The following is a 55,523-nucleotide window of genomic DNA, read 5'->3' on the forward strand; positions in this document are numbered from 1 at the left end:
GCCGCCGAGAAACGCCACGCCATCGAGTCCGGCCCCTTGCTCATCTTCACGCTCGTGCTGGCCCTGTTCGTGCTCGGCGTGTCCGGGCTGCTGCACGTCGACGGCATCCTGGCCGTTTTCGTCTGCGGCCTGGCCTTCAACGCCACCAGTTCCGCGAGCGAGCGCGCCGACGAGAACAAGATCGACGAGGCAGTCAACCGCCTTGTGGTCCTGCCGCTGTTCACCGCGCTGGGAGCGATGCTTCCCTGGCGCGAGTGGGGCGAGCTGGGATGGTGGCGGGCACTGCTCCTGGTCGTCGGCGTGCTGCTGCTGCGCCGGCTGCCGGTCCTGCTCATCCTCAAACGGCCGCTCTCCCTGACCTGGCGGGACACGGTCTTCCTGGGCTGGTTCGGTCCCCTCGGGGTCTCGGCGCTGTTCTACCTGACCATGGAAGCCCATCGGCTCGGAACCAACCCCGTGGTACTGGCCGGCGGAACGCTGGTCGTCGCCGCCAGCACCATCGTCCACGCCATCACCACGGCCCCCGGCCTGGCCCTCTACCGCAAGGCCGCCAACCGGACACCAGAGAGGGCGCAGTGAGCGTGCCAAACCCTCGGCCCCCGTCCCCGGTAGCCCGTCGACGGCCTTCGCCAAGGGCGGTCGGTTTCCGTCGGGAGAACTTCGCCATCTGCCGCTCTTCGAACTCGGCCCCCTGTTGAATCGCCCAACCATCTCTAGGAACAGCGTTTGTCGACCGGTTGTAAAGGAGGATGAAGGTCATGGATCCCAGCACGCACCACACCGGCGCCGCGCACGACCCGGCCGCCCCAGGTGAGCACCACGCCCACGCCGGCCACCACGGCGGACACGCTCGTGGGGCGTCCTGGCCGACCGCTGCCAAGGCGACGCTGCACTGCCTGACCGGCTGTGCCATCGGCGAGATCCTGGGCATGGTCATCGGCACCGCGCTGCTGTGGGGCAACGTCGAGACCATGGTCCTGGCGATCGCGCTCGCGTTCCTCTTCGGCTACTCGTTCACACTGTTCGCGGTCCGCCGGGCCGGCCTGGGCTTCAAGAGCGCCGTCAAGGTGGCACTGGCCGCCGACACCGTCTCCATCGCCGTGATGGAACTGGTCGACAACGGCATCATCGCCCTCACCCCCGGTGCGATGGACGCCCACCTGTCCGACGGACTGTTCTGGTCGGCGCTCTTGGGCGGGTTCGCCGTCGCATTCCTGATCACCACACCGGTCAACAAGTGGATGATCGGCCGAGGCAAGGGCCATGCCGTCGTCCACGCCCACCACTGACCCAGCAAGCCAGCCGCGCCAGGCCCGGACACCCCGCACAGACAGGGCGGCCCGGGCCCGCCGGCCATATCCCGAAAACCGCGACGCCCGGCGCCCGGAGTTGCGTGGGAGTGGCCGGTCCAGTCGGCCACCGGGGCCACGCTCCGGCGCGACACCTGTTCCCTCGCGGGTCCACGACACGGGCCGGCCACGAGCAAACGCCAAGCGGCCAGCGGCCCGCGAACGCAGGCGAGGTTTCTCCTGCCCCACCCGGTGTTACCCCTACAAGGCGAGGCCAACGCCCGCCACGGGCATCCATCTCACCGGAGGACGATCATGACCACTGCTGCCAAGGCCATGCTGGACACCTATCCCGCCGACCTGGACAACGTCGACTGCGACAAGCTCGTCCGCTGTATCGAGGAATGCCTCGCCTGCGCACAGGCATGTACCGCCTGCGCGGACGCCTGCCTGTCGGAGGACATGGTCGCCGAGCTGACCAAGTGCATCCGCACCAACGCCGACTGCGCCGACCTCTGCACCGCCACCGCCGCTGTGCTCTCCCGCCACACCGGATATGACGCCAACGTCACCCGCGCGGCCCTCCAGGCGTGCGCGACCGTCTGCAAAGCTTGTGCCGACGAGTGCGGGCGCCACGCAGAGCAGCACAACCACTGCCGCGTATGCGCCGAAGCCTGCCGCCGCTGCGAACAGGCATGCAACGACCTCATCGCCTCCCTGCGCTGAGTCACCGGCCAAGTCGGCGTCGGTGCCTGTTCAGGCCGCCACCCCCGCGCGCGCATCGGCGGCGGCCGGCCCGGCTCCTTGCGTTCCTCGGCCTCGGCGCGTCGAATCCACCTCATCAACGAGGCCGAGCGGACGCGAGGTCCTTCCCGCGATCGATGAGCCTGCCCGTGAATCCGTCGCTCACCCGCGCCCTGGCTGACCGCTCTACACGACCTCCAGAGGGAAATCAGTGTGCGCTCCGTCCGCGATGACCTTGATCTGGACGGTGCCCGGGGACGCACCGGCGATGAGCGGAACATCCGTGCTGCCCGTGCCGTTCGAGGACGTGGTGATCATGACGGGAGAACCGCCCTGGAAATCGGTGCCGGTTCCTTGGGGGTCGTCCACGTAGAAACTCACCACCTGGCCTCCGGCCGGTTCGCCGCCGGCTCGGGCCATAACAGCCAGCGGAGCAAACTCCTGTCCCTTTCCCACCTGTTGCCCCTCACCCGTGATCAACGTGAGTGAATCCATTGCTCTGGTACTCCCTTGCAGTGGACAGTGCCGAGCAACATTGCTCGGTCGGACGGCTGTTGTTCCGGGTTCCCACTGAACGAGCGTCCGAATCCCGTGGCCGTCGCTTTGGCGGAACCGGCACCAAAAAATGCGACGCCGTGTCCGGCACCAGAAAATGCGACGCCGTGTACTGGGCGGATGTGCGCGGCTCGATGCCTGACCTGGTCCAGGCGGTAGGGCCAACGGGGTGGTCTGCACGCCGATTTGCCGCGGCTGCAGCGTCGGGTCCGGTCCGACCGGGGGTCATGTCAGCGTCTACTTCGAGTCAGGTTCATCGACTGTCAGCAGTGGATCGCCGAGCACGAGAGCAGTCCTGGCGGCGCTGTCCCGTGTCACCGGAACGCGGCGACATTGCGGGCGGCCCAGTCGGCGAAAGGACGCGGGGCGCGGCCGAGGACCTGCTGTACGTCCGGGCTGACGCGCAGCTCGGCCGGGCTCGGGGAGCCGAGGATGTCCAGGGTGTCGTCGGCAAGCTCCGCCGGCATGCTCTGGGTCATGGCGGTCTTGGCCTCTTCGCGGGTGAGTTCGTGGAACCTCACCGGCGAGCCCAGCGCGGCGGCGATGGCCTTTGTCTGCTGGCGCGGAGTGATCACCTCCGGACCGGTCAGCTCGTGGACGCTGCCGACGTGCCGGTCATCCAGCAGGCAGGCTGCCGCGACAGCGGCGATGTCCGCCGGATCGATGATCGGCACCCCGACGTCGCCGAAGGGCGCGGCGACGACCTGTTGCGCACGGACGGACTCGGCCCACCACAGGGCGTTGGAGGCGAAGCCGCCCGGCCGCAGGATGGCCCACTCCAGGCCGGACTCCCGCAGCATGTCCTCCAGTGCGCGCATCGCGATCCGCGTTCGGCCGCTGGGCCTGGTCACCACGCCCAGCGTGGAGAGCAGGACGACGCGGCGGACCCCGGCGGTCGCAGCTTCGCTGATGATGTCGGCAGGGTTGGCTCCAGTGGCGTGCAGCTCGCCGGACAGGAGCAGGAACAGCGCTTTCGCGCCGGTCAGTACGGGCTTGAGACTGGCCGGTTCGGCCAGGTCGCCCACCACGTGGCGGACGCCGTCCGGCACCGCCGCCGTATGGCGTGACACGGCCGTCACTTGCCGGCCCGCCTCGGCCAGCGCTTGCGTCAACGGTCGGCCGATATTTCCGGTGGCCCCGGTTACTACGATCATGATCAGCTCCTTGTCGGATGTCCTCTGTGGCCGTCACGCTAGGAGCCGGGCTTACTTTTGGTAAGGACATACCTTCAGGTAAGCTCATGCGGTGATGGAAAGTGTGCAGCACAGGCAGGCCGGGACGGACAAGCGGTATGACGTGTTTCACACCGGCTGCCCCGCGCGCGAGGTGGTCGACCACGTGACCAGCAGGTGGGGCGTCTGGGTGCTGATTTCGCTGCGGAACAACGACCTGCGGTTCTTCGAGTTGCGCGAGAGCATCCAGGGCATCAGCGAGAAGATGCTCGCCCAGACCTTGCGCGCGCTGGTCCAGGACGGCCTGGTCTGGCGGGAGGTCGAGCCGACGACGCCACCTCAGGTCACCTACGGACTGACCGGGTTCGGCCGGGACGTCGGCGAGCCGCTGACGGAGCTGTTCGACCGGATCACACAGCAACTCTCGCCGCGCAGCGCGGGATAGCGCAGTACTGGCTGGTGCACGTGGTACTGGCTGGTGCGCGTCGCGCGACGCGAGGGACGACCTGGTGAGCCAGATCTCAGCCCGACCGACAGTCCGCCCGACCGACAGCGCCCTCCGGCCGCCCCGAACGCGCCGCGTGACGTCCAGGTGGAAGATCACCACGGCCGTGACCTGTGGCCCGGCACCACAGCGAGGCGTGGCAGCAGATCGCCCTCCAGCTGGGCGTCTCCCGGCAGTCGCCCGAGCTCTCCGATCCCCCGGAGACCGAGCCCGCTCTGATCGTCCGCACGGACAGGGCCCGTCCGTCGTGGTGCTTCTGTTCTCACCGCGCCGGGCCGGCCCCGGTCCTGTGGTGAGGGCGGCGCGGGCGTAGCGGACCGCGAGGTTCCCGAATACGGTGGCCCGTTGGGGTGATCCAATGACATCGATATCGGTGTCGAAGCGGCCGATGGCGGCGGCGAGTCCGGCCCATGACCAGGAGCCGAGGACGAGTCGGCAGTGACGGGAGCCGAGTTCCCCGACGATTCCGTCCTGGGCGAAGGTCCCGACGTCACAGGCCGGGAGGTGGAGGATGACTTCACCTTGGCCGGGCCAGTCGGTGGTGGGGCCGTCGTTGCCACGCAAGCGGCTGGTGAGGTCGCCGTCTGCAGCGCGTGAGCTCGAAGGCGACGCCGGGGCCCGGTGAAGTGGGCGTAGGGGAGGTTGCCGGTCATCGAGCGGAGCGTTTCGTTCACTTGGTGCATCGTCTCCGCGCCGGTCAGCTGCGACCGGGCCGCGAGGATGGTGTCGGCGGCCAGGAGGGAAGAGCCCGGACCGCCCGCCCGAAACACTCCAGCTCACGCAAGCCGCATGCTCTCGCCTCGTCGCGCGCGGCCGACGCTCACAGTCCACAGCCAACGGTTCCCAGCGTCTCTGCCGGGGCCACTTGCCCGCCAGCCCCAGATTGGCCCGGCTCCGCAAGTCCGGAAACCCCTGCGCGATGACAGCAGCCGGCTCCAGGCATGCCATGCCCGAGTCCGCTGCCGTCGGGCCCGTGGCACATCCCAAGGTTCCGTAGGTGCGGACTGCGTCCTGAAGCTTCCGGGCGACGGAATCGAGCGTCGCGAATCCCTGGCGCCCATTGATCTCGCGCAAGGCCAGGCCGACAGCCTCGGATGTGGCATCGGCCGCTGCCTTGCACTTCGCAGTGAACATCCGAGGCGGCGACGACGAGCAGGGCGAGTTCGTGGTTCAGAGTCGCGCCGGATCGCGCTACCTGCTGTTAGCCGAGCAAGTGGCTGATGCCGCCTTGACCGTCCGCTCCGTTCCAGATCACGGCCCCCAACCAGAACGGGAACCAGAACACCTCCTCCGGCAGGAAGGGGGTGGAGATGAACCAGATGAGAGGCAGGGCAACGAACACCAGGCAGCAACCCCTGCCACTCCTGCGAGAAGCGGATGACGGCGGTGTTGTATTCGTGGGCATCTCGCGAAGGTAGGTGGCGCTTACAACTCGCGCATGAGTACCCGTACTCACGGCGTCGGCTGTGGTCGCTCCTGGGATGTCCGCCGTGGCTTGGCGCCTACCTTGTGATGGGCGGGGCGGCTGAAAGCCTCGCCGGTTACAAGGACTCTGCCCACGTCATGACAGGCCGAGGATCTGGGCCGGTAGACCGTCCAGCTCTGGGCCGGTAGACCGTCCAGCTAGGGGGCGATGCGGGGTGCGTCGTAGCCGGCGTCCAGCACTACCGGAATCTCCGGATTACCCCGTCCCGGCGAAGCACGGGGGCGGGCCGGCCTGCCCCTCTTCCCCGACCGCACGCTTCTGCTCGTCCAAGCCCGCCGCCTCCGCCACCGGCTCGGCACCAAGGCCGCCCGCAACACTTGGCCACGACCGCCTCAGACCGTCGTGTAGGCCAGAGCCAGACACGTCCGCTCGCCGGTCGAGGTCTTCCGAGGCTTGCCGATCATCCCATCAGACATGAACATCCGGCCATGGGTATAGAGAATTTCCGCGCCGTAGGAGAACGCACACTCCGTGTCGTGCGTGCTTCCCCGGACGTGGCTCGCCAGCAGGGTCACTGGCGTGAAGCTGTCCCCGCCGATGCTGACGATCTGCTTGCTGCCCTCACCGAAGACCGGTTCTCTGTAAGCGATGAGGTTGCCGCCGTCCATACGCAGCGGGTACATCGCGTGCCGGACGCCCGCGTCGGCCTTGTCGGATGTCGGTTTTCCCGTGGTGAGGTCGAACGAGACAATCTCATTGGTTCGGACGAACTCCTCTGTGCCGACCTGGTGCTCCTCGGTGGGGAAGTAGATCCTGTCGTTGCCGACCACCACGCCGCGGCAGCCTTCCACTTCGTCGAAGGTGCAGTCCACCACGTACCGGTCCCGCGGCGCGGGGATGATGGTCTTGAGTTTGCCGGTCTTCTCGTCGATCGAGAAGAAGTCGCGGCTGTCCGAGACGTCGCCCGAGGCGCTGAAGAGTTTGGCGGTGACGACCAGCGGTCGCGTGGAGACGATCGACGGGTAGGCAAAGCCCGTTGGCATCCTGAACGTCGAAATCGGCTCGCGCGTGGCGGTGTTGATGTTCTGGACCTCCCAGTACAGGCTTTCGTACGGACCACACCTGCGGACCGCCGCAAGCGTCTCGCCGCCCCCGTATCCCACGTCGGCGCACTTCTCGGCGTTGAGCTGGGGCTTCCACAGTTCTCTGCCGTCGGTCAGGCCCCAGGCGGCGCCGCCTTTGTCGCCGGAGGCGGCGACCGTGTTCCCGCTCAGGGTGACTTCGTCGAACCGGACCTTCTGGTCATCGGCCGCCGTGCCGCCGCTGACGGACCGGCTCCACAGCAGTTTGCCCTTGGTGAGATCGATCGCGCCGACCTCGGTGCAGGGCACGGTGTCCTTCGTCGTCCTGGGCTTGGTGGCTTCGAAGGCGATCGCGGTTCTGTTGTCCTTCGATGTGTGGTGCGAGGCCGCGCAGAGCTGGCCGGGCAGCGCGATCGTCCACAGTCGAGTGCCATCGGCGATGTCGTACCCGCTGATCGACGCAACGCCCGGCTTGACGTACACCGTGTCGGTCAGCCAGGAACCGGCGACTTTCACATCGGTGGTGACGACGGGGACAGGCAATGCGAACGCCACCTCGGACCGGGTGTCCGTGGGGACTCTTTCCCCGCCCGGGCCGTCCGCGGCCTCCCTCCCGGACTTGCCGTCTGTCCCGGCCGAACCCCTGACGTCGTTCCTCCGCTCGCCGTCACCGTTCGCGTACCAGACTCCACCACCGACGATCAGCACCGTGGCAACAGCCGCAGCGATGACGATCCGCATGCGCGTGGTCGGCTTCCTGCGGTCGCCGGGGCCCGGCGGCGGCGTGTGCGCCTGCGGCTGAAGGGACGGGGGCCACTGCGGATATCCGTATCCCGGCCCTTGCTGCTGTGGCGGGAGCGGAGCGCCGAAACCGCCGGGCGGGGGTTGCTGCGCCATGTGGATGAGCCTCTCACTTGCCGAACGCCATCACGATCTTCTTCGTCTTCTCTTCGGCGTCCGTGATCGCGGAGGCGACGAAGCTGTTCGCAAGGTAGAAAACACCGTGCGCGTACACGAAGCGCGCCTTCCAGAAGGTGCTCTCGATCTGCGCCGTCGACGCCGGATGCTGGAGCAGCACCTTCGGCGTGCCGCCCGTCGGAGCGAGGGTGGCGACCGCGCCGCCCCTGTCAGTGGAAGCTGCCACGTACAACAGGACGTTGCCGCCGTCTCCCAGGTGCAGCGGGGTCATGGTGCGACCGGTGGGGGCCGCAGCACGCCACTTGGGCCTGCCGGTGTCCAGGTCGAAGGCCACCACCGCGTTCGCGGTGCGGCTGGCGCTGGTGTCGGTCGCCATGTACAGGGTGTTCGTGTCGGCGGCGACACCCGTGCAGTCCTCCACGCCGTCGGCCTTGGCCGCGAACGAACCAGTGCACATGGGCTCGTACGTGTCGTCGCCGACCTGGATCCGGGAGCGGAGTTTCCCCGCGTCGGTCAGCGCCAGGACAGCCCGTTTCTTGACATTGCTGTCATCGTGCCGGAATGCCGAGAAGACAAGCGGGCTGACCGAGTAGACCTTCTCGACTCTCCAGTGGAGGTCGAGCCGGTAGGCCCACTTGACCCTGCCGGTGACCGGGTCGACCTCGCTCAGCTCCTCCTGCACCTGGTTGGGGTCACTCGTGCTGCACCCGGCGGCGGCGATCAGCCTCCGGCCTCCCGCGAAGGCGTCCGGTTGACAGGTGCCCGGCGGGCGCGAGCCCCACAGCTGCTTTCCGTCGGCGAGCGAGAAGGCGAACGACTGGCGCCCACCAGCCGCGACCACCGTGGAGCCGCTGATGGTGAGCGTGATGTCGGAGGGCAGCGGCTGGTTCGAATCCTTCGGGATCGGCCTCTCCCAGCCCGCCTGGCCGTTCCGCAGGTCGATCTGCTGGAGTCCGGTGCACTTCTCGCGCTCGCCGGGCTTGTCGTTGACACCGATGACGATCGTGCCGTTGTCGGCGGGCGCGACGGGTGCGGCACAGAGCCCGGTGGGCAAGGTCAAGGCCCACTTGCGTGTGCCGTCGGCCGTCGAGTAGGCGGAGACCGTCTTGTAGACGCCCACGACGACGATGTCTCCGACGACCCACGGCCCGTACACGTCTGCACCCCTGCCGGGCAGGTCGACGTCGTTCCTGAGCAACCAGTTGACCTTGGCCTCGCCCGGTTTGCGCCCTGCGTTGAGGTTCTCGTTCCGGGCGCCGCTGGCAGCTCCGCCCGGGCCCTGGCCGGCAGAGGCGGACCCGGAGGGCTCGGCGTTCTGGCTCGGCTTCGCCTCCGGCGTGTTCGTGTCGCCGCCGCCGACCGCGAACCAGACGCCGCCGCTGATCACCAACAGGGCCGCAAGGACCGCGCCGATGAGCGCAACTCGCCTGCCCGTGAACAAGCCGCGACCGTCGCTGCCACCGACGGACGGGGTAGGAGCACTCGTGGGCCGCTGCGCGGGTTGGCCGCCGTGGGGGTTGAGCCGACCGCCGTACGGGCCGGGGACCTCGTGCATCGGCGCGACGTACTGCTGGCCGTTGACGCTGGGCTGCGAGGCGAACGGTGCGGGCCGGCCGACTGGCTGCGGGGGACCGTAACTGGACTCGGACGGCAGCAAAGGCACGCCCTGCGGAGCTCCCTGAGACGGTACCTGCGGAGCGCCAGAACCCTCCGGTGACGGGTGGCTGGGCGGGTGAGTCATCCGTGCTTCCCTTTCGTACGGTGCGCTGACCGGCCGGTGCTCCCGGTGCCGGCAGGGGCATCCGGGGCAGGCGTTGCTGCGGTGGATCGGATCGCGGCGCAGGCGGCCGGATCGGCGTTGGGGGCAGTGCAGTGGAACCGGACCTGGTCAGCGCGACGGCGGAAGAAACTTCCAGGCTTGCAGCCACCGCGCCTGCTGTCAGCCGATCCTGGGAGGCGTCCCGGGCCCGGAGGGGCGGTACCCGTCGACGTAAGCCTTCGTGCCCCGGCGGGAGCACAGGGTGATCGCTACCGCTGAGAGAACCAGCGCGCACACGAAACCGATGAGTTGGGCTCGAACGGTCTCCGAGCCGAAGTCGGCCTGGGCGATCATCGACCCTATTGCCACACCGGAGAGACCGGCGATGATGCCGAACTGTACGATCAGCCGCTCGGCTCCGTCGCCGTCGCCCGCCAGGAGGCGAAAGGCGTTCCGCGCGATGGACAGGCCGAAGAGCAGAAGCACCAGCCCGATGATCGGGCCGAAGCCGGACTCGAACGTCTTGACTCCGGTGTAGGCGGCGTAGCAGGCCATGCTCCCGCCGAGCAGCACCGAAAAGACTCCCGCGGCCGTCGCGACGGCCGGCCGCGGCGCGGAGACCGGTGCCGGGGCGGAGCGGCGGTCAGACGGGTTGCGAGGCGCGTGCGTCACAGCGTCCCCGTCCGAAAACGGCCGTTGGGCTCGACGGCCCGCTGGAAGTCCTGCCCGGCTGATCCGGGCCCGCTCGGCCCCGAAAAATGAGTCTCCACCGTGTATCCGCCTTCCTTGGTTGAGCCGCTGGGGCGAGCCGTTGTCCATGAGGCAGCGGTCGCCCTCAGCGGCGGCGTGCTCTGCACTCTCGCGTTCTCCCTGGTCAGCGCGCCAGGTCAGGGACCGGCCACTTGTGGCCGGTGCGGAAGACAGGGTCGCCGGGACCGGGACCGACGGCGAAAGGCGCGAGGTGACGGGGAGTTCGGCCAGTTGGTGCGTCGACGGCGACGCAGGGCGGGGACCCCCACCGGGATCCTCCGGCACACGACGTGCTGGCCGGGACCACCCACCATGGCACGGCCCCGTCACTCGGCTTCGTGTGGCTGCGCGCCATAGTTGGCCCGTCCGGCCAACTGCGCGTGCAAATTTCCCGAGCAGGTCTGCGGAAGAGGCCCGCGCTTCGACCAGAGGCGCTGCGTCCTACAGAGGGGCGCCAGGTCAGCGGCCTGGGACTGTCTCTTTGAAGGGATGCGGCACAGGGGATACCAGGGCGCCCGGCGCAATGGCCGAGGGGCTTGAGGAGTACCGGGGGGGAGCTGACCGGGTACTGCTACCGGATGTCGGGGGTCTTACGCCGAGGCCGAGGACGCCGCGCAGGAGGCGCTGGTGCGGGCGTGGCGGAGCAGCGGCCGCTTCGAGGGGCGCTCGGCGCTGCGGACGTGGGTGTACCGCATTGCCAACGTGCAACGTGTGTCTGGACGCCCTCGCATCAGGCAAGCGGCGGGCGCTGCCGATGGACCTGTCCGGGCCAAGTGGGGGCGGCACCCCGCCGGCGCCCTCGCAGGACTCCGCTCTGTGAGTGGAACCCTGCCCCGGCAGGGTTCCGGAGGCGGCCGCCATGGCGGGTGAGTCGGTCCAGTTGGCGTTCGTCCGGGAACAGCTCCACGTACTCCTGCTCGCAAAGCTGCGGGCGGCGAAGCAGTTCCACCGGTCGAGGGCGGTGATCGACTTCAGCCACATCCGGGCCGCCCGGAGGGGCCCAGAAGCGGGCCGAGCCCGGTCGACGCGCGGTCGTCATCCTGCTCGCCCCGGTGTCGGCGCTCGCCGCGCACATCGTGTTCAGCGAGGAGGGCTACGCCGGTCCGAGCCCAGCTTCCATGCAAGGCCGCCTGCAAATCCGGACAGCCTCTCGACGTGACGAGTGACACGATTATCGGCACGCGACGACAAATCCTGTGCGTGACACCAAGGTTGACCACGGAATCTATGGAACAACCTCGGCACGACCGGCTGCACCGGAAGATCGAGTTCGTTCAACATCACACTACGTGTGGGCTCCTGTCCGTATAGCGATCCCCGGCCGCCCCGCGACTTCGCTTCCTGGGGCATGACGCTGTAGTCATATCCACCGACGGCCCGCCGGGGCCCGGACGGCCTGACCAGCCGGCTGCACCTCGGCAAGGGGTCGTCGATGCGCCGCCGTATGCGAACCAACGGTTCGGGCGCAGCAACTCACAGCGACTCGCATCAACCAGGGGGAACACCCATGTCTCAACTGAGCCGACGCAGCGCCCTCGGCGCCTCCGCCACAGCTCTGGCCGGCCTCACTCTGACAGCCTTCGCGCGCCCGAACGGGCCGCCCGGTCCTCCGTCCGCCGGTCACGACAACCGCGCCCACTCCCCGGAAGGTCACGGGCACACCCCGACGCAGCCGAAGCCGTTCGACGAGTTCTTCAAAGGACGCCGCATACAGGGCGCGCCGTCGCAGCACGAAGGACACCACGGCGTCGGCTACTCCGTGCGCATCGATGGCCGGGAGCTGCACGTGATGCGGAACGCCGACGGTACGTGGATCAGCGTGGTCAATCACTACGAGACGTTCGCCGGCCCGCGGGCCGTGGCTCGTGCCGCCGTGGTCGAACTTCAGGGCGCGCAGCTCGTCCCTCTGCTCTGACTGCACCGACTTCACCGCCGTCCGGCAACGCCGTCCAGCCCTGAAAACCGAAGGCACTTCCATGACCGTACGCAAGAATCAGGCGAACCTCAGCCCCGCCGAGAAGCGCAACTTTGTCGAGGCGCTGCTCGAGCTCAAGCGCAGCGGGCGCTACGACACATTCGTCACTACTCACAACGCGTTCATCATGAGCGACACCGACAACGGAGACCGGGTGGGCCACCGTTCCCCGTCCTTCCTGCCCTGGCACCGCCGGTACCTCATAGAGTTCGAGCAGGCTCTCCAGGCAGTGAACCCGGAGGTGGCTCTGCCCTACTGGGACTGGACGGCCGACCGCTCCCCCACATCCTCACTGTGGGCCACCGACTTTCTCGGCGGTACGGGCCGAAGCAGGGACGGACAGGTGAGCGACGGCGCATTCGCGGTGACCGCCGGCAGCTGGCCGGTGTCCGTACGGGTCGACGGACGTGGTTTCCTCCGCCGCGCTCTGGGAGCCGGCGGGCGGCAGTTGCCCACGCGTGCGGAGGTCGACTCGGTGCTCGCGATGCCCACGTACGACACCGCGCCCTGGAACAGCGCGTCCGCCGGTTTCCGCAATCACCTGGAAGGCTGGCGCGGCGTCAACCTTCACAACCGTGTCCACACGTGGGTGGGTGGCCAGATGGCCACCGGCGTCTCCCCCAACGACCCGGTCTTCTGGCTGCATCATGCGTTCATAGACCGGCTCTGGGCCCAGTGGCAGGCCCGGCACCCGCGATCGACGTATCTGCCTGCCGCCACGACGCCCAACGTAGTGGACCTCAATGACGTCATGCGTCCGTGGAACGACGTGACGCCCGCCGACATGCTGGACCACACCAGGCATTACACCTACGACACCGCGGCGTGACCCGAGCCTGCGCACTGGCAGACATACCCCGGGCCTGCCGCCGACGTTGTTGTCCGTGAATCTTGGATACTCCGGCCGACGTTTGCTGGCCGGAGTATCCGGATACCGGACTCCGGCAGGGGTCTGCGCCGACCTTCCGAACAGCGGTGGACGCGCCGCCCCTTGAACTCGGCACCGCTGGTGAAGCCGCCCGGCGTCCGGCCGTTGTCGGTGACCGGCGTTGGCGGGCGCTCGTTGGACAGGGCCGGCCAGTCGCCCCGGTGCGGCTGTGCGGAGGGGCACAGGTGTGCGCCGGCTCCCCGGGAGGTGCGCCAGGACCGGTGGCCAGCTCTGCTTCTCGCCCTGGCCGAGGACCGGGTCGAGGCGCTGTCCCCCAGCGGCCACACGGTGCGCTGCGGTGAACGGGATGATGCCCAAGCAAGAGGGCGAGCGGGTGGGTGACGAGGGTGGCCGGTCATTCGCGCAGCGTTTCAAGAAGTTCGGGGGATTGATCCTTTCTTGTCAGGTTCACAGCTATATTGGTCAGAGTAAGCAACCCCCAGCCCTCGGGTTCCATGCGCGATGATGTTGAAGGCTTTCATGCGACGTATGGTCACAACGCACGAGGAGCAGTGGTCGACGTCGACTTCGGTCGTCTTCGAGGACACGGCTCCGGCTGATGAGATCGCGGGTTTGCGCTCGGAGAACCTGAGGCTGCGGAGGGCGCTGCGCGGGCGGGCGGTGACCGAGCGGGCCCAGGGGATGGTGATGGCGCTCATGCCGTGTTCTCGTGACCGCGCCCAGGACTTGCTGTCGGACATGGCCGGCCGCTGCGGGCTGAAGGTCCGCGAGGTGGCTCTCGCCCTGGTCTCCACGTCCGAGGGCCGGCCGCTGTCGCTGCGGATGCAGGGTGAGCTGGCCCGCGCCGTGCAGCGCCAGAGTCAAGAGGACATCGCCTGATCGACCCGCCGGGTCGCCTCGCAGTCGGGCAGCGCCGGCGGGAAGAGCAACCCGTGTTGTTCCGGGTGGGATCGCGATGTGGGTGACCTCCGGGGGGCTCCGGGGCCCCGTCCAGCTTTCCTGCGTTCCGTCCCCACGCGTGAAAAGAAGCGACCCCTTGGGAGGTTCCTGTGCAGAAGAATCGAGCACGACCGGCGAAGATTGACCAGGCGTTCCGTGACGCGGACGGCCAGGCAGTGCAGATCGACGGCAGAGCAGTCCACCTCGCCTTCGCGATCGCGATCCCGTGGACGGTCGCCGGGCTGGCCCTCCGGTTCACCTCCGCCGTGGACCGCCCCGAGCAGGGGGTGTGTCTGGAGTTGTCCAGCGGTGACCTCCTCGTCAACCGCCGACACACCCCGGACGTCTGCCTCTGGGCCGGCACGACCCCCTCGACAGTCGATCTGGACATCCTGCGCAACCCCACAGCTCCCTGCACCCTGCGGGTATGGAACTGCTGGCGCGGCACCCGCGGCGAACGCCGCATGTGGACCGGGAACGCCGGCCTGCTGGTCGACCTCAACCCCGGCGCGTCCTACCGGTTCAGCTGCAGCGACGGGACCGGCCCGGCGGCCTTCACCGACCTCGTGTTCACCCTAAAGGTCCAGCCGAAGCACACCGATCCCTGGCGGGAGGCCGCTGCGCCCCCGGCTTTCGAACAGGGACCGCACGCCACACACCCCGTCAGCGCGAACACGTGAACCGAACCGCCACCCCGGCCACCGCAGGAGGACAGCCCGCGGGCGTCGAGGACAACTACAGCGGCAGCAACTGAGCGCAGAGCCCGGACTCCGGACCGTTCCTCCGGGTCACTCCTCCGGGTCACTCCTCCGGGGACCGAACCGCCCCAGGATGAGGAAACAGGGAAAACGAAGGACCGGAAAGCGCCGTGGGCGCCTCCGGTCCTTCTCCGTGCCCCGCCGGGACTCTTCTCCTCCACAGCGCGGAGGCGGGTGGTGGGTGGTCAGCCGGTGCAGTTGGGCACTGCAGGGGCGCTGCCGACGCAGTTGTTGGGGATGTTGGCGGTGATGGGTGTGTTGGTGGTGGTCATCGTTCCGCCGGAACGGTGGACGCCGCCCGCGGTGAGCCCGGCACTGTTGGAGGTCACGGCGGTGTCGGTGAGGGTGGTCGCGGTGGAGTTGTTCGCCGCGATGCCACCACCCTGCGTCCCGGCCACGTTGCCGATGACGAACAGGGGGCTGCCCGTCACACCGGTGGTCGTCAGGGTGCCCCTGACGCCGTTGTAGATGCCGCCTCCCTGCAGCAGGGCGGTGTTGTCCGAGACCTGGCTGCGCGTGAACGTCGCGGCGGGAGCGGTCCCGTTGGGGGTGTCGGCGTTGGCCAGGCCGCCTCCGTTCAGTGTCGCGGTGTTGCCGGTCAGGCTGCTGACGGTGAGGGTGACTGCGCCGGAGTTCAGGATGCCGCCCCCGTTGCCGACGACGCTGCCGCCCGTGAACGCGACGCCCGTCGTGAGGGTCAGGGAGCCCTTGCTGCTGACCTCGGCGATACGGAAGGGCAGCAGTGAGGAACGGGTGACGGTCGCGGGGCCGAGCATCTCGATGCGGGAGGTGATGACCGGCAGTGCGTTGGCCAACCCACCGTGCGGCGAGGTCATCGCGTAGGTGCAGCCCGATGCGAGGACGAGAGTGTCGGGGGCGCTGGTGGAGTTGGCGAGGTTGACCGCCGCGACGAGGGCATTCTCGCTGCACGCCACAGGTATGGTGGCGGCGTGCGCCGCGGTGGTGGTGGCGGCCAGCCCTCCGGCCACGACAGTCGTGAGGGCCACAATCCGGACGATGGTGCGGACACGTCGCATGACGCCGCCTCTGTTTGAAACCGAACGGGATCCTGCGCGGCGCGGCGCGCCGCGAGGTCAGTTCTACGCCTGGAGCCGTCGTTCAGACTCGCCGGTCGGGACCAGCCCCGCAAGGGCGTAGGGGGCGGTCCGGCGGGATTCCTCGCACGCCGGAGTGCACGCCCCGCTGTCGGCGTACATCGAAAGGTGCGCAGGTCGGTTCAGACGAAAGCGCACTGGCTTGAGGACATGCCGCACCTCGTGGGGTATCGGGTGTCTTCATCCCGCTCTACTCCGCTGGTGCTGCCAGCCGGAGTCCCACGCCGATCGCTGCCAAGTCCCTTTCATAGGCGCCGTGTCGACGGGCACACCGGGCCAGGTCTCGGTCGTGGCAGAACGCGCCCCCTCGGGTGACGTGCGGATCGAATGCCCAGTCCTCGGTGCTCGGTACCTCGTGGGGAGCGCCCGGGTAGGGGGCATAGAGGGTGGAGGTCCACTCGTCGGCGTTTCCTGCCATGTCCAGCACACCGAACGGGCTGGCGCCTGCCGGGAACGAGCCGACCGGCATCGTGGTGCCGATACCGAGGTCTACCAGATTGGCCAGGCCGGTGCGGTACTGCGCGCCCCAGGGGAACTCCCGGCCGTCATCGCCCCGGGCGGCGCGCTCCCACTCGCCCTCCGTGGGCAGCCTCACCCCCGGGTCGTCGAGCTGTTCCCCGAGCCACTGGCAGTAGGCCATCGCCGCGTCCCAGGTGACCCCGACGATCGGGTGGTTCGCCGATGTCTGCGGAGTCGGTCTGCCGGTGGCCGCCGCGAAGAGCGTCCACTGACCGACCGTGACCTGGGTGCGGGCGATCCGAAATGCCGGGACGCGGATCTCCGCGCGCGGGGCCTCCTTCCTGTACCACTCCACCGGCACCCCGGTATCGGCATAGCGGAGCGCCACCTCTGCCACCTCATCGATCGGCGTACCCCGACGCAGCAACCCGGCCGGTATCTCGACCCAGTCCACCTGCTCCACCCGCATGGTCTCTCCTCAGCTCGGCCGAACAGCTTGCATGATCACCTTTATGGACTCGGCGGGCCTCGGCCGATGGACCTGCCTCGGAGGTGACTTTGGAACCAGGACCCGCAGCCGTCATCCGCTGGTGCTTCGTCATGGTGGGGGCGTCGAGCGCGTCGAGGGCCCCGCCCCGGCCCAGGGGCCAGCCGGTGGCCGGTCCGCGACAGCGCACGCGGTATCAGCAACCGTGCCGGCGGACAACCCCCGTACGAAATGATTCCGCTGGACGAACTCTAGACGTCGCGGGCGTGGCCTCCCCTGCCTTCGAGGTGCCAGCGGATGATGCGTTCCGGGTGGATGCGGACCACGTCGTTGCTGAAGCAGTCCGGTGCCACGGACGGCACTTCGACCATGATCAGCTCGGCGCGGCCGCGGATCTTCACGCCGCGCCCCCATCCGGGGGCGGCGGCGGGTTCGTCCTGCGGGGTCATGTCGTCGACGACGAAGGCGACCTGCGGATGGGCTTCGGCGTTACGGTACTTCCGGCTCTTCGCGTTGTCGGGGCCGCCGATGTCGACGGTCCCGCCCTCGTTGAGCCGGAAGCCGACCGGGCGCAGGGCCAGCGTCCCGTCCGGGGCCGCGGTAGCCAGCCGGCCGAGTCCCCGCCCGAGCAGATAGGCGCGTTCAGCAGCGGTGCAGAGTGAGTTCATGCCAGGAACGTAGAACCTCAACCTGGGTGGAGATCAAGCCCTTCAAAGGCGCTATTCGGATACACCGGGGCCAGGTCGATGCAGATCCACCAGTCCCGAGCCGGGTCTCCACGGAAGGTGAGAACCTGATGCTGCCGGGGAGCTCGAAGTTCGGGTGTGGTCGATCCAATTCTGCGTGGAACCTGAGCGATGCGTCCTCCCTGCTCAGGTGACCGTGTAGCGGGGCGGTCGTCGGCTTGGAAACCCCGCGGGTTGAGCTGCCCCCTCTCACGGTGGCGGCGTCAGGCACTCAGGCAGGCAAAGGCACGATGCTCACCGCACGGTAGTCGTAACCGTCTTGCTTGAAGCCGGGAGCTTCCCACGCAAGGTTCACCTGCTGCCCGGGGAACAATGCACGGAAGCCAGCCATCTGAATGTTGGAGTAATGGCCGAAGCAGCCGCCGGGAGTCTCCGGCGAGTCGAGCACACCCCATCCCTCTTCCTCGCTCCACCAGCGAACAGTCGCAGTCACCATGCCCGGAACCCTACGAGCTCTGAGATTTCCGAGCACAGACGTCCTGGTCTGGCTGCTCCTGTTTCATCCCACGACATCCGGAACGCTGGGAACCCAGCGCGGTCACGCGCTGACGGACACCATTCCACTGCTGATCAACCATGCGCAGAACATGCGCGGGGTCACTGACAGTGAAGCCGGCCACGGGCCACTCACGCCCTGCGGGTTCGTGCGGTTTCTAGCACCGCGCGGGCCGCGTCGGATACGAGCCCCTGCGATGCCGGCACCCCAGAGTGACTACCGGTCACCATCGGGCGCGGAGCACGCGTCACTGTCCGGCAGGACAGCACAGAGCAGCGGGCGGTGTTCGGTGAGAGGCAGGACTCGGGCGGCTCGGGCATCGGTCATCTGGGCGGTGAGCTGCCGGAAGTGGGTGTCGTCGACGATCGCGTGGTTGAACGTGCCGTCGTGCGCCTCCCAGACGAACTCGGCAGATTCGTCCTGGGGCAGTGCGGCAAGGACGGCGGTGACGTCCGGGTTCAGGTCGGGCCAGACGCTCAGAAGTGCGCGCGGGCCCAGGCCGACTCGCACCGCGTCCAGATTTTTGGGTGTGATGCGGTGCCAGCGGGCGGCGTTGCGGACGTAGCTTTCCTCAAGGAGCAGTGTTCGGCGTGAGGCCAGTTCGGTGCGCACGCGCATCCAGAAGTTCTCGTCGGCCGGTTCTGTCACTTCCGCTTCGTCGAACTCGGCCGCGTAGGGCGAGGCTGCCAGCGGTCGCGGGAAGAGGCCGAGTTCGCGGGTGCGCGCCACAGCGTGCGGGCAGGGCTGTTCGCTGCCCACGTACAGGTACTGATCCCACCCGACGTGCACGGTGAAGGTGTCTCCGGCCTCCAGTCGGCACCAGGCGCCCTGGTCGCGGAGCATGACGCGGATCAGTTCCAGGGCGACCGGGAGGGAGACCTCGGCCCCGTCGTGGTAGCCGGTGAGGTCGGGTGGGAAGAGCCCGTCGAGGCCGTGCCCTGCAACGGAGGGCTCTGCGCCGAAGTGGACGTAGCCCGCGACCGCAGGGTCGCGGATCTCCAGCCGGTCGATGCCCGCATCCTGCGCGAAGGCAGCGACCGCCGCCAGGTAGGCCGCTTCGACAGGCCCGTGATCGCTGATCGTGTCCTCGGCACCGATGTAGCGCCCCTGCTCGTCGCGGTCAGCGGGGTCGTACTTGGTGATCTGGTGAACGAAGGCCGGTGGCACGAGGCTCCTCGGAGACGGAAGGGGCGCTCAGCGTAGAGCGCCGGCCGATCATGCCATTTCCGGGTCCGCCTGCTCGAAGCAGGACGTTGCGAGGCAGGCCGTGGCCTGATGCGAAAGTGCCGTCGTTGATCGCCGCGGAAGACGAGATGCCGGAGAGCCTTGCGAGGTTCTGGCTCGTAGCCCGTTCGCTCAGGACAGAGATCGAGGGGTGCACGCATGTGGCTTCGACCGCGCCAGTGAAGGTCCGCACCTCAACGCTGATCCACATGAGGACACGCGAGCGCCCGATGCCGTAAACGCTCCGGCATCCGCGCAGGTTCCCGCTCCCTACGCGGTCACATCGGAGCCCCGGGCGGCGCATAGTGATTCAAGTAGTCCTGCAGCCGCGGCTCCAGCGGTGGCAGTCGACTGGCGGCGACCGCATGCCGGAGGCGGTTCTCGATCCAGAACCGATGGGCAAACTCCTCGAACGACGGCGCACACCACGTGATCGCGGCCTTCTGCTCCTCCGCGTCCTCAAGATCAGTCTGTGTCTCCTCCCCGTCGCGCCGCGCCTCGTGCTCAGACTCGTAGTCGAGGTCGGAGTAGACCACGAACGCCACATTCCTTGGGCGCAGGTAGAGGTACCAGATGACACAGTCCTGTTGATCCCGGAAAAACCGCACCAGGAAGGTGGCCCGTGCTGTACCTGGACGCCAGCGATCCCGCTGATCCACGCGTACGTGATCACGACAAGCAAGGCCGGTCCGCCACCGTCAGCTCCCACCCGATGTGGCAGTCGATCACCTCACTCCTGCACCACACCGCGGAAGCGCTGGAGTGCGGTGAGCCCGTCGACAGATACCTCCGCCCCACCGAGCGAAGCGACTTTCAGCAGTGGCGCTTCGTCGGTGAACCGGAACCGCCCAAGGAGCGGAGAATCGCCAAGTACGGGGTGACGATCGACGATTAAAGACCGTGTCTGACCACAATCACGCCGCGCACAGTCGTTCTCTGAGGACGCGGCGCTGCGTGTCCGAGTGTCATAGGTGCGGCCAACCAGCGTGGCGGCGTGGGCCGCGAACATGTACTCGTGGGTGCACTGAGCTGTGGATGTCGCACCGTTCACCGTGAAGCGCTTCACGTGCTGCGTTCTGGCCTCGGTGCCGTCTACCTCGACGCCCACTGCAACGATGGCTGGCCACCCTGAGTGCTGCCTTCGTACGAACGCGCGCTGTCCATAGGCAGGGAGTCGCTGGCAGACGGCGCGCGCTCCCGACGTGACGGTCCGGGCGACAGCGGCCGGGACCGGAAGCGAGCGGTACCCTCCCGGTCACGTCATACGCCCGTCCTGCCCCGGGGGCGGCTGCCGGATGTCGACGTACACCCGGGCCTGGACCCCATGTTGGCCCGGGACGCGGGCCCGCACCGTGGTGGTGGCCGCCCACCGCTCCCCCAGGACACGGCACACTTCGAGGAGGGTGTCCTCGTCGAGGGCGTGGACGGTGAGTACGGCAAGGCCCGGCTCGGGCAGGTGGGTGCCCAGCGCATCGTCGGTGAGTTCCATGCCAGCAGGAACGCGGCCGCCCCACCACCGGTTACCGGCGGGCCCGGGGTTCACCCGGTCGAGAACGCACCCCGGGCAGCCGGTACCTGGCAACGGCGCATGCTCCTCCGCCTTCGCCAGGACCGAACCGGGGCAGGTGTGCCGCATTCTGCACCGTCTGGTGTGTGTCCCGGCGAGAAGTTGACGGACGTGGGTGAGGTGCTGCCATGGTTCGACGCGCTGCGGAGGGTGAACGCGGAGCGGGCCCGGGAAGTCTGGTCACAAGCACAGCCGCAGCATCGTTGTCCGGGATTCGGGCCCTCCGGCACCTCGCGGGGGTTTTTCATGTGAGGGTGCGGGACAGCGGAAGCCGTGTGAAGCGGATGGTGTCGTGGGAGCCCCGTGGGCCCGTCTCGTAGAGAAGTCCCGCCGTGATGACGCCCGTTTGTACCAGGTCCGAGTAGCCGGCCGGGTCTTTTGACGCTGTCCACACCGGTCGCCATGACCGGCCACCGTCGCTACTGGCCCGTACCTGCATGGCCTGTCTCCGTTTCGGGGCGGAAGGTCCGGAGTACAGCAACGGGCCCCGCCAGGCCGGTGTGGCGACTTGCAGCACGCTTCCTTGGACGATCGGTCCTGCCAGCAGGGGCTGCGGTTGGAAGGGGACGGAGAGCGTTTCGCCGCCGTCGGCGCTGTAGGCGTCCGCGCGATTACCGTCGGCCGTCGGGTCGTGGTCACGGGCGTTGATGTAGACCGTGCCGTCGGGCAGTTCGGCCAGGGTGCTCTCGTTGAGCGCGAGCGGGCCGTTCACCGAGCCGCTCACGTAGCCGATCCGCCAGGTATGGCCACCGTCGTCGCTGAGGAGCGAGTGTGCTCCGCTGCGGCCCGTGGTGCGTGAGCTGTGATTGGCCGGGACCAGGAGCCGGCCTCGGTCCGGGCCGTGCCGCAGGGCTACCGCATGGCCCGGCCCGACGGCGTACCAGCGCCAGTGCGCGGGTTTGACCGAACTTGTGATGTCCCGCTGCGGTGACCACGTTCTGCCGTTGTCGGTACTGCGCTGGACGTACACGCGGCGTGCCGAGGCCGCCGCCGTGCCGGACCTCACCTCCCGTTGGGTGGCTCCGCCGATGGTCCGGCACGTCAGCAGGACGACGTCTCCGCTGCCGGGGTCGATCACCGGCACGGGGTTGCCCACGGTGTCTCCTCCGGCGTCGGCCACCGTCTGGAGTGGCTGCCAGGTGCATCCGCCGTCGAAGGAGCGTCGCAGGACCAGGTCGATGTCGCCGTCGTCGGCGGCGGAGTGCCGTCGGCCTTCGGCGAAGGCCAGCAGCGGACCGTCCGGCACCTGGAGCGCTGCCGGGATACGAAAGGTGCGGTAGTCCGAATCGCCCGATCGGTACGGCACGGAAGTCCGGCACGACGCATGCTCGTACGCTGTGGCCGTCCCAGGCAGAAGTGCTCCTTGACCGGCGGCGACGACAACGGCAACGGCGAGTGCTAGTCGACAACCGACAGCGCCACGTCTCATCACGTCTCTCATTTCTTGGGGTGCTTTCGTGCATTTCTTGGGGTGCTTTCGTGCGCTTTGACGCGTTCCGTGTGGTGAGCCTTCGCCTGACAACATAACGACCGAAAGCGGACCAAAGACCGTGTTTGCGAGGCAGGTGGATGAGTCCGACCAGATGGACGAGAGGGAGAGGGAACTACGCGGGGAAGGGCATTCGCGACACTCGCCGCTGTGGCTCTTCTCGTCGCCGGGAGTGCTGCCCGTGCGCGGACCGGCGACGAGGCACCTCCAGTGCTGGCGCTGACCGGAGTGGAGGACGTGGCGCCTGCCGACCTGGCGAGGCTGCCGAGCCCGGACCGGCCGGCGCTGCTCACGGGTTGCGGATCCGGCTCACGTCCCGATGTGCCCCCTTGATAAAGGCCTGGCGAATTCCCGCACATATCGCCCTATGTGAGATAGACCACTTTCGGGGGCCATAGGCAGAGGCGGCCACCCCGGCCTACAGTCCTGTCGTTTGCGGAGTATTCGGCTCCGCGTTGTCCGGCCCAACCCTCCGCTCCGTACACGACCTGTACGCGCACGCAGAGACCGGGCCGATTCCCCGACTCACAAGGAACCGGGAACATCCGCATGGGCACGTTGGAAACCTGGGTCGTCGAGTTCAACGACGTCTTCTGGACATACCTGTTGATTCCGCTGGTCGCCGTCGCCGGCGTCTGGTTCACGCTGCGCTCCAAGGGCGTGCAGATCCGCCTGATCCCGGAAATGTTCCGGGTCTTCAGGGACAAGCCGCAGTCCGGCGTCAGCCCCTTCGGTGCCTTCACCATCTCCGCCGCCGCACGGATCGGCACCGGCAACATCGCCGGTGTGGCCACCGCCATCACCATGGGCGGCCCCGGAGCCGTCTTCTGGATGTGGGTGATGGCCCTGGTCGGCGGTGCCTCGGCGTTCGTCGAGTCGGTCCTGGCCCAGCTGTACAAGGTGCGCGACACCGAGCCCGGTACGTACCGAGGCGGCCCGGCCTACTACATGCAGAAGGCGCTCGGAATGCGCTGGCTCGGCGTGGTCTTCGCCGTTCTGATCACGCTCACGTTCGGGTTCGTGCTGACCGCGGTGCAGTCCAACACGATCACGGTGGCCACGAAGGGCTCCTTCGGCTCGGACGCCTCCTGGTTCAATCCCGTCCTCGGCATCGTGCTCGCCGCGCTGCTCGCGCTCGCGGTGTTCTTCGGCGTGAAGCGCCTGACCGCCGTCACCAAGGTCATCATCCCGGTGATGGCCGCGCTCTACCTGCTGACCGGCCTGGTCATCGTGCTCCTCAACCTCGGCAACGTGCCTGGCATACTCGCCGACATCATCGGCGGCGCCTTCGGCTTCCGCGAGGTCGCGGGCGGCGCCGTGGGTACGGCGATCCTGCAGGGCGTGCGGCGCGGCATGTTCTCCAACGAGGCGGGCATGGGTTCCGCCCCGAACGCCGCCGCGGCCGCGGAGACCACGCACCCGGTCAAGCAGGGCCTGGTCCAGACCCTCGGCGTCTACTTCGACACCTTGGTCATCTGCACCATGACCGCCCTCGTGATCCTCTCCGCCAACCCGACCCTCGGTGAGCGCGGCGGCGCGGACGTCACGCAGGCCGCCTTCACCGGCGCGCTCGGCGACTGGGCCGGTCACCTGCTGACCCTGGTGGTCTTCATGGTCGCCTTCAGCTCCATGATCGGTAACTACTACTACGGCGAGTCCAACATCCAGTTCATCACCCGCAGCAAGAGCGTGATGAGCACGTACCGTGCGATGGTCGTCGCCTGCGCCGTTCTCGGCGCGATCGGCTCCGTCCCGCTGGTCTGGAGCCTCGCGGATGTCACGATGGGCGCGATGGCCCTGGTCAACCTGATCGCGATCATCCCCCTCAGCGCGGTCGCCTTCCGCCTCCTCGACGACTACCTGGCCCAGCGCCGCCAGGGCCTCGACCCGGTCTTCCGCAAGGACAAGGTCCCGGGCCTGCGCGGCGAGGTGGAATGCTGGGGCCCGTCGGACCAGGACGCCGCGCCGCAGGAGCGGATGCCGGTCCGCTCGCTCTGACACACGGACGCGTCCTCGCGCGACCGTACGCATCGAAGGGCGGCATCCCGGGAGGGGTGCCGCCCTCGGGCGTTTCGAGGCCGGACCCGAATCCCAGCTACCGAGTCGAGTCGAGTCGCGAAGGAATTGCGGGACGGGATGTCCCCGATAGTGGTGTGGAGACGCTGGTCGCGGGTGGAGGGTGAACGCGATTCACGGGGGCAATCGAGTCTCCGTCGGACCCGGAGCGTTCGTCCGAGCCCGCTCCGTGGTGGCGGCTGCCCGCCACTCCCCCAGGACATGGCACGTGGCGCGGCCGCACGGTCACCCGGGAGCGCCTTGGGGGGTGTCGTCGCTGTCACCGTGGTGCCCGCGGCGGGCGTCGCGGTCGAAGATGCCGAGGATCTCGCAGGGTCCGCCGTCGGCGCCGATCGCGTGCGGCATCATTGTGGGGAACTCGGCGGCCTGATTGGTCTCCAGGCGGAAGCGGCGGTGGCCGAGCATGAGGATCGCGGTGCCGGACAGGACGACGAGCCATTCGCGCCCCGGGTGGGCGCGCATGTGTGCCGGGTTCTCGGGGGGCGGTTCGGTCATGCGCTGGCGCACCACGCTCATCCCGGGGTCGGCCCTGATGGTCCAGCGCATCCGACCGTGGGTGCTGTCGATGGTCGGGCTGGTGACGACATCGTCGGTGGCGGTCTCCACGAGCTGATCGAGCGTGGTGTCCAGGGCGCGGGCGAGGGTGACCAGCTGATCCAGCGCGAGGCGGCGCTGACCGTTCTCGATGCGGCTCAGTGAGGACTGGCTGAGGTGGGCACGGGAGGCCAACTCCTCCAGTGACCAGCCCTGCGCGACCCGTAGTGCGCGGATGCGTTTGCGTACGAGGCTGTCCAGATCTTCATCTTCTTGCGTCATGGGCAAGAGTGTATGCCTTGGAAGCATCTCCGGTTTCTGGTGCCGTGTACCGACAGCGGCTCCCCGCGCAACGCGCCCGCCGAGGCCATGCACGGATTCATCGGCCGCACACGTCCTCGTCGACGGCCGCTTCGTCATCGAGGACGGCATGCGGACCTCCGTGCTGGCAGGCCCAACGGTCCGGGGCCCGGACGCGCTGCCAGGGGCTGACGGCCTGGTGCCGACCGAAGACCGTCAGGCGGTTCGGGCGCGCGGGCGCGCGGAGGTCATCACGTGCGGGAGCGGGGATGGTTCTGGTCGCGCCAGGCCCGCGGCGAGATTCCGAACGTCCGTTTGAACACCTTGCTGAAGTGGGTCGCGTCCACGAAGCCCCAACTCCGGCCTATCGCCGCAATGGTCCGCAGCCGCCCGTCCGGGCCAGCCAGCTCCCGTCTGCATTCGGTCAGGCGGCGTGTACGTATCCAGTCTCCGAGGCTGATTCCCGACCGCGACAGCACCGCGTAGAGGTGACGCACGGAGATGCCGTGCGCGGCGGCGATCTGTGCCGCCGACAGACCGGGATCAGCCAGGTGGGACCGGATGTACTGAGTGATCCGCAGGCTGAGGGTGGCTTCCAGCGGGCCCCTGGCCAAGCCGGAGTCGCCGTACTGGGACGTCAGGACGGCGCGGAGAAGTCCAACGCTTGGTTCCACGACGGTGTCGGCGTGCGCATCCTGGTGCAGTTCGTCGCTGACAGCCAGTTGGGAGAAGTAGGTGAAGGCGAGGCGCGCAACGGGGTTGCCGGACCCCAGGGGGACCGCGGTGATGTCCCGTAGTAACCGGTCGGGGAGGGCGAGTACCGCGCGGGGAAACCGGATGAAGCGGTGGTCGACTCCCTCGTCGAAGAGAAGCATGTAGGGAGCGATCGATTCGTAGACGACGCAGTCCCCCGGGCCCAGGAGGCACTCGCGACCGTTCTGCACCACCATGCTGCTGCCCGTCATCTGAACACCGAGAGAGACGGCCGGCTCCTCGTCCTCGCGGGCGAGCCGCTCCGTCCGACGCATCCTGACCGCGGTCGCCCGCGCCGAGCAGATCTTGATGGGCCCCACAGCACTGAGACCCAGACGGACGTTGATGTCCTCGGCCGCAGGGCCGTGGTCGATATCGATTGCCACCATGGACTTCCACACCGCGTTCCGGACGACTTCTTCCCGGTCCCGCGGCGGTATGTACGCGGTGTCCAGGGCCGGGCTCATGGGGCAGCTCTCCGTCTGCAGCGATCACAGAGCCGGCCTGGCAGTACCTCGGCCCGTTGCTCCATTTCGTTCCCCCTCGGCGCGTCGGTTCCTGACGTCAGTGTGTCGGGAGTCCCTCGCGCCGTGCAACAGCTTCGTCGGCGACACGCGGGGCCGGTCCTCGTTTCTGCGGCGCCATCTCAAGGTGGTGCACGACTGACAAAGTCCCCTGCACGGACGACACATTCCGAAGTCCACGATGACCCTAACGTCTGTGGGGGCCGGAGAACGGGGCGTCGCACACCCACATCACGAGCCTTGTCCACGCCATCGCCCGTCCGCGTCACGCCAGTTCGGACCGAGGACGGAACATGGCTCGTCGAAACGTGGCTCGGACGCCGCGTCAGCCGTAGGGAGAGCGCATCACATGAGGCGGACATTCTCCGTATCCGTTGCCGCCCTGGCGGCTGCCTGCATCACGGCGGGCTGTGGGGCCGGGACGGATGTCACGACAGACGCGGAAAAGTCCTCGAAGGGGGACACGGTCGCGATTTCGGACCGCGAACTCCGGGATCTGACCGTCCCCGAGGAGATGGAAATCGAGTACGCCGAGTACGCCCTCGTCAAGGAGTGCATGGAGGACAAGGGATTCTCGTACTGGGTGGGACCGGTGGCAAGTGTCGACGCCCGTAAGGCGGGGCGCTACGTGATCGACGACATCGCGTGGGCGAAGAAGTACGGCTACGGCCGGCCCTTCGACGAGGCGGCCGAGAAGGAGCGGAGCGAGCACCCCAACGTCCGGTTCCCCAACGCCCTCCCGCGGAAGGACCGTATCCGCTACCACACAGCTCTCAACGGCGATTACGACGACGTGCTGAGCGTGGACCTGCCCGCCGGCGGCACCATCGAGACGCCCCGGGAGGGTTGCTGGGCCGGAGCGCGGACCCACCTCTACGGAGACCTCAAGGCCTGGTTCGAAGCCAAGAAGACCGTTACCAGCCTGACCCCGCTCTACGTTCCGGAGATCCTCGCGGACGACCGGATGAAGAAGACGGTCAGCGCCTGGTCGCGCTGCATGAAAGAAGCCGGACGGCCCTTCTCCTCACCGGACGAGCTCCGCGAGAAGCGTATCGAGCACACCGTCGGAATGAGATCCGAAGACGCCAGGAAGTACGACGTCGAACTGGCGGTCAACGAGGCAACGTGCGCCGTGAAAACGTCTCTCGGGAAGATCGCGCGCCACCTCGAAGGTGAATACCGGTCCGCCACGCTGAAGAAGTACGGCAAAGAGAATGCCGCCTATCAGCGCATGAGTCTGGCCGCGCTGTCCCGGGCACGGGATCTCACCAGCGAGTGACTCACAGGTTTCCGTGGCACAGCAGTCGCGGATGGATTCGAAAAAACAACACATGAAGGAGCATCAACTCATGCGCAAGGCTTTCGCCGTCCTGACGGCCGTCACCGTGGCATCCCTCGGCGCCCTCGTCCCCGCCACTTCCGCCCAGGCGGCGGACTGCTCCGACGCCATGGCCGGCGCCCTCTCCGGCTACATGTACGCGTACGACAACACCAACTGCAACGGCTACCTCGGCCGCGCGTCCGGCGACGACTCGGACTGGGGCAACTCCTCGCAGAGCTTCCAGGGCGGGGACAACAACAAGGCGTCGTCGATCCTGAACAACGGCAACAGCTACGAGGTCAAGTTCTACGGCGCCGCCAACAGCGGCGGGGGCCACATCTGTCTCAGCCGGTCCGAGGGCTGGGCCTCCAATCTTTCCGACGACACCCTCACCAACGGCGCCCCGGCGAACAACAACATCAGCAGTCACGCGTGGGCCAGCGCATCCAACTGCTCCAAGTGGGCGGTCTGACCGTACCTGCCCGGGGGCGCGGACCACTCCTCCCGCGCCCCTGACCCACCCCTGACCCACCTCAACCGGCCGGTCTCGTCCCGGCAGGCCGAAGTGCGACGCCCCCGCATCAGTGCGGTGCGGGGGCCCTTTGCTTGCTCTGCTCATGACCGCGTTCTTACCGGCGCCGGCGCCCCAAGCGGCATCCCTCGGGCCGATCCGGCGCCTCCTGCAAACCAGCGCCGAATCGTAGAACGTCGTGACCGCACCGGCGGATGATCAACGCCGGAGGGGCGTGCACGGGCCGGTCGCGGCGTCCGTCCCGCCCGGGGCGGTCAGGGGGCGTCGACCAGCAGGCGGCCTTCGCGCTGCGGATGCGTGGCGGCGCGCGTGGCATAGGCGGACTCGACCCGAGCCCGTTCGGTCGCGTTCGGGACGGCATTCTTGCAGCTGATGCCGGCGCTGGAACCCGACATCAGCTGGGAACACGGCCCGGGCTTGGTGTCCGGCAGGCCGAGATTGTGACCGATCTCGTGGGCGGCGATGCGTGTCTTGTCATGGCCCTCGGTGACCGCGAGGTTGCCGAGTTCCACCCTGGCCCGGCCGCCCGGACGGACTGGTCCCAGCGTGGCCTGCGGCCAACCGTTGGTGGCTACGATCTGGATCTCGGCTCGCGTTCCCGGCCTGACCTTCGCGAGCTTGACTGTGCTGGCGTTCGCGTTCCAGGAAGCGACTCCGGCCGTAATGGCGGCTTCCCAGCCACGTGCCCGGGTGTCGTCGTAGTAGAGAGTCGTCACTGCGGAGGAACTGGCCAGCGCAGCCGTTGTGGGCGCAGGCGCGGCGTGCGCCGCCGCAGGCACCGCGAGCACAGCGAGTGCTGCGGCGGTACCGGCTGCGGCGAACCACTTCGAGCGGGGCATAACTGTCCCTTCATCGGGCTGGTTCCCTGCGAAAGGGAGACGGGGCCCGTGGCACAGGTCGCGGAGCCAGTGACACGGGCACGGATAGCGGCTCCTCCCGGGAGGAGGCATCGTCTATTTTGTTGAGGCGCTGTCAACGTCTTCTGGTTCGGAGTGTGGGGCACCACGTCGGCTGTCGCCAATGCCGACAGGTCATAACACCCATGGATGCATCCGAGGCTCGGCGGCGACCGGCGCCTCCGATGAAGTGGTAGCGCCTGCCCCCGCGGCAGAGCAGCACGGCGTCGCGTTTCTGGGCCCCGCGGACACGCGAGCGAGCCCTGGCGCCCGGGCCGGGGCTCATGCGTTCCTCCCCAGGCCTGCGCCCGCCGACGGTGCTCGCCCACGTGGTCGTGGGTTCAGCTGCGGGCACTTCGTTCCCGGGGCTGTGTCCTGGAACGCGGGCACGGCCGGGCTCCTACCCCGGGCTCCGTCCCTTCAGTGGGATGGTGCCACCAGGCCCGCCTCGTAGGCCAGGATCACCAGCTGCACCCGGTCGCGGGCATGGAGTTTGGCGAGCAGGCGGGTCAGGTAGGTCTTGGCGGTGGCGATGCTGATGGAGAGCTCGCCTGCGATCTCCGTATTGGACAGGCCTCTGCCGACGAGGGTCAGTACCTCGCGTTCCCGGGCGGTGATGCCGTCGAGCTTCGACCGCCGCGGGGGTGATGCCGCGGGTCGGGCGGTGAACTCCTTGATCAGCCGACGGGTGACGGCCGGTGCGATCAGAGCGTCCCCGGCGGCAACGATCCGGACTGCGGCGAGGATGTCGTCCAGAGCCATGTCCTTGACGAGGAACCCGGAGGCTCCGGCGTGCAGCGCCCCGTAGACGTAGTCGTCGTCGTCGAAGGTCGTCAGGACGACGACACGTGTGGAGCCGGTGCCCGTGGTGATCAGTCGGGTGGCTTCGATGCCGTCCATGCCGGGCATCCGGAGGTCCATCACCACGACGTCGGGGGCGAGTTCCTCCGTCAGCCGTACCGCTTCCGCGCCGTCTCCCGCCTCGCCCACCACCTCGATGTCCGCGGTGTCGGTGATGACCATCTGCAGGGCGGCCCGGACCAGGGGCTGGTCGTCGGTGAGCACGACACGGATGGTCATCCGGCCACCGCCTTCGCGTCTGCGTCGGTCCCTGTCGGTACCGGGAGTCTGGCCGCTACGAGAAACCCGCCCTCCGGACGAGGTCCGGCCGTGAAGGTGCCGTGCAACAGGGCGACCCGCTCCCGCATGCCGATCAGACCGTACCCGGTGTCCTGGCCGGTGGTGCCGCCCATGCCGCGGTCCGAGACCTCGACGGCGAGTTCTTCGTCGAGGTAGTCGAGGCGCACCTGGCAGGAATCGGCACCCGAGTGCCGCACGGCGTTGGTCACCGACTCCTGGACGATCCGGAACGCCGCGAGGTCGATGTCGGCCGGCAGCGGGCGGCGTCTGCCCTGCCACCGCACCTCCACACGGACCCCGGCGGCCGTGGTGGCCGCGGCGAGCTGCTCCACGTTCGCCAGACCGGCGGCCGGTCGCCGGGACGCCGGCGCGTGTGCGCGGCCTTGGCGTTCCTCACCCTCGTCGGCCTGGCGCAGTGCGCCGAGCATCCGCCGCAACCCGGCCAGCGTCTCGCGGCCCGCTGTCTCCACCGTGAGCATCGCCTCGCGGGCTCTGGCCGGCTGGGTCTCGACGACCCGGGCCGCGGCGCCGGCCTGCAAGGCGATGACGCCGATGCTGTGGGCGACCGTGTCGTGCATCTCGCGCGCGATGCGCAGCCGTTCGGCGGTGACGGCCTCGGCCGCGGCCCGGGCGTGCAACTCCTCGGTGTGAGCACGGGCCTGGTGCGACGAATTGCCGATGAGCCAGGCGATGACCACGGTCAGGGCCACGAACGGCTCCTGCGCGACGCCGGAATCGTCGCCCGTGCTCAACCGCAGGACGAGGTGGCCGGCGAGTGTGCCGAGGGCTGCGGCGGCCGCAGTGAGCGAACTCCGCCGGGTGCGGGTGGCTGCGATGTAGCAGAGGGCGACATCCACGGCCAGGAACTGCAGGGGTGGAATCTCGTCCTGACGCCAGGCCGCCGTCGAGACGACCGTACCGACGATCACCAGGCCGTACGCTACGGAGGTCCTGCGGCGCAGCAGCGCGCTGCCGGCCAGGACCAGGACGAAGGCGACAGCGAGCAGCGCCTGGGCTCCGAGCGAGTCGAGCCCGTTTCGGGGGTAGTTGAGCGAGTACGACCGCTGCGGCGGCAGTACGACGTACTCGACGATGGGCTGCACTGCGGCCGCGTACCACGCAAGTGCCGTCCACAGGCCCGGCGGTATGCGGGTGAGCAGCGGCAGCGGCAGCGGCGGTGAGGCGGACATGCAGTGATCGTAAGCACCTGCGTCGGACGGCACATCCGACCGGGGCCGTACAACCAGGGTTGACACCCCTCGTCCCCGATTGTCATCGGCGGTCCGATTACGGGCAGGGTTGCCCACCGCCACTGTGGTCCCCGTGATCGAAGTCAACGAACTCACGAAGCGATACGGCAGCACGACGGCCGTCAAAGACCTTACCTTCACCGTGCGACCCGGCCAGGTGACCGGGTTTCTCGGTCCGAACGGCGCCGGGAAGAGCACCACACTGCGGATGATCCTCGGCCTGCACGAACCGACCAGCGGCACCGTCACCGTCGACGGTCGTTCCTTTGCCGACCGCCCCCGCGGCCTGCGTCATGTCGGCTCCCTTCTCGACGCGCACGATGTGCACGGCGGGCGCAGCGCGGAGGCTCAGCTGTCCGCCCTGGCCCGCAGCAACCGCATCCCGCAGCGCCGGGTGGAGGAGGTGCTGCGGGAGGTCGGCCTGGCCGAGGTCGCCCGGCGCCGCATCGGCGGATTCTCGCTCGGCATGAAGCAGCGGCTCGGCATCGCCTCCGCTCTGCTCGGCGAACCACCGGTTCTGCTCTTCGACGAACCGCTCAACGGCCTCGACCCGGAAGGCGTGAAGTGGGTGCGTGACCTGTTCAGGCGCCTCGCCGCCGAGGGCCGCACGGTGTTCGTCTCCAGCCATCTCATGTCCGAGATGGAGCACACCGCCGACCAGTTGATCGTCATCGGCCGCGGCGAACTGATCGCGGCAGAGAGCCTCGCGGAGTTCTCCGCTCGCGGCACCCGGCCGAGCGTCACGGTGGGCACGCCCGCCGCCGCCGTCCTGCGCGGTCTGCTGACGGCCGAAGGCGCGGTCGTCGGCACGGCGGGCGACCTGCTTGCCGTGACCGGTGCGACCGCGGTCCGGATCGGTGAGATCGCCATGGAGCACCGCATTCCGCTGCATCATCTCAGCACCCGGTCCGCCTCGTTGGAAGAGGCGTTCATGGAGCTCACCGCCGACAGCGTGCAATACCTCGCAGGAGACCCCACATGACCAGTGCCTACGCTTCCGTCGGCGGACTTGGTGCCGACGAACCCCGCGCCCGCTTCCTCGACCTGGTGGCAGCCGAGTGGATCAAGCTTCGGTCGCTGCGCTCGACCTGGATCGCCTACGGGGCCACCGCACCGGCCGTCATCGCGTTCAACGCGGGAACCGCTTACGACACCTACAGCCACTGGCCGGAGCGGGGCGCGGCGGAGCGGGCAGACTTCGTCCGGGCCGGTATTCCGTTGCAGGAGGCGTTCACAGCGAACGCCGCCATGGTCATGATGCTCGCCCTCGGTGCCATCGGCGCCCTGGTGATCCTCGGCGAGTACAGCACGGGCACCATTCGTACGACGTTCGCGGCCGTCCCTGACCGCCGTTCGGTGATGGCCGCCAAGACGGTGGTCGTCACGGCGGTCACCAGCGTCTTCGGCTCCATCGTCGCGGGGGTCTCGTTCGTCCTGACGCAGACGATCCTCGACGGCCGGGGCGCGGGCGTACCGATCAGCCACCCGGGCGCCCTGCGTGTCGTCGTGGCGTCCGCCCTCCTTGCGCCCGTGTGCGCGGTCGTGGGCATGGCCATCGGCTCCGTCGTGCGGCACACCTCGGCCACCATGATTGCCTCGGTGGCGGTCATCCTCGTGCTGCCCCTCGTCTTCTCCGACGGGCGCCACTGGTCGGCGGTCGCCGGGCACGCAACGATCTACCAGGCGTGGTTGCGGCTCGTGGATCTCGGCTCCCCCCGGACCGACTTCCCCTGGACGACCGGCGGAGCCTGGGCCGTCTACGCCGTGTGGGCCCTCGCCGCAGCCGTGCTCGCCGTCACCAGCGCACAACGGCGCGACCAGTGAAAGGGCCGGGCAACTGGCGTTCTGGCGCGGAAGGATGGTGCCGGTCTTGTGGTCGGTTCAGCGGGGCTCCGACCCGCCACCGTGGGAGTGGGGTTCACGTGTCCGGCCACTCCGGTAACCCGACACTCCGGAGTCGCGTAGCGGGCCGACGTCATCGGCCTGGATGACGGGGCAGGCCGGCTGCTGTAGCGATGAGTTTGCGTCGACCGGAGCGTCTTACCACTGTTGTCGCCCATCACAGGAGGAACGCGTGGCTCAGCTATTGAGAGTCCAGAATTTCAACGTCTCGGCTGACGGCATCGGTGCCGGTGAGGACCAGACCCTTGAGAGGCCGTTCGGACATGTCGACCCCGAGAAGCTGTTCGCCTGGGCCGGCGCCACGGCGAGCTGGCCCATGCGCACCGACCCCGGGGGGAGCCGGGGCCTGGACGACTACCTCACGCGGGACTACGCACGCAACATCGGTGCCGAGATCATGGGCCGCAACAAGTTCGGGCCGCAGCGCGGGCCCTGGCAGGACCATGAGTGGCAGGGCTGGTGGGGTGAGGAACCCCCGTTCCACGCGCCCGTGTTCGTCCTGACCCACCACAAGCGCCCTTCGTTCACGCTTTCCGACACCACGTTCCACTTCGTCGACGGCGACCCGGCCACGGTCCTCGACCAGGCGCGGGAAGCGGCAAAGGGCAAGGACGTCCGGCTCGGCGGCGGGGCCACCACCATCCGGCAGTTCCTCGACGCAGACCTCGTCGACACCCTGCACGTGGCGGTCTCGCCGGTGAAGCTCGGCACCGGAGTACGGCTCTGGGAGTCCCCCGATGAACTGCTCGACCGGTTCCACCTCGATGTCGTCCCCAGCCCGAGCGGGGTGACGCACCACCTGTTCTGGCGAAAGTGACCGGTCTTCAGCGCAGCGCCGGGCAGCTGTCCGGCCTCCCGCCGCTGCCCTGATCGGGCTGCCGATTCACGCCTGCGGCGGTCAGCCGGCCCTGGCGCTCTGAACACCGGGCGCGTCAGGTGCTGCGTGGTTCGTTCCGTGCGGATCCGGGCTTCGTCCTGGGCGGGGAGGCGCTCTCAGCCATGGTGTCGCTGATGCTCCTTCCCGCACCGACGGCGCCCGAGGGCGAACCGCGCAAGACCATGGGCATCTTCGACCGAGAAGCCCACCGTGGCCACCGGAAGGACGTCGGCGACCTCGGCTCCGAAGCTGTGGAGGTGCCCGGAGGCCTGCGAACAACGGGCCGCAGCCATGCCCGGGGCCCCCGGCGCGGCGGGCAGTATTGCGTGGTGAGCAGCACACCAGGCCACTTTCTTGCGTAATTCGCAAGCGCTCGTGCCGCAGGCGCATGGTTCGCTTACGGTGAAGCCATGACCCATACGCATCAGCACACCCCCCACCACGGCGACAGCAGTCACCACCCCGACCACGACCGCGTCGGCCACCATGAGCACAGCGATGGTGGTCAGGCGGAGATCCTCGACCTGGACGCCGAGGTGCTCGCCGAGCACATCGCGTCCATCACCGCGTGGCTGCCGCTGAAGAGCGAGCCGCACCAGATCGTGGACTTCGGCTGCGGCACCGGCGCGGGAACCTTCGCCCTCCTCGAACGCTTCCCCGACGCACACGTCACCGCCGTCGACAGCTCCGCCGGGCACCTCCAGCTTCTGCGCGAGAAGGCCTGCACCCGCGGTGTCGAGGGGCGCGTACGGACCGTGCAGGCCGACCTCGATGCCGATCTCTGGCCCGACCTCGGCACGCCGGATCTGGTGTGGGCCTCGGCCTCGATGCACCACATGGCCAACCCCGACCGCGCCCTGCGCGGCGTCCGCGAACTGCTCACCCCGGGCGGCCTGTTCGCCGTCGTCGAACTCGCGGGCCTCCCCCGCTTCCTGCCCGCCCACGCCCCGGAGAGCCGGCCCGGCCTCGAAGAGCGCGCCCACGCAGCGGCCGACAGTTTCCACGCCGAGCACGTTCCACACCGCGGCGCCGACTGGGGCCCGATACTGACAGCCGCCGGCTTCACTGTCGAGAACGAGCGCACCCTCACCGTCAACATCGAAGGTGCGCGCAGCGAAGCGGTCGGCCGCTACGCCTACGGCAGTTTGCAGCGCATCCGCGGTGTGATCGCACCCGCCCTCAGCCCCCAGGACCTCGCCGCCCTCGACGAGCTCCTGGACACCAGCAGCCCGAACAGCCTTCTGCGCCGCGAGGATCTCGCCGTACGCACCGAGCGCACCGTCTGGGCCGCCCGCCGCGCCTGACGCCCGGCGCGGAACAGGGTTGCCCGCCGGGCAGCCCCAGCGCCGAACTGCTTGCCTCGTGCGCAACCACCGTCTGGCCAGCGCCGTGCGCGTCGTCGGGCTGAGCAACCATGCCCGCGCACGCCCGCGCACTGCCATCGCCGCGATCCACCGCGCGGAGGAGAGGCACACGGAGCATCCATGCCCGCAGCGCTGGGCACGTGAGCGGGCGCTCGCGTGCCCAGCGGCCGTACGTTTGCGGGGAGGGGCCTCTGGCACGGGCACCGTATGAACCGTGGCTGGGTGTGGTCCTCTGGCACGGAGCGGTACCGCGCCACGAACACGACCGCCGCCCGGCGACGGGTGAACCCTGCCGACTCTCGTAATCACGCACCGGGTCGGTGGGGCCGGCTCCGGCGATCACGGGGCCGGCCCAGGCCTTGAAGTGCTGGCAGGCCTTACGCAGGTGGGAACGTACCCATAAGGTTTGCTGCAGCCCTTCGCCGTATCGAACAGGAGCTGGCAGTGAGCGAGCAGATCATCAATTGGGGAATCCTGGCCACCGGTGGCATGGCCGCCGCCTTCACCGAAGACCTGCTCCGTGAGCCAGGGGCTCGGGTGGCTGCCGTCGGTTCGCGGTCGGAGGCCGGCGCGCGACAGTTCGCGCATCGGTTCGGCGTCGCTCGGGCGCACGGTAGTTGGCACGAGCTGGTGGCCGACCCGGAGGTCGACGTCGTCTACGTCGCTACGCCCCACGCACACCACCTGGCCGCCGCGACGGCCTGCCTGGAGGCCGGCAAGCCGGTGCTGTGCGAGAAGCCGTTCGCGCTGAGCGGCCGACAGGCCCGCCTCCTGACCGAACTCGCCGCCAGGCGGAAACTGTTGCTGATGGAGGCGATGTGGACGTACGTGAATCCGCTGGTGCGCCGGATCGTTGAGCTGACGGCCGACGGTGCCATCGGTGAGATCCGCTCGCTGCACGCCCGCTTCGGGGGGCGGGTGACGGTCGCGCCGCAGCACCGGCTCTGGGACCCGGCCGCCGGTGGTGGCGCGCTGCTGGATCTGGGCACCTACCCGGTGTCGTTCGCGCAACTGCTTCTTGGCGCCCCCGAGTCGGTCACCGCGCACGCGCGGCTGTCGCCACAGGGCGTCGACGAACAGACCGGCATCCTGCTCGGGCACCCCGGCGGGGCGATGTCCGTCCTGTCGTGTTCCCTGCTCGCCGACGACGAGCACGGGGCGGTGGTGTACGGCACGGAGGGTCGCATCGAGATACCGGCCGACTTCTTCAACCCGTCCGCCTTCGTGCTCCACCGCGACGGACACGAGCCGAAGGAGTACACGGCACCGCCCCGGCGGGGCAACGGTTACGGTCACCAGGCACGCGAGGTGATGCGGTGCCTGCGGTCGGGACTGGTCGAGTCGCCGCTGGTGCCGCTGGCCGGAACCCTCGCGGTCATGGACACGCTGGACGCGGTACGTGCGCGGATCGGCGTGCGCTACCCCGGGGAGTGAGCGGCGTGAGGGACGAGTCCGCCCCCACGCCCCGGGCGAGGGGGTGGGGGCGGACTCGTGGCGCGACACCGTGCGGGGAGGCACGGAGGTGCCGCACCGGGCGCGGTCAGGCGGGCAGGACGCCGGTACGTGCGACCTCGGAGTACCAGCGGGCACTGGCCTTGGGGATGCGGGCGCCGGTCGGGTAGTCGACGTAGACGGCACCGAAACGCTTGCTGTACCCGTGTGCCCACTCGAAGTTGTCCAGCAGCGACCAGAGGAAGTACCCCCGCACGTCCGCGCCGTCCGCGATGGCCTGGTGGACGGCGGCGAGGTGGCCGCGCAGGTAGGCGATGCGGTCAGGGTCGTTGACGTTGCCCGAGGGGTCGGCGTAGTCGTCGAACGCGGCGCCGTTCTCGGTGATGACCAGCGGCGTGCCGGGGAAGTCGGCGGCCAGTCGGCGCAGGAGGTCGTACAGACCTGTCGGGTCGATGGCCCAGCCCATGGCGGTGGTTTCGCCGGGGGGCTGGTGGAAGGCGACCTGCCGGGCGCCCGGCCACGGGCTGTGGGTGCTCCTGCCGTGTCCGTCCGAGGTGTGCGCGCCGCTCCCGTCCGCCTGGGAGACGAGGGTGGGGGTGTAGTAGTTGACCCCGAGGAAGTCCAGGGGCTGGCGGATCTGCCGGAGGTCGGCGTCGTGGACGAAGGACCAGTCGGTCAGCGCCGCGGTGTCCTTGAGCAGGTCTTCCGGGTAGGCGCCCTGCAGCATCGGGCCGGTGAAGACCCGGTTGGCCAGGGCGTCGATGCGACGGACCGCGTCGGCGTCGGCGTCGCCGGCGGTGAGCGGGCGCACGTGGTGGATGTTGAGCGTGACCGAGCACTGGCTGTGCGCGGGGGTCCGGTCCCGTATCGCCTGGACGGCCAGGCCGTGGGCCAGGTTGAGGTGGTGGGCGGCGCGCAGGGCGGCGACCGGGTCGGTGCGGCCGGGGGCGTGCACGCCGGAGCCGTAGCCGAGGAAGGCGCTGCACCAGGGCTCGTTGAGGGTGGTCCAGGTGCGCACCCGGTCCCCCAGTGCGTCGGCGGCCAGGGCGGCGTACTCGGCGAAGCGCTCGGCGGTGGCGCGCTCGGGCCAGCCGCCCGCGTCCTCCAGCTCCTGCGGCAGGTCCCAGTGGTAGAGGGTGGCGACCGGCTGAATGCCCTTGTCCAGCAGTTCGTCGACGAGACGACGGTAGAAGTCGAGTCCCTTCTGCACGGCGGGACCGCGGCCGGTGGGTTGGATCCGCGGCCAGGCGAGGGAGAAGCGGTAGGCGCCGATGCCGAGGTCGGCCATCAGGGCGACGTCCTCGCGCCAGCGGTGGTAGTGGTCGGTGGCCGTGTCGCCGGTGTCGCCGTTGCGGACACGGCCGGGGGTACGGGCATAGGTGTCCCAGATGGACGGTGTGCGGCCGTCCTCCGCCGCAGCACCCTCGATCTGGTAGGACGCGGTTGCGGAACCCCACAGGAAGTCCGCGGGGAAGGTACGGGAGGGCTCCGGGGTGGAAACGGTGTGCGGGTGCGCTGCGGTGGCCACGTATGTCCATTCCTGGTGAAGTGTGCGAAGTGAGCTGAGGTGAGGTGGGCTTGGCGCGGGGCCGATCGGCCGTCGCGGCGGGTCAGCCCTTGACGGCGCCCGCCATGATGCCGCTGACGATCTGACGCCCGAAGACGAGGAACATCGCCAGCAGCGGCAGCGTCCCGAGCAGTGCGCCCGCCATGATCAGGGACTGGTCACGGATGTATCCGGCGCTGAGCTGGGTGAGGGCGACCGGGACGGTCGGATTGGTCATGTCGAGCACCACGAAGGGCCAGAAGAAGTCGTTCCAGGCGTGCACGAACGTGATCATGAACAGGACCGCCATCGGGGGCCGCGCCACGGGCAGCACGATGCTCCAGAAGATGCGCAGGGAGTGCGCACCGTCCACGCGGGCGGCCTCGACCAGTTCGTCCGGCAGCGCTTCCGCCAGGTACTGCCGCATGAAGAAGACGCCGACCGCACTCACCAGCGTGGGGAAGATGACGGCGGGCAGTTCCTGCGACCAGCCCAGCTCGGACATCATCATGAACAGCGGGACGACACCGAGTTGGGGCGGCACCATCATGGTGCCGATCACCAGCATGAGCAGTACGTTGCGGCCCTTGAAGCGGAGCTTGGCGAAGGCGAACCCGGCCAGCGTCGCGAACAGCACCGTGGACAGCGCGATGACTCCGGCCACGATCAGGCTGTTGAGCATGGCCTTGCCCATCGCCGCCTCGTTCCAGGCGCGGGCGAGGTTGCTGAGGAGGTTGGGGCCGGGCAGCAGCGGTGGCGGTGTCTGGCTGACCCGGGTGTTGTCGGTCGAGGCCGCCACCATCGTCCAGTACAGGGGGAAGATCGACACGATGGCCGTGATCCCGAGCAGGATGTAGGCGAGCGGACCCGCGTGGTGCTGACGGCCTGCGCGCGGGCGCAGCAACCGGCGTCCGGTGCGGGGGGCGGGCTTCTTCGGGGCGGTCCGGGGCGGGGTGGCCGTCCGGACCGGGAGGCTGTCTGTGGTCATGGGGGCTCCTGGTCAGGACGTACGGGAGCGCAGGCGCTGGATGAGCCGGTGCGCCAGGAAGACGAGGACGAGCAGCAGGAACATCGCCCAGGCGACGGTCGCCGAGCGGCCCATCTGGTAGTTCTTCCAGCCCTCCTCGTACAGCAGCAGGCCCAGCGTCTGGTACTGGTTGTCCGCGCCGCCCGTCACCCCGTTGGGGCCCTGACCGAAGATCAGCGGTTCGCCGAACAGCTGTGTGGCGCCGATGGTGGACAGCACGATCGTGAAGACGATCGTGGAGCGGATGCCAGGCACGGTGACGTGGGTGAACTGCTTCCAGCGGGAGGCGCCGTCGATGGCGGCGGCCTCGTAGCGTTCGGCCGGAATGGCCTGCATGGCAGCCAGGTAGAGCAGGGCGTTGTACCCCGTCCAGCGCCAGATGACGATGGCGGAGATCGCGGCCTGGGCGGGCCACTTGTCGGCCTCCCAGTTCACCGGGTCCAGGCCGACCAGCCCGAACGCCCAGTTGATCATGCCGAAGTCGCGTTCGAAGAGCATGGTGAACACGAGGGCGGCGGCACCGACCGAGGTGGCGTACGGGACGAGCGAGGCGATGCGGAAGAAGAGCGAGCCACGCATCTTGTAGTTGAGCAGATGGGCCAGACCGAGCGCCAGCAACAGCTGCGGCACCGTGGACAGGACGCCGATGGTGAGGGTGTTGGCCGCGGCGTTCCAGAACCGGGAGTCGTTCCAGAGGGCGATGTAGTTGTCGAACCCCACCCACTCCATGAGGTCGAGAGTGGCCAGCTCCACCCGGTGCAGGGAGATCCAGGAGGTGTAGACGAGGGGGTAGAAGCTGAACGCGGCGAAGACGACGAAGAACGGGGCGATGAACGCGTACGGTGCGCCCTTGACGTCCAGCCGGTGCAGCAGCGGGACGCGCCGCGGGCCCGTGTCCTCGCCGCCCGGCGCGCGGGACGGTCCTCGACGTCCCTGGCCGGTCTGGGCCTTGCTGGTGGAGGTGGCCACCGGAGTTCCTTCCTGAAAGCAGGGATGTGAACCGTTTCCCCGGACCCGCCGGCATCGTGCGGGCGGGCCCGGACGGCCCGGTGGACGACGGTCAGCCGACTGCCTTCTCGATGCGCTGCGCGGTGGTCTGCCAGGCCTTGTCCCGCGTGGTGCCCTGCTCGACCAGGACCAGGCCCTGAGAGAAGGTGTCCTTGATCGTGCCGTCCTTGCGCCCGAGGACCTGCTTGGCCGGGATCTCCCGGGCGGCCGCGCCGAAGATCTGGCCGATCGGGGCGTTGTTGAAGTACTCCGAAGTGACGTTCTGGACCTCGGGCGCCTCCAACGCCTTCTGCGAGGACGGCACGCTGCCCTGCTTCTTGAAGAGGTGCGCCTGCTGTTCGGGGGCGGTCAGCCAGGCGACGAGCTTCTTGGCCTCCTCCTGCACCGGGCTCTGCTTCACCACGCCGAGGAAGGAACCGCCCCAGTTGGCGCCCTTGGGGGCCTTGGCGACGTCCCACTTGCCCTTGTTGGCGGGGCCGGCCTTCTCGCCGATGTGGCCGAGCATCCAGGCCGGGCAGACCGCCGTGGCGAACGTCCCGTTGGCGAGGCCGGGGTCCCAACCGGGCTGGAACTGGCGGAGCTTGGCGGACAGGTCGCCCTCCGCGGCGTCGGCGGCCAGGCTCCATGCCTCCTTGACGGCGGGGTTCTTGTCGAAGATCAGGTCGCCCTTGGCGTTGTAGTACTGCTCGGAGTGGCCGTAGACCATGGCGTTGAACAGGCCGCTGGCCGCGTCCATGTAGGCCACGTCGCCGCCCTTGAAGTCCTTCTTGAAACTGCGGCCGACCTCCACGTACTTCTTCCAGTCGCCCTGCCACAGCTTGGCGACGGCCCCGCGGTCGGTGGGCAGACCGGCCTTCTCGAAGTAGTCCTTGCGGTAGCAGATGGCCATCGGACCGATGTCGGTACCGAGACCGAGCACCTTGCCGTCGGTGGTGGTGATCTGGGACTGCTTCCAGGGCAGGAAGTGGTCGGTGCCGCTCACGCCGGTGAAGTCCACGAACTTGTCCGCCTGGGTGTCGACGATCTCCTTGGCGCGGCCGATCTCGATGCCCTGGATGTCCTTCAGGCCCTTGCCCCCGGCGAGCCGCGTCTGCAGGGCGGTGTAGTAGGTCTGCTCGTCACCGGCTATCTCGGCCTTGATGTCGACGTTGGGGTTCTCCTTCTCGTACTGCTCCAGGAGGCCCGTCTCCTCGAACCCCATGACCCCGTACATGCCCATGGTGATGGTGACCTTGCCGTCCTTCGTGCCGCCGCCCGTCGCCGAGTCGTCACCGCCTCCGCAGCCGACGACGAGCGCGAGCGCACCAGCGGTCGCGGTGGCCGCGGCGAGCCTCCTGCGCGATGTCCTGTGAGCAGTGCTCATGACTTCCTCCTTGCGGCGGCGCTGACGCACCGGTGGCGGTTCACGGGTGGGGCAAAAACGGGCGAAAGCCCGGTGGGAACGTTCCCAAAACAGATTGGGAACGTGCCCACCGGCGGATCGAAGACTCGTAGGGTCGAGCGCTCATGTCAATGGCTTGTAAACAATTCCTTGCCGAAACGGCCAACTCGTGTTCGTTTCATGACGCTGGGCGGGTGCTGCCGCCGCCGGGATGTCTGCCACAATTACGGCTGGTCACGTCCCCCGCGGCGATGCCGCAGCCGTCCGGAGGAGCCCATGGCAGGCAATCGTCAGCCCACGATCAAAACCGTCGCCGCTCGCGCCGGCGTGGGGCGGACCACGGTGTCCCGCGTGGTCAACGGCTCGGACCTGGTCAGCGCGGACGCCCGCGCGCGGGTTCTCGCGGCGATCAAGGAGCTCAACTACGTTCCCAACTCCGTTGCCCGGGGCCTGGTCACCAGCCGCACCGACTCGGTGGCGCTGGTGATCCCGGAGTCCGAGAGCCGTCTCGGCTCGGAGCCGTACTTCGCCGCGCTGATCCGCGGGGTGAGCGCCGCACTCGCCGACACCAGGACACAACTGCAACTCACGCTGGTTCGCGACCAGTCCGAGCGGGACCAGATGATCGCTTCGGTGACCACCCGCCGGGTCGACGGCGTGCTGCTGGTCTCGGTCCACGCGGACGACCCGCTGCCCGGCATGCTGGAGGAGATGGGCCTGCCCACCGTGCTGGCCGGCCGCCGCGACGAGCGGGAGAACCTGAGTTACGTCGACTCCGACAACGCAGGCGGCGCCGCCGCGGCCGTCCGGCACCTGCTGGACCGAGGCCGCCGCCGCATCGCCACCATCGCCGGGCCGCTCGACATGGACGTCGGCCGGGCCCGGCTGGCGGGCTGGCGCGACGCCCACGGCGAGGCGGGAGTGCCCGCCGACGAAGTCCTGGTCCAGGGCGGTGACTTCACCGAGGAGGGCGGGCGTCGAGCAATGCGTTCGCTTCTTGAACGCGCACCGGATCTGGACGCTGTCTTCGCCGCGTCGGACCTGATGGCGGTAGGCGCCCTGGCCGAACTGCGCCGCCAGGACCGGCAGGTGCCGGGTGACGTCGCCGTCGTCGGATTCGAGGACTCCGTTCTCGCCCGCCACACCCATCCGCCGCTGACCACCGTGCGTCAGCCGGTCGAGGAACTCGGCCGCACGATGGCGCGGATCCTGACGGACATCACCCGGCACGGAGCGGAACGTCAGCAGGTGACGCTGCCGACCAGGCTGGTGGTGCGCGAGTCGTCCTGACGCCCGTTCCATGCCGGTCTCGGGCCCGGGCCATTTCGTTTGGATCGGTCGTTCGTGGGTCAGGGGGTGCGGTTGCCCGGTGCGCAGCGGGCGCGGATCGAGCCGTTGCTCCCGGACGGGACGCCGAAGCGGGCCGGTCGTTGGTCGTCAGGATCACGTCCAGCAGGATCTGCGAGGTCGGCCGCACCTGTGCGAGGCGCTCGGCCGGAGGCGGACCGGCAGGAATCCGGCCCTCCTACTCGGCGTCCTCGGGTGACTCACTGAACATGTCGAGGTAGTGCTGTGCGTGGACCGGGTGGTAGTCGCCGAAGTCGACGGATGCCGGGTCACCGCCGGTCTCGGCGACGACAAGCCGGTCGAGGTAATAGTCCCAGCCGGGGCCGACGCCGCTCGCCATCAGCGGGTCGCCGACGGACTGGGAGAAGGTGAGCGTGGTGCAGCCCTCGTGCTCGACGAGCGTGAGAGTCATGTGCCAGACGATGTCCTGGCCGGGCACCTGCGACGTGAGGACCAGGCGGTGGGGGGCCTGGCACTCCTGGATGGTGAAGAGCTCGGCCTGGTGCTCGTCGCCCTCGTAGAGCATCCGGAAGTCGACCGAGCCGGTCGAGGGGTCGCCGGTCCATTCGCCGATCCATCGGGCCAGACGGTCCGATTCGGTGACCGCAGCCCAGACGTCCTTGATGCCGGCCCGGAAGGTGCGGTCGAAGGCGATGCTGTCCAAGCCGTCGATGGTCGAGCGACGCCCGGTGGGGGTGCTGGTCATGCGGATTCCTCCTGAGGTCTTCCGGTATCGGGAGCGGCGTCGGTGCCGTCCCGGTGCTCGCGGACGGTTCTGCGGACCTCCAGGTCGAGTGCGTCGAAGGCGCTCTCGGGAATGGGAGGGCGGCGCCCGGCGAGCTCGTCGAGCAGGGCGCGGACCGGGGCGAGCCCCGGACGGGCGAGCGCGTAGTGCCGCTCGCGACCATGGTCCTCGACGGTGGCCAGACCGGCCTCCGTGAGCAGACGCAGGTGCTTGCTCACCGCGGGCCGGCTGATCGGATGCCGTGCCGCGAGGTCGACCACTCTGGCCGGGCCGGAAGCGAGTGCGCGCAGCAGATCCCGGCGCACGGGGTCAGCCAAGGCGATGAACGGGTCCACCCCCTATTGGTAACCCATGGGTTACCAATTCACAAGTCCTCGGCCCTACGTTCTCCACAGTTCTCCGGACGAGGAAGCGGCCGCCGGGGCGACCAGGCACTGTCGGCCCTGGCGGGAATGGTCCCGGCCGATCTCCCACAAGTCATGGGAACGCTCACCTTCGGGGGCCTGGCGGACTCCCTGGACCGCCTCTCCCTCGAACGGGGACGGGTACCGGCCCCATCCGCCTGCCGTACGCGCCGCGACCAGCCGGGAGCGCGGCACGAGGCGGCGCATGCGCCCTGGCCGCCGGTCCCGCGATCCCCTGCTGTCCCTCGCCCGGGGCGTCCCTTGTCCCAGCACGGCCTTGTACTCGGCGAAGTCGATGGAGGTGAGGAGCCGGCTCCAGTACCGGGCGGCTGATAGCGCGGCGAGCCCACACCGTCCGCTGCTCCCTGGTTCCCAGCCGCGTACGGGACGGGCAGCCAGGTGGCGCACCGCGACGTCTCGCCGCCGCCTTCCCTCAGACGGCCTGGCGGCCGGCGACGTCGCCGCAGGGGTCGTCGGCGAGCACGATGGACACGCTGACCCGCTTACCGACGGGCTCCCGCTGAATGGTGAAGGTCCGGCAGAGGGCCATCACGATCTCCAAGCCGTGCTGGCCGACCCGCGCCGGGTCCGCGGGCAGCACCAGCGGCAACGCGGTGCTGCTGTCCCACACAGACACCTGGACAGCCCCGTCCTCGATCTCCAAGGTCAGCAGGCACGGTCCGGGCGCGTACTTGCGGGCGTTGGTCACCAGCTCGCTCACCGCGAGCTGCACCATGCCCATCGCCCGCCCCGACACCGGCAGCCCATGAACTGCCTGCACGGACGTGAGAAAATCCCGCACGAGAGCACGCGCCTCAGCGATCTCCTCACTGCCCTCGAACGCGGCGGAGACAACAATGGGACGGGCTGCCAGCAGCTCGTACTCCGCATCCTGCACCGACAGGTCCATACATCCGCCTTCTTTCCAAAGCGTTGCGTGCCCCTCCCGCTTACCCACGAATCCGCAGCACACGCCGCTACCGGCCCAGCAGCCGCAAATGCACGCCGAGGCCCCCCTCCGCCGTGCCCGGCAACGCAACGACCTGCTGTTGGCCATGCCCGGCGACTGCCCCCGCTCGTCCAGGTGGCCGGGGCGAGGGAAGGCAGTGGCGTCGTCCACGACGACACCACCTTCGCGTCGGTGATCCCCGTGATCGAGCAGACCCTGGCCACCGCGGCCGAGGAAAGCGTCGGCGACGCCCACCAGCTGGCTGGGAGGGCTCCTCGTCCACGCCGTCGGGAACTGGACATTTGGCGCCTACCGCCGCGGGTCGGTCGTCATCCCTGCGGTCGCGAGGACATCAGCCGTGTCGCAGACGACGCAGTTCCGGGTTATGAGTTCTCGACTCTGGTCGAGCCGAATCCGTTCCTTCCCTGCACGGGTCGGTGGCGGAGGGCAGAGCGGGGGTCGGCCGCTCCCGCGCCGGGTGCGGGAGCGGCCGGCGGGTCACCAGCAGCGGGAGCTGACGTTGCCCACCTCGTTGCCCTTGAGCAGGCCGCCCCAGATCCACCTCTCGTCCGCGAGGTACACCCACTTGTTGTGGGTGTAGCCGTTGGCGGTGACCGTGCCGCCCTCCGTCCAGCACACGGCGGTGAGGTTCTGGTTGGCCGCGACGGTGTAGGCGATGGAGTAGCCCGTCGACGGCCCGATCCGCACATTGCCCTGGACCCAGGTGGTGACCGTCTGGAACGCGGCACTCGCGTTCGGCCCGTCAGCCCGCGCGGCTTCCGCTGCGGAGGCCGGAGCCGCCATACCGGCCGCGGCCATCACGCCCACCGCGGCCGCGATCATCAACTTGGTCAGCGGGCGTGAACTCGTCCTGCGCATCTGCTGATTCCCCCTGTTGGGTTTCGGGAAGCCCTGGGCTGGGCGGTGTCCCTGGTGCGGCCAGCATCGCCTTTGGTCGAGCGCGGTGCAAGAGTCCTTCGGGAAACCTGGAAACGTCGTCGCGGCCGCGGCCGAGTCTGTGCATCGAGGCGGCTGTACGGGGGCCACGGGTGTCAACGTCCATTGGCGGCCCTCGACTTCGAAGTCTCCCTCGCGCGACCAGGAGCCCGGCCCGCACGACCGGCGGGCGGGCGGGCGGGCGGGCGACGGGTAGGTAGGAGATTGCCGCGGGTCCGGCAGCTTCCAACTGCGCGCCACCGGCCGCCAGGCCGACGGCCGCTGTCCCGCTCCACCCGAGCAAGCCGGCAGTCCGCCGGGGGCCCGAGGGATCGGTCTGCTGAGGGGAGCGGCATGCGCGTCGAACGCAGCGTCCCGTAGGCGCGGATGTCAGCCCCTCACACCCGAGGCAACCGACGCCGCACGCCGAGCCGGCGGGACCCGCAGTCCGGTAACCGGCTCTCCCGGCCGATCGGGACCTGGGCTCGCTCCGGAACTCCCCGTACGACCAGAAGGTGGAAGACTGGCGACTTCGAGGTGCGCGACGCGGTTGAGTGGGAACTCGTGACAGATGACTTCCTCTCCGACACCGGATCCTGACCCCGATACCACTACCGGCCTGGAGGCCGGCGGGGGCGTGCCGCCGGGGGAAACCCCTCCCGCGGAAAGCAGCATGCCCGGGGCCGGCCCCCAAGAGACGCACAACCCGCCCAAAGGGTGGGCGAAGGCGCCGTTGGCGCTGATCATCGGCCTCGCAGTGGTGGTAGCCGGCTTCTTCCTGGCGTACGCGATCGTCCTGTTGCTGTGACGCGTACAGCGGCGTGCCGCAGGACGTCCCTGCTCGCTCCTCGTGGACCAGAGAGCTTCGCAGCTCCAATCGGCCCCCACACCTGTGCATGGACGACACGAAGTTGGCTACGCAGCGCTTTGACGGCAGGGCGCAAGTTACTGCAGCTGTGCGCTTCGAGGCTTCGAGCGTCCCGCAACGGTGAAGACGCTGCCTTGCGGGTCACGGAGGGTGGTGGCGCGGGTGTGCCGGTCCCCGTGGCGCACCAGGGATCCGCCATGGAGCAGCGCCTGGCGCACTGTGGCCTCCGGGTCGGTGACCGTGAAGCAGACCTCCCACTGCGGCCGGTCCGCCGGGTCGATGGCCGCGTCGTCGGCGCCCGATCCGAGGCGCGCGAGCACCCTCCCTTCCTGGCTGAGCACCACTTCGTCATGCTCATAGCCGACGTCACAGCAGCCGGGACGTTCGCAGGCCCAGTCCAGGACCTGGCCGTAGAAGATGGCCGCGTCGAAGGCGTCCGGTGACCTCAGGCGCAGCCTGACCGGGGCGTCGACACGCCAGGAGTGCCAGTTGGAGACCAGCTGGCCCTCCCAGATACCGAACACGGCGCCGCCCCGGTCCGCCGCGAGCGCGGCTCGGCCCGTCGGGAAGCGCAGTGGTCCTACGGCGACGGTGGCGCAACGCTCCCGGATCCGGGCAGCCGCCGCATCGGCGTCTTCGACCGCGAAGTAGGGCGTCCATGCGACGGGAACACCGAGCGCCGAAGCGAGAGCCCCGATGCCGGCCACGGGTCGGCCCTCGTGGAGTGCGATGCAGAAGCCCTCGCCGAGCCTCAGCGGGCGGAACGTCCAGCCGAAGACCGCGCCGTAAAAGGACTGCGCGTCCGCCAGGTCGTGCGTCAACAGGCTCGTCCAACAGGGGGCGCCGACGATCTCGCGGCTCGTCGTCGCGTCTGCGGCACGAGCCGCGGTGCTGTGTTCGGTCATCGCACTCGACATCCAATGAGCAAGGGGACGCGGCAGCGGATCCGCTGAGACAGCACGCTCTGTGCGCATTGCCGTGCGAAGCCCGCACAGATGGATCAATTGCCCGGCTTCATCCGCTCTTGCCATGCTATCTGCCAGGGTGGCCATCGGGACCGCGGGCGGTGCTCCGCCTCATGTGGGTGCTGCTGGCAGATGGGCGACGAAACGCACGAGGCCGCACAGGGTGGACAGGCGAGCGGCGACGGTGCCCGTGACGACTCGGGACACACCGACCGCGACGGTGCCGGGTACGGGCCACGCGTCCGTACCCGGCACCTGTGCCGCACCGGAGACCCCGCGAGCTGGCCGGAGGTCTACCAGCCCGCGCCGAAGGGCCACTGCTGGAGAGTCCGGACCGACACAGCGGGTGCTGCGTCAGGTGCCGTCCCGCACGTCGTCCGGGCTGAGTCCGGCTTCTTCCATCGCCTCGCGCAGGGTGCGTCCGGTGGCGCCCGCGTCCTGCTCCTCGGCGGCACCTTCGTTCTGTGCCGCCAGGGTGTCGTCGGTGGTCGTCGTCTTGGGTCGGTTCTCCTCGGGAACGGTCATGTCGTTCTCCTTGTGTACGTGTCCAGGTGCTGGTGTGCCTGCCTGCGTGCGGGATCAGACCGGGTGGTCGGGTTGCTGCTCCGGAGGCGTGCCTCCACCCTTTCCTCCGCCCTTCTTCCCGCGGTCCGTGCCGTGTGCGCGGCCTCCGCTCGCGGTGGGCTCGGCCGCCTTCCGCGCCTGGCTGTCCTGCGGGGTACCGGCGCCTTTGTCGCTGCGCCGCAACTCGGGTTGCTGAGGATTCGACATCGGGGCTGATCCTTCCTGGGATGTTGCCGGAACGCTTGTCCATGGGACGGGTAGCCGGGGCTTCTGCTTGCCAAACATGCACGTTGCGCCGCAGTGCAGGCGCCGAACGACAAGCGGGGGGATCCGGTGCGCGTCGCGGCCGTCCCTTCGGCCTTCGCGGCAGGGCGAGGGCGGCCTCCGGGATCGGCCCGGCGGGCCGCCTCCCGCGGGATGTGGACGGCACGCGCCGAGGTCTCCGGCACGCCGACGCGCTCGATCCCGTCCGCCATGGGTTCCGCTCTTCGTCGCCACCATTGTCCTCCCGCAGCGCGTCTGTCGCACACCGCCGCACGACCGGGCGTCGCGGGTGGGACGGGCACGACAGCGACCCACGCGTCCGCGCGCCAGTGTGCCGAGCCGCGGCCCAGGCTCCAGGAACGGGCTGCACCGAGGAACGGAACGGCCGCGCTAAAGGTCGTCGCACACGGCCTTGCGGACCTCGTCCTTTCCGTCGAACCGCTCCGCCGAAGTGTTGGCGAGCGCGGCGACGAGCGCCTCGGACGCGCCGTTGTCCCGGGCCAGCCGGATCAAGTCCTCCCTCCGGGCGGGAAAGTCGGCGCCCTTGAGCGCATGCCACAGTTCGGCCGGGCCGATACGGGCCGGGGTCCCGTTCCTGTGGCCGTGGAGGGCGTGCCGGACCATCTCCACAAGCCCCGCGCCCGGGGTCCGCGCAGTGTTCCCGGCCGGTGCGGCCGGGAAGCCCGCGCGCGGCCGGATCGGTACCGCCTCCCGGACGTCGCGGATCCGAGCGCCCATCTCGCCCAGCGTCGCCGTCGGACAGTGGTGGCGCAGCCCGGGGACGACATCGCCCTCGTGGTTGCGCACATGCGCGGAGAATTCGGCCTTCAGCACACCGACGAACCTCACGAACCGCGGATCCCCCTCCTCCAACCCTTCGAGGTCCTTCAGGAACTGTTCGATCCTCGCGTGCTCGGCCAGCGTTCTGTCAGCGAGCGCCTCGCCTCCCGGCACATGCTGCCGGACGGCGGGGCAGAGGTGCTCCTCCTCGGCCACGCAGTGGCGAATCAGCTCGATCGTCAGGCGGTCGGCGAGCGTACGGCCCTTCCCCGTCCCCGGCGGCGTGTTCTCCAGACGTACGAAAAGCTTTTCCACCTCGCGGTGGCCGGTGACCAGTTCGGTGATGCCGTCGACCTGCTCGCTCACGGTCGCCATTCCTTTCGAGGCTCGCACACGACACAGAGGCTGTGCCGTGTCCCGCCGCAGTCGCGCTGACCGCGGGCGCCAACCCCAGGTGCCCAGCGGACCGCACGCGTAACACCGGACGTGCGCGCCGCCGTCGACCCCGGTCCCGGACGTGCCGCGCGTTCTCCTCACCGGCGGGGAGAACGCCGTCACCCGTACTGCGGAGGGGTGCGGAACGAGCGGCCCGTCGGCCGTCCGGCCGCCGGGGGGATCGTCCGGCGCGGCGGCTGTGCCGACTGGGAGGTCAGCCGACGTAGCGGCGGGCCGTGGAGTGACGCCGCGCCTCCTCCAGGGCGACGAGGCGGGCCTCGATCGCGGCGGGAACAGGGGCTCGCTGGCGCAGCACCCAGGGCAGCCCCTGCACCGCCTGAGCGACGGCACGCAGGGACGGCGTGTCGTGCGGCACGGTGCGCAGCAGGTGACCGGTGCGGCGCAGGGCGGAGCGCCAGGGGCGGCGCAGCCAGGTGAACCAGAGGGTGTTGCGCAGGCCCAGGACACGGCGGTGGGTGCTGTCACGTGCCTTCGATGCCGCGTGATGGATGGTCAGTTCCGGCACGTAGCAGAGCCAGTGGCCCTGTGTCAGCAGATCGGTGGCGAGGAGCTCCTCCTCCCCGCCCAGCCACAGCCCAGGATGGAAGCCGCCCGCACCCCGGAAGGCATCGGCCCGGATCACCGTCGCGGCGGCGAGGAACGAGCCCAGGGCGGGGCCGGGCAGCCAGTCGGGCCCCGGGAGCGGGGAGTCGCGCAGCTCGGCGACCACGGGGTCCTCCTCCCCCGACGGCTCGACCACGATGCGGGCGGTCACGGCCGCGAGGGGCGGATGCGCGTCGAGGAGGTCCGCGGCGCGGCGCAGGGAGCCCGGTTCCCACCAGGTGTCGTCGTCGCAGAACGCCACGTAGGGCGTCCGGACGTGGCGGACGGCCAGATTGCGCCCGACGGCGCCCAAGTTCCGTCCTGGGCACAGAAGTTGTACTTCCGGGAAGAGGCGTGCGACCGCCTCGGCCGTGCCGTCGTGCGAGGCGTTGTCGGTGACCACGACGCGGGGCCGTTCGGGGAGTTCCCGCAGCGTGCGCAGGGTGCGCAGCAGCTCCTCGCGGCGGTCCTTGGTGATCACGACGACGGTGGTCCGGGGGTCGGGTCCGGGGCGGTGTTCGTCCTTCGCGAGCGCGGCGGGTGCCTGGTCGGCTTCTTTCGTCATCTGCGCTGGTCCTGTACGTCGGGCGGGCAACGGCGTTGTGGGGAGGAGGGCGGGCGGTGGTGGTCAGAAGGCGGTTTTGTCCAGCAGGCGGGCCGCGCTCTCGATCCCGGCGGGCAGCGGTTCCCTGGCGCGGAGGGCTGCGGGGAGGCGGACAAGGACGCCCTTGAGCGCCGTCGCGGCATCCCGTTCCCCGCGGGCGGCCGCCGCGGCGAGGTGCGCGGTGCCCCGCAGAGCCACGGTCACCGGTCGTCGCAGCCAGGCGGTGAGGAGGGCATTGCGCCGTTGCACCGCGGTGCGGCCGGGCCTGTCGGAGGCGTCGGGGTGGTGGTGGGCCGTAACGGAGGGCTCGTAGGTCACACCCCAGCCCCGTGCCGCCAGGTCGTAGGCGAGCAGAGTCTCCTCGCCGCCGAAGAACAGCACCCGGTGGTAGCCGCCCGCTTCCAGGAAGGCCGAGCGCCGGGTCACCGCCGCGCAGGCGAGGAAGCCCAGCACGGGACGGCCGGGGAGGTCGTGGGCCGGCGGCAGGGGCGATTCGGCGAGCACGACGTTCAGCGGGTCCTCGGAGGTCTCGGGGCCGACCAGGGTGCGGGCGGCCAGCAGCCCGAGCCGTGGATGGGCGTCGAACAGGTCGGCGGCGGCGTCCAGGGCGCCCGGGGCCCACCACGAGTCGTCGTCACTGAAGGCCACGTACGGCGTGGCGGCGTGCCGTACCGCGAGGTTGCGGCCCAGGGCTCCGGTGTTGCACCCGGCCTCGACGACGAGGGCGCCGACGCGGTGGGCGCGTACCGCGTCGGCCGTCGCATCGGTGGAACCGTTGTCCACCACGACGACGGGGGGCCGCTCCGGCAGGGCGGCCAGCCGGTCCAGGGTGCGCAGCACGCTCTCGCGGCGGTTCCGGGTGATCACTGCGACCGTGGTGCGCGGACGACGGACGCTCACCGGCTCTCCTTCATGAGTTTCTGCACCGCGCGCAGCACGTCGTCGGGCAGTGCCTCGTCCGGGGCGGAGCGGCCGGTGGCCGGCACGGGGGCCTCCTGGCCGCCGAGGAGGACGGCGGGTACGCCGTAGGGGCTGCGGCGTTCCGCGCTCCCGCCCGGGGAACCGACGGAGACCACCGGGGTCGCGCAGGCGGCGGCCAGGTGGGCGGGCCCGGGGTCGCCCGCGACGACGACGTCGGCCGCTCGCAGGACGCCCGACAGGGTCCGCAGATCCGTGCGGCCGCCGAGGTCGACCGCCGTGTCACCGCTGACCTTTCGCGTCAGGGCCGTCTCCCGGGGGCCGCCGGTGACGACCACCCGGTGGCCGGCGTCGGCGAGCAGGACGACCGCTTCGGCCGCCCGCCCGGCGTCCCAGGCGCGGGCGTGCGCCGCGGCGCCCGGGTGCAGCACGACGTAGGGCCCGTTGCCGGTGAGCGCGGTCGTGTCGGGGGCCGGGAGCACACGGAGCCGCCCGTCGTCGCCCGCCCCGGGCGGGAAACCCAGGGCCGCCGCGGTGTCGAGCGCCGCTTCGACGTCGTGCCGTCCGGGCACCCGCCGGTGGGGTACGTCGACGAGGCTGCCCGGGGGCTCGGTGAGGGGGGCCCCGATGCGGGGAACGTGCGCCATCCGCAGCAGAAGGGCGAGGGGCAGGGGGCTCTGCTCGGCGGGCGCCACGACGAGGGCGGCGTCGTACGCCGCGTCCCGCATCCGCCCCACGAGGCCCTCGACGTCCGCCTCCTGCACCGTCGGCGGGCGAGCGCTGCTCCAGGGTGCCTCCCAGACGAGGACCTCGTCGACGTGGGGCAGCAGAGCGGCGGCGGACGCGCCGCGCGGTGCGCACAGCATCGTCACGTGAGCGGCGCGTGCCGCCACCGCGCGGACGGCGGGGCCCGCCAGCAGGACGCCGCTCATGTCGTCCAGGCAGACGACGATCACCTTCCCCGCGCCACGGGTCTGCGGCCCTCCTCCGCCACACGCAGCCGCCGACGCCGTCAGGGACCTTTTCTGCACGCGGTCACCAGGTGCACGCATGGCGCACACCTCCCGCCGTGCCAGGCGTGGACCGGCCTCCCCTTCCCCGGCCGTACGGGGCGGCCCGGTCGAGGAAGTACGCGACGGTGCGCGCGAGCCCGTCCGCGAGGGAGACCCTGGGCGTCCACCCGAGGAGTTCGTGAGCGAAGCCGGTGGCGGGACGGGGTGGTTCGGGGCTCTCGTGGTCGTGCCCGGCGAAGTGCGGGCGGGCGTCGGAGCCGGTGAGGTCGAGCACCCGACGGGCGATCTCCTCCACGGTCGGACCCGGGTCGCCGCCGATGTCCACCGGGCGCACCGAGCGGCTGGCGGCCACCAGGAGCACGCCGTCGACCGTGTCGTCGACGTAGCACAGCGACGGCCTGCCACCGGCGTCACCGGGCACGGTCACCGGCCCGCCGCCCAGCGCCTGCCGGATCAGGCCGGGGATCAGCAGGCCGTCCCCGGACCCCATGCGCGGGCCGTACACCGGAAAGACCCGGGCGATGCCCGCGTCCGCCTTCGTGTCGCTCACGTAGGCGGTGGCCGACGCCTCCGCCGCGTGCCGGGCCCGCTCGTCCGCGCCGACCGCCCCGTCCGGTTGTCCGTCCCGGCCGGGCGGGACGCCGTGGAGGAGGCAGGTGGAGACGAGCAGGAACCGCGCGCCGTCCCGTTCGGCGAGGCCGAGGGCGTGGCGGGTGACGAGACTGTCCGCGCCGAGTGTCTCCGCGGGGCGGTCCAGGACCGCCGAGGCGGGGCACCCGAAGTGCACCACGAGGTCGTACGGTCCGGCGAGGACGTCGGTGCCGCCCGGCCTCGCGAGGTTCAGCCGCAGGGGCCGGAACCCGGGGCGGCCGGCCAGGTGCTGCACTTCGCGGACCGTGGCCGACGGCGTCTCGTCGACGCAGTCGACCGCCACGCCCGCGTCCAGCAGGCGTTCGCACAGGTGCGAGCCCAGGAATCCGGCGCCTGCGGTCACCAGGGCGCGCTGCCACGGAAGTGGCGGCTGTGGCGGCTGTGATGCCAAGGAGAACGTCGTCGGCGTCATGGCAGGATCTCTCCTTCCGCCGTGGAGGTGGGTGTGGGTCCGGGTGTGAGGGGCGGCCGCGGGCGTCGCCCTGCTGCGGCGCGACCGTGCGGGGCGCGGGGCCCGCGGGAGGTGCGATGCGCGGACGGCCTGCGACGCACGGCGGCTTCGGGCGGGCGGGGGCTTCGGGCAGGGGCCTCGGGCGCACGGCGACTTCGGGGCGCACGGGCCGTCACGGCCAGGACGGCTCCCGGCGCGGCACGACGACGAGTTCGCCCACGACGCTTCCGGCCGGGACGGACAGCGCGTACAGCACCGTGTCGGCCACGATGTCGGGGCTCTGCAGCAGGGTCACGTCGGCGTCCGGGAAGCGCTCCATGATGAACGGGGTCTCCATGCCCCCCGCGATGATCCCGGTGACGCCGATCCCCACGCAGTCGCGCTGGGCCTCCTTGAACAGCGTGTGCGTGAACGCGCGCAGGCCCGACTTTCCCGCCGCGTACGGTCCCGCCTCGGTCCAGGTGCGGTTCGCCGCGGTGGAGAGGATGTTCACGATGTGACCGCCCCCGCGGGCGATCATGCGACGGTAGGTTTCCAGGCACAGGTACATCGGCCCGAGCAGGTTGGTCTCGACGACCCGCCTCACCTCGTCGGCCGTCAGGTGCTCGATCGGCTTGGAGACGTCCACGGCGGCGTTGTTGACGAGGACATCGACCGGTTGGCCCGCTTCTTCCAGGCTTCGGAAGGCGGCGGCGACGCCTTCGGCGTCCCGCACGTCCATGGCCACGAAACGGGCGTCGAGCCCTTCGCCGGTGAGCTCGTCGCAGAGCTCCCGGGCCGGCTCCTCGCGGACGTCGGC

The 55,523-nt window shown here is 69.6% G+C and carries 57 protein-coding genes and 1 pseudogene (1 of these 58 running past the window's edge); 22 read left to right on the forward strand and 36 right to left on the reverse strand.

Annotated elements, in window-relative coordinates; all coding sequences use genetic code 11:
• The 3 genes from HNQ79_RS24480 to HNQ79_RS24490 form a co-directional block, all read left to right on the forward strand.
• The coding region (locus tag HNQ79_RS24480) for a cation:proton antiporter domain-containing protein (RefSeq protein WP_185034612.1) at positions 1 to 579 on the forward strand (579 nt) is incomplete at its 5' end.
• A 179-nt stretch (positions 580 to 758) separates the two neighbouring features.
• Positions 759 to 1,289, forward strand: coding sequence for a DUF4396 domain-containing protein (locus HNQ79_RS24485; RefSeq protein WP_229923483.1), 531 nt, complete (start codon positions 759 to 761; stop codon positions 1,287 to 1,289).
• Between the two features lie 315 nt (positions 1,290 to 1,604).
• A complete protein-coding gene (locus tag HNQ79_RS24490; protein WP_185034616.1) occupies positions 1,605 to 2,015 on the forward strand; it encodes a four-helix bundle copper-binding protein in 411 nt (136 codons plus the stop codon).
• Between the two features lie 204 nt (positions 2,016 to 2,219).
• Here HNQ79_RS24490 and HNQ79_RS24495 read toward each other — a convergent pair whose 3' ends face one another.
• Both HNQ79_RS24495 and HNQ79_RS24500 read right to left on the reverse strand, forming a co-directional pair.
• Positions 2,220 to 2,453, reverse strand: a complete 234-nt coding sequence (locus tag HNQ79_RS24495; protein ID WP_185034618.1) for a hypothetical protein — start codon at positions 2,451 to 2,453, stop codon at positions 2,220 to 2,222.
• Positions 2,454 to 2,902: 449 nt separating this feature from the next.
• Positions 2,903 to 3,742, reverse strand: coding sequence for an SDR family oxidoreductase (locus HNQ79_RS24500; protein WP_185034620.1), 840 nt, complete (start codon positions 3,740 to 3,742; stop codon positions 2,903 to 2,905).
• Between the two features lie 94 nt (positions 3,743 to 3,836).
• Between HNQ79_RS24500 and HNQ79_RS24505 the strand changes: the two genes are divergently transcribed.
• Complete coding sequence (locus HNQ79_RS24505; protein ID WP_185035006.1) at positions 3,837 to 4,205, forward strand: winged helix-turn-helix transcriptional regulator; 369 nt, start codon at positions 3,837 to 3,839, stop codon at positions 4,203 to 4,205.
• 173 nt (positions 4,206 to 4,378) lie between these two features.
• Positions 4,379 to 4,561, forward strand: a complete 183-nt coding sequence (locus HNQ79_RS24510) for a hypothetical protein (protein ID WP_185034622.1) — start codon at positions 4,379 to 4,381, stop codon at positions 4,559 to 4,561.
• A 905-nt stretch (positions 4,562 to 5,466) separates the two neighbouring features.
• Here HNQ79_RS24510 and HNQ79_RS24515 read toward each other — a convergent pair.
• The 4 genes from HNQ79_RS24515 to HNQ79_RS24530 all read right to left on the reverse strand — a co-directional run bounded on the left by HNQ79_RS24515 (position 5,467) and on the right by HNQ79_RS24530 (position 10,023).
• Positions 5,467 to 5,607 (reverse strand): hypothetical protein, encoded by a 141-nt coding sequence (locus HNQ79_RS24515; protein ID WP_010070428.1) that lies wholly within the window; start codon positions 5,605 to 5,607, stop codon positions 5,467 to 5,469.
• Positions 5,608 to 6,083: 476 nt separating this feature from the next.
• Complete coding sequence (locus tag HNQ79_RS24520) at positions 6,084 to 7,514, reverse strand: outer membrane protein assembly factor BamB family protein (RefSeq protein WP_185034624.1); 1,431 nt, start codon at positions 7,512 to 7,514, stop codon at positions 6,084 to 6,086.
• A 169-nt stretch (positions 7,515 to 7,683) separates the two neighbouring features.
• Positions 7,684 to 9,354, reverse strand: a complete 1,671-nt coding sequence (locus HNQ79_RS24525; RefSeq protein WP_229923482.1) for an outer membrane protein assembly factor BamB family protein — start codon at positions 9,352 to 9,354, stop codon at positions 7,684 to 7,686.
• 276 nt (positions 9,355 to 9,630) lie between these two features.
• A complete protein-coding gene (locus HNQ79_RS24530; protein ID WP_185034628.1) occupies positions 9,631 to 10,023 on the reverse strand; it encodes a hypothetical protein in 393 nt (130 codons plus the stop codon).
• An 804-nt stretch (positions 10,024 to 10,827) separates the two neighbouring features.
• Between HNQ79_RS24530 and HNQ79_RS34805 the strand changes: the two genes are divergently transcribed.
• From HNQ79_RS34805 to HNQ79_RS24555, 5 genes are all read left to right on the forward strand, one after another.
• On the forward strand, positions 10,828 to 11,070 hold the full coding sequence (locus HNQ79_RS34805) for a hypothetical protein (RefSeq protein ID WP_373312551.1): 243 nt from the start codon (positions 10,828 to 10,830) through the stop codon (positions 11,068 to 11,070).
• Between the two features lie 637 nt (positions 11,071 to 11,707).
• On the forward strand, positions 11,708 to 12,115 hold the full coding sequence (melC1, locus tag HNQ79_RS24540; RefSeq protein ID WP_185034630.1) for an apotyrosinase chaperone MelC1: 408 nt from the start codon (positions 11,708 to 11,710) through the stop codon (positions 12,113 to 12,115).
• Positions 12,116 to 12,176: 61 nt separating this feature from the next.
• A complete protein-coding gene (gene melC2 / locus HNQ79_RS24545; RefSeq protein ID WP_185034632.1) occupies positions 12,177 to 13,004 on the forward strand; it encodes a tyrosinase MelC2 in 828 nt (275 codons plus the stop codon).
• Between the two features lie 588 nt (positions 13,005 to 13,592).
• The gene (locus HNQ79_RS24550) at positions 13,593 to 13,943 is read left to right on the forward strand and encodes an ANTAR domain-containing protein (protein WP_185034633.1); all 351 of its coding nucleotides are present in this window, start codon (positions 13,593 to 13,595) and stop codon (positions 13,941 to 13,943) included.
• Positions 13,944 to 14,113: 170 nt separating this feature from the next.
• Positions 14,114 to 14,683, forward strand: coding sequence for a hypothetical protein (locus HNQ79_RS24555; RefSeq protein ID WP_185034635.1), 570 nt, complete (start codon positions 14,114 to 14,116; stop codon positions 14,681 to 14,683).
• A 263-nt stretch (positions 14,684 to 14,946) separates the two neighbouring features.
• Here the strand turns inward: HNQ79_RS24555 and HNQ79_RS24560 are convergent, their stop codons facing one another.
• From HNQ79_RS24560 to HNQ79_RS24585, 6 genes are all read right to left on the reverse strand, one after another.
• Positions 14,947 to 15,768 carry a hypothetical protein gene (locus HNQ79_RS24560; protein ID WP_185034637.1) on the reverse strand — a complete coding sequence of 274 codons (822 nt, stop codon included), beginning with the start codon at positions 15,766 to 15,768 and terminating at the stop codon, positions 14,947 to 14,949.
• 298 nt (positions 15,769 to 16,066) lie between these two features.
• The gene (locus HNQ79_RS24565; RefSeq protein ID WP_185034638.1) at positions 16,067 to 16,804 is read right to left on the reverse strand and encodes a formylglycine-generating enzyme family protein; all 738 of its coding nucleotides are present in this window, start codon (positions 16,802 to 16,804) and stop codon (positions 16,067 to 16,069) included.
• Positions 16,805 to 17,073: 269 nt separating this feature from the next.
• Positions 17,074 to 17,490, reverse strand: coding sequence for a PPOX class F420-dependent oxidoreductase (locus tag HNQ79_RS24570; protein ID WP_185034640.1), 417 nt, complete (start codon positions 17,488 to 17,490; stop codon positions 17,074 to 17,076).
• A 289-nt stretch (positions 17,491 to 17,779) separates the two neighbouring features.
• Positions 17,780 to 18,004: a cold-shock protein gene (locus HNQ79_RS24575; protein ID WP_185034642.1), complete on the reverse strand. Its 225-nt coding sequence runs from the start codon at positions 18,002 to 18,004 to the stop codon at positions 17,780 to 17,782.
• Positions 18,005 to 18,280: 276 nt separating this feature from the next.
• Positions 18,281 to 19,231, reverse strand: a complete 951-nt coding sequence (locus HNQ79_RS24580; RefSeq protein ID WP_229923481.1) for an RNA-binding protein — start codon at positions 19,229 to 19,231, stop codon at positions 18,281 to 18,283.
• A gap of 335 nt (positions 19,232 to 19,566) precedes the next feature.
• Positions 19,567 to 19,824: a hypothetical protein gene (locus tag HNQ79_RS24585; RefSeq protein WP_229923480.1), complete on the reverse strand. Its 258-nt coding sequence runs from the start codon at positions 19,822 to 19,824 to the stop codon at positions 19,567 to 19,569.
• 86 nt (positions 19,825 to 19,910) lie between these two features.
• Here HNQ79_RS24585 and HNQ79_RS24590 point away from each other — a divergent pair, with 86 nt between their 5' ends.
• Positions 19,911 to 20,183 carry a hypothetical protein gene (locus tag HNQ79_RS24590; RefSeq protein WP_229923479.1) on the forward strand — a complete coding sequence of 91 codons (273 nt, stop codon included), beginning with the start codon at positions 19,911 to 19,913 and terminating at the stop codon, positions 20,181 to 20,183.
• Positions 20,184 to 20,543: 360 nt separating this feature from the next.
• On the opposite strand, the gene HNQ79_RS24595 is transcribed toward HNQ79_RS24590, so the two are convergent.
• Positions 20,544 to 20,777, reverse strand: coding sequence for a DUF6207 family protein (locus HNQ79_RS24595; protein ID WP_185034645.1), 234 nt, complete (start codon positions 20,775 to 20,777; stop codon positions 20,544 to 20,546).
• A 322-nt stretch (positions 20,778 to 21,099) separates the two neighbouring features.
• Positions 21,100 to 22,161 carry a sialidase family protein gene (locus HNQ79_RS24600; protein WP_229923478.1) on the reverse strand — a complete coding sequence of 354 codons (1,062 nt, stop codon included), beginning with the start codon at positions 22,159 to 22,161 and terminating at the stop codon, positions 21,100 to 21,102.
• 732 nt (positions 22,162 to 22,893) lie between these two features.
• Here HNQ79_RS24600 and HNQ79_RS24605 point away from each other — a divergent pair.
• A complete protein-coding gene (locus HNQ79_RS24605; RefSeq protein WP_185034648.1) occupies positions 22,894 to 24,342 on the forward strand; it encodes an alanine/glycine:cation symporter family protein in 1,449 nt (482 codons plus the stop codon).
• A 303-nt stretch (positions 24,343 to 24,645) separates the two neighbouring features.
• Here the strand turns inward: HNQ79_RS24605 and HNQ79_RS24610 are convergent, their stop codons facing one another.
• Both HNQ79_RS24610 and HNQ79_RS24615 read right to left on the reverse strand, forming a co-directional pair.
• Entirely contained in the window at positions 24,646 to 25,236 is a 591-nt protein-coding gene (locus tag HNQ79_RS24610; protein WP_185034650.1) for a helix-turn-helix domain-containing protein, read from the reverse strand.
• Between the two features lie 269 nt (positions 25,237 to 25,505).
• Positions 25,506 to 26,474 carry an AraC-like ligand-binding domain-containing protein gene (locus HNQ79_RS24615; protein WP_185034652.1) on the reverse strand — a complete coding sequence of 323 codons (969 nt, stop codon included), beginning with the start codon at positions 26,472 to 26,474 and terminating at the stop codon, positions 25,506 to 25,508.
• A gap of 406 nt (positions 26,475 to 26,880) precedes the next feature.
• Between HNQ79_RS24615 and HNQ79_RS24620 the strand changes: the two genes are divergently transcribed.
• Positions 26,881 to 27,810 carry a hypothetical protein gene (locus HNQ79_RS24620; protein ID WP_185034655.1) on the forward strand — a complete coding sequence of 310 codons (930 nt, stop codon included), beginning with the start codon at positions 26,881 to 26,883 and terminating at the stop codon, positions 27,808 to 27,810.
• 70 nt (positions 27,811 to 27,880) lie between these two features.
• Positions 27,881 to 28,324, forward strand: a complete 444-nt coding sequence (locus HNQ79_RS24625) for a peptidase inhibitor family I36 protein (RefSeq protein ID WP_185034657.1) — start codon at positions 27,881 to 27,883, stop codon at positions 28,322 to 28,324.
• Between the two features lie 314 nt (positions 28,325 to 28,638).
• Here the strand turns inward: HNQ79_RS24625 and HNQ79_RS24630 are convergent, their stop codons facing one another.
• The 3 genes from HNQ79_RS24630 to HNQ79_RS24640 form a co-directional block, all read right to left on the reverse strand.
• A complete protein-coding gene (locus tag HNQ79_RS24630; RefSeq protein ID WP_185034659.1) occupies positions 28,639 to 29,223 on the reverse strand; it encodes a snapalysin family zinc-dependent metalloprotease in 585 nt (194 codons plus the stop codon).
• Positions 29,224 to 29,700: 477 nt separating this feature from the next.
• Positions 29,701 to 30,360: a response regulator gene (locus HNQ79_RS24635; RefSeq protein WP_185034661.1), complete on the reverse strand. Its 660-nt coding sequence runs from the start codon at positions 30,358 to 30,360 to the stop codon at positions 29,701 to 29,703.
• On the reverse strand, positions 30,357 to 31,610 hold the full coding sequence (locus tag HNQ79_RS24640; protein WP_185034663.1) for a sensor histidine kinase: 1,254 nt from the start codon (positions 31,608 to 31,610) through the stop codon (positions 30,357 to 30,359). Before HNQ79_RS24640 ends, HNQ79_RS24635 begins: the two co-directional genes overlap by 4 nt.
• A gap of 133 nt (positions 31,611 to 31,743) precedes the next feature.
• Between HNQ79_RS24640 and HNQ79_RS24645 the strand changes: the two genes are divergently transcribed.
• The 5 genes from HNQ79_RS24645 to HNQ79_RS24665 all read left to right on the forward strand — a co-directional run bounded on the left by HNQ79_RS24645 (position 31,744) and on the right by HNQ79_RS24665 (position 37,247).
• Complete coding sequence (locus HNQ79_RS24645) at positions 31,744 to 32,652, forward strand: ABC transporter ATP-binding protein (protein WP_185034665.1); 909 nt, start codon at positions 31,744 to 31,746, stop codon at positions 32,650 to 32,652.
• On the forward strand, positions 32,649 to 33,494 hold the full coding sequence (locus HNQ79_RS24650; RefSeq protein ID WP_185034667.1) for an ABC transporter permease: 846 nt from the start codon (positions 32,649 to 32,651) through the stop codon (positions 33,492 to 33,494). Before HNQ79_RS24645 ends, HNQ79_RS24650 begins: the two co-directional genes overlap by 4 nt.
• A gap of 250 nt (positions 33,495 to 33,744) precedes the next feature.
• Entirely contained in the window at positions 33,745 to 34,389 is a 645-nt protein-coding gene (locus HNQ79_RS24655; protein WP_185034669.1) for a dihydrofolate reductase family protein, read from the forward strand.
• Positions 34,390 to 34,859: 470 nt separating this feature from the next.
• Positions 34,860 to 35,753 (forward strand): class I SAM-dependent methyltransferase, encoded by an 894-nt coding sequence (locus tag HNQ79_RS24660; protein WP_185034671.1) that lies wholly within the window; start codon positions 34,860 to 34,862, stop codon positions 35,751 to 35,753.
• Positions 35,754 to 36,257: 504 nt separating this feature from the next.
• Positions 36,258 to 37,247, forward strand: a complete 990-nt coding sequence (locus HNQ79_RS24665) for a Gfo/Idh/MocA family protein (protein ID WP_268253565.1) — start codon at positions 36,258 to 36,260, stop codon at positions 37,245 to 37,247.
• Positions 37,248 to 37,353: 106 nt separating this feature from the next.
• On the opposite strand, the gene HNQ79_RS24670 is transcribed toward HNQ79_RS24665, so the two are convergent.
• From HNQ79_RS24670 to HNQ79_RS24685, 4 genes are all read right to left on the reverse strand, one after another.
• The gene (locus tag HNQ79_RS24670) at positions 37,354 to 38,793 is read right to left on the reverse strand and encodes a GH1 family beta-glucosidase (protein ID WP_185034673.1); all 1,440 of its coding nucleotides are present in this window, start codon (positions 38,791 to 38,793) and stop codon (positions 37,354 to 37,356) included.
• An 82-nt stretch (positions 38,794 to 38,875) separates the two neighbouring features.
• Positions 38,876 to 39,799 carry a carbohydrate ABC transporter permease gene (locus HNQ79_RS24675; protein WP_185034675.1) on the reverse strand — a complete coding sequence of 308 codons (924 nt, stop codon included), beginning with the start codon at positions 39,797 to 39,799 and terminating at the stop codon, positions 38,876 to 38,878.
• 12 nt (positions 39,800 to 39,811) lie between these two features.
• Entirely contained in the window at positions 39,812 to 40,807 is a 996-nt protein-coding gene (locus tag HNQ79_RS24680) for a carbohydrate ABC transporter permease (RefSeq protein WP_185034677.1), read from the reverse strand.
• A 91-nt stretch (positions 40,808 to 40,898) separates the two neighbouring features.
• Entirely contained in the window at positions 40,899 to 42,209 is a 1,311-nt protein-coding gene (locus HNQ79_RS24685) for an ABC transporter substrate-binding protein (RefSeq protein WP_185034679.1), read from the reverse strand.
• Positions 42,210 to 42,503: 294 nt separating this feature from the next.
• Between HNQ79_RS24685 and HNQ79_RS24690 the strand changes: the two genes are divergently transcribed.
• Positions 42,504 to 43,517, forward strand: coding sequence for a LacI family DNA-binding transcriptional regulator (locus HNQ79_RS24690; RefSeq protein WP_185034681.1), 1,014 nt, complete (start codon positions 42,504 to 42,506; stop codon positions 43,515 to 43,517).
• A 235-nt stretch (positions 43,518 to 43,752) separates the two neighbouring features.
• Here HNQ79_RS24690 and HNQ79_RS24695 read toward each other — a convergent pair whose 3' ends face one another.
• The 3 genes from HNQ79_RS24695 to HNQ79_RS24705 all read right to left on the reverse strand — a co-directional run bounded on the left by HNQ79_RS24695 (position 43,753) and on the right by HNQ79_RS24705 (position 45,633).
• Complete coding sequence (locus HNQ79_RS24695; RefSeq protein ID WP_185034683.1) at positions 43,753 to 44,280, reverse strand: SRPBCC family protein; 528 nt, start codon at positions 44,278 to 44,280, stop codon at positions 43,753 to 43,755.
• Entirely contained in the window at positions 44,277 to 44,654 is a 378-nt protein-coding gene (locus HNQ79_RS24700; protein ID WP_185034686.1) for an ArsR/SmtB family transcription factor, read from the reverse strand. The genes HNQ79_RS24695 and HNQ79_RS24700 overlap by 4 nt, the downstream gene beginning before the upstream one ends.
• A 502-nt stretch (positions 44,655 to 45,156) precedes the next feature.
• A complete protein-coding gene (locus HNQ79_RS24705) occupies positions 45,157 to 45,633 on the reverse strand; it encodes an ATP-binding protein (RefSeq protein ID WP_185034688.1) in 477 nt (158 codons plus the stop codon).
• Positions 45,634 to 45,831: 198 nt separating this feature from the next.
• On the opposite strand from HNQ79_RS24705, the pseudogene HNQ79_RS34810 reads away from it, so the two are divergent.
• Positions 45,832 to 46,015: pseudogene (locus tag HNQ79_RS34810) on the forward strand (RNase J family beta-CASP ribonuclease); the annotation flags it as partial.
• 155 nt (positions 46,016 to 46,170) lie between these two features.
• Here the strand turns inward: HNQ79_RS34810 and HNQ79_RS24710 are convergent.
• Entirely contained in the window at positions 46,171 to 46,551 is a 381-nt protein-coding gene (locus HNQ79_RS24710) for an SH3 domain-containing protein (RefSeq protein ID WP_185034690.1), read from the reverse strand.
• Between the two features lie 628 nt (positions 46,552 to 47,179).
• Between HNQ79_RS24710 and HNQ79_RS24715 the strand changes: the two genes are divergently transcribed.
• Complete coding sequence (locus HNQ79_RS24715) at positions 47,180 to 47,416, forward strand: DUF6480 family protein (RefSeq protein WP_185034692.1); 237 nt, start codon at positions 47,180 to 47,182, stop codon at positions 47,414 to 47,416.
• Between the two features lie 137 nt (positions 47,417 to 47,553).
• On the opposite strand, the gene HNQ79_RS24720 is transcribed toward HNQ79_RS24715, so the two are convergent.
• The 9 genes from HNQ79_RS24720 to HNQ79_RS24760 all read right to left on the reverse strand — a co-directional run.
• Complete coding sequence (locus HNQ79_RS24720; RefSeq protein WP_185034694.1) at positions 47,554 to 48,381, reverse strand: VOC family protein; 828 nt, start codon at positions 48,379 to 48,381, stop codon at positions 47,554 to 47,556.
• A gap of 414 nt (positions 48,382 to 48,795) precedes the next feature.
• Entirely contained in the window at positions 48,796 to 48,966 is a 171-nt protein-coding gene (locus tag HNQ79_RS24725) for a hypothetical protein (RefSeq protein ID WP_185034695.1), read from the reverse strand.
• A gap of 54 nt (positions 48,967 to 49,020) precedes the next feature.
• Positions 49,021 to 49,212 carry a hypothetical protein gene (locus HNQ79_RS24730; RefSeq protein WP_185034696.1) on the reverse strand — a complete coding sequence of 64 codons (192 nt, stop codon included), beginning with the start codon at positions 49,210 to 49,212 and terminating at the stop codon, positions 49,021 to 49,023.
• 447 nt (positions 49,213 to 49,659) lie between these two features.
• Positions 49,660 to 50,415, reverse strand: coding sequence for a hemerythrin domain-containing protein (locus tag HNQ79_RS24735; protein WP_185034697.1), 756 nt, complete (start codon positions 50,413 to 50,415; stop codon positions 49,660 to 49,662).
• Between the two features lie 283 nt (positions 50,416 to 50,698).
• Entirely contained in the window at positions 50,699 to 51,652 is a 954-nt protein-coding gene (locus HNQ79_RS24740; protein ID WP_185034698.1) for a glycosyltransferase family 2 protein, read from the reverse strand.
• A gap of 63 nt (positions 51,653 to 51,715) precedes the next feature.
• Entirely contained in the window at positions 51,716 to 52,591 is an 876-nt protein-coding gene (locus HNQ79_RS24745) for a glycosyltransferase family 2 protein (RefSeq protein WP_185034699.1), read from the reverse strand.
• Positions 52,588 to 53,541 carry a glycosyltransferase family 9 protein gene (locus HNQ79_RS24750; RefSeq protein ID WP_185035010.1) on the reverse strand — a complete coding sequence of 318 codons (954 nt, stop codon included), beginning with the start codon at positions 53,539 to 53,541 and terminating at the stop codon, positions 52,588 to 52,590. The genes HNQ79_RS24745 and HNQ79_RS24750 overlap by 4 nt, the downstream gene beginning before the upstream one ends.
• Before the next feature lie 103 nt (positions 53,542 to 53,644).
• Entirely contained in the window at positions 53,645 to 54,685 is a 1,041-nt protein-coding gene (locus HNQ79_RS24755; RefSeq protein ID WP_185034700.1) for an NAD-dependent epimerase/dehydratase family protein, read from the reverse strand.
• Between the two features lie 211 nt (positions 54,686 to 54,896).
• Positions 54,897 to 55,523, reverse strand: the 3' portion of a protein-coding gene (locus HNQ79_RS24760; protein ID WP_185034701.1) for an SDR family oxidoreductase. It continues 120 nt past the right edge of the window; only the last 627 of its 747 coding nucleotides appear in the window; the start codon falls outside the window, past its right edge; its stop codon occupies positions 54,897 to 54,899.

It is taken from the genome of Streptomyces candidus (assembly GCF_014207445.1).
Taxonomy (GTDB): domain Bacteria; phylum Actinomycetota; class Actinomycetes; order Streptomycetales; family Streptomycetaceae; genus Streptomyces; species Streptomyces candidus.

What these genes read in the sequence shown, in the direction of transcription:
- HNQ79_RS24485 (WP_229923483.1), top strand. Translation starts at nt 759, where the DNA reads ATGGATCCCAGCACGCACCACACCGGCGCCGCGCACGACCCGGCCGCC.
- HNQ79_RS24490 (WP_185034616.1), top strand. Translation starts at nt 1,605, where the DNA reads ATGACCACTGCTGCCAAGGCCATGCTGGACACCTATCCCGCCGACCTG.
- HNQ79_RS24495 (WP_185034618.1), bottom strand. Translation starts at nt 2,453, where the DNA reads ATGGCCCGAGCCGGCGGCGAACCGGCCGGAGGCCAGGTGGTGAGTTTC.
- HNQ79_RS24500 (WP_185034620.1), bottom strand. Translation starts at nt 3,742, where the DNA reads ATGATCGTAGTAACCGGGGCCACCGGAAATATCGGCCGACCGTTGACG.
- HNQ79_RS24505 (WP_185035006.1), top strand. Translation starts at nt 3,837, where the DNA reads ATGGAAAGTGTGCAGCACAGGCAGGCCGGGACGGACAAGCGGTATGAC.
- HNQ79_RS24520 (WP_185034624.1), bottom strand. Translation starts at nt 7,514, where the DNA reads ATGCGGATCGTCATCGCTGCGGCTGTTGCCACGGTGCTGATCGTCGGT.
- melC1 (WP_185034630.1), top strand. Translation starts at nt 11,708, where the DNA reads ATGTCTCAACTGAGCCGACGCAGCGCCCTCGGCGCCTCCGCCACAGCT.
- melC2 (WP_185034632.1), top strand. Translation starts at nt 12,177, where the DNA reads ATGACCGTACGCAAGAATCAGGCGAACCTCAGCCCCGCCGAGAAGCGC.
- HNQ79_RS24550 (WP_185034633.1), top strand. Translation starts at nt 13,593, where the DNA reads ATGGTCACAACGCACGAGGAGCAGTGGTCGACGTCGACTTCGGTCGTC.
- HNQ79_RS24565 (WP_185034638.1), bottom strand. Translation starts at nt 16,804, where the DNA reads ATGCGGGTGGAGCAGGTGGACTGGGTCGAGATACCGGCCGGGTTGCTG.
- HNQ79_RS24570 (WP_185034640.1), bottom strand. Translation starts at nt 17,490, where the DNA reads ATGAACTCACTCTGCACCGCTGCTGAACGCGCCTATCTGCTCGGGCGG.
- HNQ79_RS24575 (WP_185034642.1), bottom strand. Translation starts at nt 18,004, where the DNA reads ATGGTGACTGCGACTGTTCGCTGGTGGAGCGAGGAAGAGGGATGGGGT.
- HNQ79_RS24595 (WP_185034645.1), bottom strand. Translation starts at nt 20,777, where the DNA reads ATGGAACTCACCGACGATGCGCTGGGCACCCACCTGCCCGAGCCGGGC.
- HNQ79_RS24605 (WP_185034648.1), top strand. Translation starts at nt 22,894, where the DNA reads ATGGGCACGTTGGAAACCTGGGTCGTCGAGTTCAACGACGTCTTCTGG.
- HNQ79_RS24610 (WP_185034650.1), bottom strand. Translation starts at nt 25,236, where the DNA reads ATGACGCAAGAAGATGAAGATCTGGACAGCCTCGTACGCAAACGCATC.
- HNQ79_RS24615 (WP_185034652.1), bottom strand. Translation starts at nt 26,474, where the DNA reads ATGAGCCCGGCCCTGGACACCGCGTACATACCGCCGCGGGACCGGGAA.
- HNQ79_RS24620 (WP_185034655.1), top strand. Translation starts at nt 26,881, where the DNA reads ATGAGGCGGACATTCTCCGTATCCGTTGCCGCCCTGGCGGCTGCCTGC.
- HNQ79_RS24625 (WP_185034657.1), top strand. Translation starts at nt 27,881, where the DNA reads ATGCGCAAGGCTTTCGCCGTCCTGACGGCCGTCACCGTGGCATCCCTC.
- HNQ79_RS24630 (WP_185034659.1), bottom strand. Translation starts at nt 29,223, where the DNA reads ATGCCCCGCTCGAAGTGGTTCGCCGCAGCCGGTACCGCCGCAGCACTC.
- HNQ79_RS24635 (WP_185034661.1), bottom strand. Translation starts at nt 30,360, where the DNA reads ATGACCATCCGTGTCGTGCTCACCGACGACCAGCCCCTGGTCCGGGCC.
- HNQ79_RS24640 (WP_185034663.1), bottom strand. Translation starts at nt 31,610, where the DNA reads ATGTCCGCCTCACCGCCGCTGCCGCTGCCGCTGCTCACCCGCATACCG.
- HNQ79_RS24650 (WP_185034667.1), top strand. Translation starts at nt 32,649, where the DNA reads ATGACCAGTGCCTACGCTTCCGTCGGCGGACTTGGTGCCGACGAACCC.
- HNQ79_RS24660 (WP_185034671.1), top strand. Translation starts at nt 34,860, where the DNA reads ATGACCCATACGCATCAGCACACCCCCCACCACGGCGACAGCAGTCAC.
- HNQ79_RS24675 (WP_185034675.1), bottom strand. Translation starts at nt 39,799, where the DNA reads ATGACCACAGACAGCCTCCCGGTCCGGACGGCCACCCCGCCCCGGACC.
- HNQ79_RS24685 (WP_185034679.1), bottom strand. Translation starts at nt 42,209, where the DNA reads ATGAGCACTGCTCACAGGACATCGCGCAGGAGGCTCGCCGCGGCCACC.
- HNQ79_RS24690 (WP_185034681.1), top strand. Translation starts at nt 42,504, where the DNA reads ATGGCAGGCAATCGTCAGCCCACGATCAAAACCGTCGCCGCTCGCGCC.
- HNQ79_RS24695 (WP_185034683.1), bottom strand. Translation starts at nt 44,280, where the DNA reads ATGACCAGCACCCCCACCGGGCGTCGCTCGACCATCGACGGCTTGGAC.
- HNQ79_RS24705 (WP_185034688.1), bottom strand. Translation starts at nt 45,633, where the DNA reads ATGGACCTGTCGGTGCAGGATGCGGAGTACGAGCTGCTGGCAGCCCGT.
- HNQ79_RS24710 (WP_185034690.1), bottom strand. Translation starts at nt 46,551, where the DNA reads ATGCGCAGGACGAGTTCACGCCCGCTGACCAAGTTGATGATCGCGGCC.
- HNQ79_RS24715 (WP_185034692.1), top strand. Translation starts at nt 47,180, where the DNA reads ATGACTTCCTCTCCGACACCGGATCCTGACCCCGATACCACTACCGGC.
- HNQ79_RS24720 (WP_185034694.1), bottom strand. Translation starts at nt 48,381, where the DNA reads ATGACCGAACACAGCACCGCGGCTCGTGCCGCAGACGCGACGACGAGC.
- HNQ79_RS24725 (WP_185034695.1), bottom strand. Translation starts at nt 48,966, where the DNA reads ATGACCGTTCCCGAGGAGAACCGACCCAAGACGACGACCACCGACGAC.
- HNQ79_RS24730 (WP_185034696.1), bottom strand. Translation starts at nt 49,212, where the DNA reads ATGTCGAATCCTCAGCAACCCGAGTTGCGGCGCAGCGACAAAGGCGCC.
- HNQ79_RS24740 (WP_185034698.1), bottom strand. Translation starts at nt 51,652, where the DNA reads ATGACGAAAGAAGCCGACCAGGCACCCGCCGCGCTCGCGAAGGACGAA.
- HNQ79_RS24750 (WP_185035010.1), bottom strand. Translation starts at nt 53,541, where the DNA reads ATGAGCGGCGTCCTGCTGGCGGGCCCCGCCGTCCGCGCGGTGGCGGCA.
- HNQ79_RS24755 (WP_185034700.1), bottom strand. Translation starts at nt 54,685, where the DNA reads ATGACGCCGACGACGTTCTCCTTGGCATCACAGCCGCCACAGCCGCCA.